63 protein-coding genes (2 of these 63 cut by a window edge) are annotated in these 55441 nt (G+C 55.0%); 23 read left to right on the top strand and 40 right to left on the bottom strand.

Annotated features, from left to right (window positions below):
• The 4 genes in view from minE to OUO13_RS03425 are tightly spaced (at most 32 nt apart) and all read right to left on the bottom strand, a layout consistent with a single transcriptional unit that may run on beyond the window.
• Positions 1-90: the 5' portion of a cell division topological specificity factor MinE gene (minE, locus tag OUO13_RS03410; protein ID WP_283172442.1), read on the bottom strand. It extends 168 nt beyond the left edge of the window; only the first 90 of its 258 coding nucleotides appear in the window; it begins with the start codon at positions 88-90; the stop codon falls past the left edge of the window.
• A gap of 5 nt (positions 91-95) precedes the next feature.
• Positions 96-902: a septum site-determining protein MinD gene (gene minD, locus OUO13_RS03415; protein ID WP_283172443.1), complete on the bottom strand. Its 807-nt coding sequence runs from the start codon at positions 900-902 to the stop codon at positions 96-98.
• A gap of 32 nt (positions 903-934) precedes the next feature.
• A complete protein-coding gene (minC, locus tag OUO13_RS03420) occupies positions 935-1600 on the bottom strand; it encodes a septum site-determining protein MinC (RefSeq protein WP_283172444.1) in 666 nt (221 codons plus the stop codon).
• A gap of 3 nt (positions 1601-1603) precedes the next feature.
• On the bottom strand, positions 1604-1942 hold the full coding sequence (locus OUO13_RS03425; RefSeq protein WP_283172445.1) for a HopJ type III effector protein: 339 nt from the start codon (positions 1940-1942) through the stop codon (positions 1604-1606).
• A 139-nt stretch (positions 1943-2081) separates the two neighbouring features.
• On the opposite strand from OUO13_RS03425, the gene dinB reads away from it, so the two are divergent.
• Positions 2082-3119 (top strand): DNA polymerase IV, encoded by a 1038-nt coding sequence (gene dinB, locus OUO13_RS03430; protein ID WP_283172446.1) that lies wholly within the window; start codon positions 2082-2084, stop codon positions 3117-3119.
• A gap of 50 nt (positions 3120-3169) precedes the next feature.
• Here the strand turns inward: dinB and OUO13_RS03435 are convergent, their stop codons facing one another.
• From OUO13_RS03435 to OUO13_RS03455, 5 genes are all read right to left on the bottom strand, one after another.
• On the bottom strand, positions 3170-3754 hold the full coding sequence (locus tag OUO13_RS03435) for a phosphatase PAP2 family protein (protein WP_283172447.1): 585 nt from the start codon (positions 3752-3754) through the stop codon (positions 3170-3172).
• Positions 3726-4907 (bottom strand): glycosyltransferase family 4 protein, encoded by a 1182-nt coding sequence (locus OUO13_RS03440; RefSeq protein WP_283172448.1) that lies wholly within the window; start codon positions 4905-4907, stop codon positions 3726-3728. The genes OUO13_RS03435 and OUO13_RS03440 overlap by 29 nt, the downstream gene beginning before the upstream one ends.
• Positions 4908-5002: 95 nt before the next feature.
• Positions 5003-5488, bottom strand: a complete 486-nt coding sequence (locus OUO13_RS03445) for a hypothetical protein (RefSeq protein ID WP_283172449.1) — start codon at positions 5486-5488, stop codon at positions 5003-5005.
• 267 nt (positions 5489-5755) lie between these two features.
• Positions 5756-6004 (bottom strand): hypothetical protein, encoded by a 249-nt coding sequence (locus tag OUO13_RS03450; protein WP_283172450.1) that lies wholly within the window; start codon positions 6002-6004, stop codon positions 5756-5758.
• A gap of 192 nt (positions 6005-6196) precedes the next feature.
• Positions 6197-7339 (bottom strand): NAD(P)/FAD-dependent oxidoreductase, encoded by a 1143-nt coding sequence (locus OUO13_RS03455; RefSeq protein ID WP_283172451.1) that lies wholly within the window; start codon positions 7337-7339, stop codon positions 6197-6199.
• A gap of 149 nt (positions 7340-7488) precedes the next feature.
• Here OUO13_RS03455 and OUO13_RS03460 point away from each other — a divergent pair, with 149 nt between their 5' ends.
• The 8 genes from OUO13_RS03460 to ccoM all read left to right on the top strand — a co-directional run bounded on the left by OUO13_RS03460 (position 7489) and on the right by ccoM (position 12362).
• On the top strand, positions 7489-7689 hold the full coding sequence (locus OUO13_RS03460) for a DUF2788 domain-containing protein (protein WP_283172452.1): 201 nt from the start codon (positions 7489-7491) through the stop codon (positions 7687-7689).
• Positions 7690-7879: 190 nt separating this feature from the next.
• On the top strand, positions 7880-8314 hold the full coding sequence (locus OUO13_RS03465) for a hypothetical protein (protein ID WP_283172453.1): 435 nt from the start codon (positions 7880-7882) through the stop codon (positions 8312-8314).
• Between the two features lie 149 nt (positions 8315-8463).
• A complete protein-coding gene (locus OUO13_RS03470) occupies positions 8464-8712 on the top strand; it encodes a DUF4404 family protein (protein WP_283172454.1) in 249 nt (82 codons plus the stop codon).
• A gap of 51 nt (positions 8713-8763) precedes the next feature.
• The gene (locus OUO13_RS03475) at positions 8764-9198 is read left to right on the top strand and encodes a CBS domain-containing protein (protein WP_283172455.1); all 435 of its coding nucleotides are present in this window, start codon (positions 8764-8766) and stop codon (positions 9196-9198) included.
• A 361-nt stretch (positions 9199-9559) separates the two neighbouring features.
• Positions 9560-10255, top strand: coding sequence for a GAF domain-containing protein (locus OUO13_RS03480; protein ID WP_283172456.1), 696 nt, complete (start codon positions 9560-9562; stop codon positions 10253-10255).
• 73 nt (positions 10256-10328) lie between these two features.
• A complete protein-coding gene (locus tag OUO13_RS03485) occupies positions 10329-11489 on the top strand; it encodes a glycosyltransferase family 4 protein (RefSeq protein ID WP_283172457.1) in 1161 nt (386 codons plus the stop codon).
• Between the two features lie 47 nt (positions 11490-11536).
• Positions 11537-11839: a hypothetical protein gene (locus tag OUO13_RS03490; RefSeq protein ID WP_283172458.1), complete on the top strand. Its 303-nt coding sequence runs from the start codon at positions 11537-11539 to the stop codon at positions 11837-11839.
• Positions 11840-12236: 397 nt separating this feature from the next.
• On the top strand, positions 12237-12362 hold the full coding sequence (ccoM, locus tag OUO13_RS03495) for a cytochrome c oxidase subunit CcoM (protein WP_283172459.1): 126 nt from the start codon (positions 12237-12239) through the stop codon (positions 12360-12362).
• A 242-nt stretch (positions 12363-12604) separates the two neighbouring features.
• Here the strand turns inward: ccoM and OUO13_RS03500 are convergent, their stop codons facing one another.
• From OUO13_RS03500 to OUO13_RS03535, 8 genes are read right to left on the bottom strand one after another with little or no spacing between them, the layout of a single operon-like run.
• Positions 12605-13417, bottom strand: coding sequence for a septal ring lytic transglycosylase RlpA family protein (locus OUO13_RS03500; protein ID WP_283172460.1), 813 nt, complete (start codon positions 13415-13417; stop codon positions 12605-12607).
• Positions 13414-14373, bottom strand: a complete 960-nt coding sequence (gene mltB, locus OUO13_RS03505; RefSeq protein WP_283172461.1) for a lytic murein transglycosylase B — start codon at positions 14371-14373, stop codon at positions 13414-13416. Before mltB ends, OUO13_RS03500 begins: the two co-directional genes overlap by 4 nt.
• A gap of 14 nt (positions 14374-14387) precedes the next feature.
• Positions 14388-15524: a rod shape-determining protein RodA gene (gene rodA / locus OUO13_RS03510; protein WP_283172462.1), complete on the bottom strand. Its 1137-nt coding sequence runs from the start codon at positions 15522-15524 to the stop codon at positions 14388-14390.
• Between the two features lies 1 nt (position 15525).
• Complete coding sequence (gene mrdA, locus OUO13_RS03515) at positions 15526-17379, bottom strand: penicillin-binding protein 2 (RefSeq protein WP_283172463.1); 1854 nt, start codon at positions 17377-17379, stop codon at positions 15526-15528.
• Between the two features lie 7 nt (positions 17380-17386).
• Positions 17387-17854: a 23S rRNA (pseudouridine(1915)-N(3))-methyltransferase RlmH gene (rlmH, locus tag OUO13_RS03520; RefSeq protein WP_283172464.1), complete on the bottom strand. Its 468-nt coding sequence runs from the start codon at positions 17852-17854 to the stop codon at positions 17387-17389.
• Positions 17851-18201 (bottom strand): ribosome silencing factor, encoded by a 351-nt coding sequence (gene rsfS, locus OUO13_RS03525; RefSeq protein ID WP_283172465.1) that lies wholly within the window; start codon positions 18199-18201, stop codon positions 17851-17853. Before rsfS ends, rlmH begins: the two co-directional genes overlap by 4 nt.
• A 6-nt stretch (positions 18202-18207) precedes the next feature.
• The gene (gene nadD / locus OUO13_RS03530; protein ID WP_283172466.1) at positions 18208-18846 is read right to left on the bottom strand and encodes a nicotinate-nucleotide adenylyltransferase; all 639 of its coding nucleotides are present in this window, start codon (positions 18844-18846) and stop codon (positions 18208-18210) included.
• Entirely contained in the window at positions 18847-20103 is a 1257-nt protein-coding gene (locus OUO13_RS03535; protein WP_283172467.1) for a glutamate-5-semialdehyde dehydrogenase, read from the bottom strand.
• Positions 20104-20240: 137 nt separating this feature from the next.
• Between OUO13_RS03535 and OUO13_RS03540 the strand changes: the two genes are divergently transcribed.
• Together OUO13_RS03540 and OUO13_RS03545 are read left to right on the top strand one after the other, a co-directional pair.
• Positions 20241-21185 (top strand): GGDEF domain-containing protein, encoded by a 945-nt coding sequence (locus OUO13_RS03540; protein WP_283172468.1) that lies wholly within the window; start codon positions 20241-20243, stop codon positions 21183-21185.
• Entirely contained in the window at positions 21182-22171 is a 990-nt protein-coding gene (locus OUO13_RS03545; protein WP_283172469.1) for a GGDEF domain-containing protein, read from the top strand. Before OUO13_RS03540 ends, OUO13_RS03545 begins: the two co-directional genes overlap by 4 nt.
• 18 nt (positions 22172-22189) lie before the next feature.
• On the opposite strand, the gene OUO13_RS03550 is transcribed toward OUO13_RS03545, so the two are convergent.
• Positions 22190-22447: a hypothetical protein gene (locus OUO13_RS03550; RefSeq protein WP_283172470.1), complete on the bottom strand. Its 258-nt coding sequence runs from the start codon at positions 22445-22447 to the stop codon at positions 22190-22192.
• Complete coding sequence (locus OUO13_RS03555; protein WP_283172471.1) at positions 22447-22776, bottom strand: YqcC family protein; 330 nt, start codon at positions 22774-22776, stop codon at positions 22447-22449. Before OUO13_RS03555 ends, OUO13_RS03550 begins: the two co-directional genes overlap by 1 nt.
• 153 nt (positions 22777-22929) lie before the next feature.
• On the opposite strand from OUO13_RS03555, the gene OUO13_RS03560 reads away from it, so the two are divergent.
• Together OUO13_RS03560 and OUO13_RS03565 are read left to right on the top strand one after the other, a co-directional pair.
• On the top strand, positions 22930-23946 hold the full coding sequence (locus tag OUO13_RS03560; protein ID WP_283172472.1) for a DUF3549 family protein: 1017 nt from the start codon (positions 22930-22932) through the stop codon (positions 23944-23946).
• On the top strand, positions 23943-24392 hold the full coding sequence (locus tag OUO13_RS03565; protein WP_283172473.1) for a YchJ family protein: 450 nt from the start codon (positions 23943-23945) through the stop codon (positions 24390-24392). Before OUO13_RS03560 ends, OUO13_RS03565 begins: the two co-directional genes overlap by 4 nt.
• A gap of 27 nt (positions 24393-24419) precedes the next feature.
• Here OUO13_RS03565 and OUO13_RS03570 read toward each other — a convergent pair whose 3' ends face one another.
• Positions 24420-24638, bottom strand: coding sequence for a hypothetical protein (locus OUO13_RS03570; protein WP_283172474.1), 219 nt, complete (start codon positions 24636-24638; stop codon positions 24420-24422).
• A 24-nt stretch (positions 24639-24662) separates the two neighbouring features.
• Between OUO13_RS03570 and OUO13_RS03575 the strand changes: the two genes are divergently transcribed.
• The gene (locus OUO13_RS03575) at positions 24663-25475 is read left to right on the top strand and encodes a hypothetical protein (protein WP_283172475.1); all 813 of its coding nucleotides are present in this window, start codon (positions 24663-24665) and stop codon (positions 25473-25475) included.
• 50 nt (positions 25476-25525) lie between these two features.
• On the opposite strand, the gene OUO13_RS03580 is transcribed toward OUO13_RS03575, so the two are convergent.
• The 3 genes from OUO13_RS03580 to OUO13_RS03590 are packed head-to-tail and all read right to left on the bottom strand — an operon-like array spanning position 25526 to position 28665.
• Entirely contained in the window at positions 25526-26953 is a 1428-nt protein-coding gene (locus tag OUO13_RS03580; RefSeq protein WP_283172476.1) for an alkaline phosphatase, read from the bottom strand.
• A complete protein-coding gene (locus OUO13_RS03585; protein WP_283172477.1) occupies positions 26934-27179 on the bottom strand; it encodes a hypothetical protein in 246 nt (81 codons plus the stop codon). Before OUO13_RS03585 ends, OUO13_RS03580 begins: the two co-directional genes overlap by 20 nt.
• Complete coding sequence (locus OUO13_RS03590; RefSeq protein ID WP_283172478.1) at positions 27160-28665, bottom strand: alkaline phosphatase; 1506 nt, start codon at positions 28663-28665, stop codon at positions 27160-27162. The genes OUO13_RS03585 and OUO13_RS03590 overlap by 20 nt, the downstream gene beginning before the upstream one ends.
• A 254-nt stretch (positions 28666-28919) precedes the next feature.
• On the opposite strand from OUO13_RS03590, the gene OUO13_RS03595 reads away from it, so the two are divergent.
• The 4 genes from OUO13_RS03595 to lipA all read left to right on the top strand — a co-directional run bounded on the left by OUO13_RS03595 (position 28920) and on the right by lipA (position 32306).
• Complete coding sequence (locus OUO13_RS03595; protein ID WP_283172479.1) at positions 28920-30059, top strand: D-alanyl-D-alanine carboxypeptidase family protein; 1140 nt, start codon at positions 28920-28922, stop codon at positions 30057-30059.
• Positions 30060-30066: 7 nt separating this feature from the next.
• Positions 30067-30372, top strand: a complete 306-nt coding sequence (locus tag OUO13_RS03600) for a YbeD family protein (RefSeq protein WP_283172480.1) — start codon at positions 30067-30069, stop codon at positions 30370-30372.
• Positions 30372-31004, top strand: coding sequence for a lipoyl(octanoyl) transferase LipB (lipB, locus tag OUO13_RS03605; protein WP_283172481.1), 633 nt, complete (start codon positions 30372-30374; stop codon positions 31002-31004). Before OUO13_RS03600 ends, lipB begins: the two co-directional genes overlap by 1 nt.
• 327 nt (positions 31005-31331) lie before the next feature.
• Positions 31332-32306, top strand: coding sequence for a lipoyl synthase (gene lipA / locus OUO13_RS03610; protein WP_283172482.1), 975 nt, complete (start codon positions 31332-31334; stop codon positions 32304-32306).
• Positions 32307-32412: 106 nt separating this feature from the next.
• On the opposite strand, the gene OUO13_RS03615 is transcribed toward lipA, so the two are convergent.
• Both OUO13_RS03615 and coq7 read right to left on the bottom strand, forming a co-directional pair.
• Positions 32413-32661: a hypothetical protein gene (locus OUO13_RS03615; protein WP_283172483.1), complete on the bottom strand. Its 249-nt coding sequence runs from the start codon at positions 32659-32661 to the stop codon at positions 32413-32415.
• Between the two features lie 154 nt (positions 32662-32815).
• Positions 32816-33469: a 2-polyprenyl-3-methyl-6-methoxy-1,4-benzoquinone monooxygenase gene (coq7, locus tag OUO13_RS03620; RefSeq protein WP_283172484.1), complete on the bottom strand. Its 654-nt coding sequence runs from the start codon at positions 33467-33469 to the stop codon at positions 32816-32818.
• A gap of 152 nt (positions 33470-33621) precedes the next feature.
• Between coq7 and OUO13_RS03625 the strand changes: the two genes are divergently transcribed.
• A complete protein-coding gene (locus tag OUO13_RS03625; protein ID WP_283172485.1) occupies positions 33622-35142 on the top strand; it encodes an AAA family ATPase in 1521 nt (506 codons plus the stop codon).
• Here the strand turns inward: OUO13_RS03625 and OUO13_RS03630 are convergent.
• The 7 genes from OUO13_RS03630 to prmA form a co-directional block, all read right to left on the bottom strand.
• Positions 35109-37451 (bottom strand): 7TM-DISM domain-containing protein, encoded by a 2343-nt coding sequence (locus OUO13_RS03630; RefSeq protein ID WP_283172486.1) that lies wholly within the window; start codon positions 37449-37451, stop codon positions 35109-35111. The genes OUO13_RS03625 and OUO13_RS03630 overlap by 34 nt on opposite strands.
• A 29-nt stretch (positions 37452-37480) precedes the next feature.
• Positions 37481-38767, bottom strand: a complete 1287-nt coding sequence (gene purD / locus OUO13_RS03635; RefSeq protein WP_283172487.1) for a phosphoribosylamine--glycine ligase — start codon at positions 38765-38767, stop codon at positions 37481-37483.
• Positions 38768-38857: 90 nt separating this feature from the next.
• The gene (gene purH / locus OUO13_RS03640) at positions 38858-40486 is read right to left on the bottom strand and encodes a bifunctional phosphoribosylaminoimidazolecarboxamide formyltransferase/IMP cyclohydrolase (protein WP_283172488.1); all 1629 of its coding nucleotides are present in this window, start codon (positions 40484-40486) and stop codon (positions 38858-38860) included.
• 74 nt (positions 40487-40560) lie between these two features.
• On the bottom strand, positions 40561-40839 hold the full coding sequence (fis, locus tag OUO13_RS03645; RefSeq protein WP_283172489.1) for a DNA-binding transcriptional regulator Fis: 279 nt from the start codon (positions 40837-40839) through the stop codon (positions 40561-40563).
• Between the two features lie 32 nt (positions 40840-40871).
• Positions 40872-41861, bottom strand: a complete 990-nt coding sequence (gene dusB / locus OUO13_RS03650; RefSeq protein WP_283172490.1) for a tRNA dihydrouridine synthase DusB — start codon at positions 41859-41861, stop codon at positions 40872-40874.
• Positions 41862-42058: 197 nt separating this feature from the next.
• Positions 42059-43711, bottom strand: coding sequence for a DUF3426 domain-containing protein (locus OUO13_RS03655; RefSeq protein ID WP_283172491.1), 1653 nt, complete (start codon positions 43709-43711; stop codon positions 42059-42061).
• Positions 43712-43748: 37 nt separating this feature from the next.
• Positions 43749-44642 carry a 50S ribosomal protein L11 methyltransferase gene (gene prmA, locus OUO13_RS03660; RefSeq protein ID WP_283172492.1) on the bottom strand — a complete coding sequence of 298 codons (894 nt, stop codon included), beginning with the start codon at positions 44640-44642 and terminating at the stop codon, positions 43749-43751.
• A 227-nt stretch (positions 44643-44869) separates the two neighbouring features.
• Here prmA and OUO13_RS03665 point away from each other — a divergent pair, with 227 nt between their 5' ends.
• The 3 genes from OUO13_RS03665 to efp all read left to right on the top strand — a co-directional run bounded on the left by OUO13_RS03665 (position 44870) and on the right by efp (position 47432).
• Positions 44870-45307 carry a copper chaperone PCu(A)C gene (locus OUO13_RS03665; RefSeq protein ID WP_283172493.1) on the top strand — a complete coding sequence of 146 codons (438 nt, stop codon included), beginning with the start codon at positions 44870-44872 and terminating at the stop codon, positions 45305-45307.
• Positions 45308-45510: 203 nt separating this feature from the next.
• Positions 45511-46812, top strand: coding sequence for an elongation factor P maturation arginine rhamnosyltransferase EarP (earP, locus tag OUO13_RS03670; protein WP_283172494.1), 1302 nt, complete (start codon positions 45511-45513; stop codon positions 46810-46812).
• A gap of 53 nt (positions 46813-46865) precedes the next feature.
• A complete protein-coding gene (gene efp / locus OUO13_RS03675) occupies positions 46866-47432 on the top strand; it encodes an elongation factor P (RefSeq protein WP_283172495.1) in 567 nt (188 codons plus the stop codon).
• A gap of 70 nt (positions 47433-47502) precedes the next feature.
• Here the strand turns inward: efp and OUO13_RS03680 are convergent, their stop codons facing one another.
• Complete coding sequence (locus OUO13_RS03680; RefSeq protein WP_283172496.1) at positions 47503-48468, bottom strand: LysR substrate-binding domain-containing protein; 966 nt, start codon at positions 48466-48468, stop codon at positions 47503-47505.
• A 119-nt stretch (positions 48469-48587) separates the two neighbouring features.
• Here OUO13_RS03680 and OUO13_RS03685 point away from each other — a divergent pair, with 119 nt between their 5' ends.
• Positions 48588-49712 carry an S-(hydroxymethyl)glutathione dehydrogenase/class III alcohol dehydrogenase gene (locus OUO13_RS03685; protein WP_428982314.1) on the top strand — a complete coding sequence of 375 codons (1125 nt, stop codon included), beginning with the start codon at positions 48588-48590 and terminating at the stop codon, positions 49710-49712.
• 73 nt (positions 49713-49785) lie between these two features.
• On the opposite strand, the gene yacG is transcribed toward OUO13_RS03685, so the two are convergent.
• The 7 genes from yacG to OUO13_RS03720 all read right to left on the bottom strand — a co-directional run.
• Positions 49786-49983, bottom strand: coding sequence for a DNA gyrase inhibitor YacG (gene yacG, locus OUO13_RS03690; protein ID WP_283172497.1), 198 nt, complete (start codon positions 49981-49983; stop codon positions 49786-49788).
• A 53-nt stretch (positions 49984-50036) separates the two neighbouring features.
• Positions 50037-50654, bottom strand: coding sequence for a dephospho-CoA kinase (coaE, locus tag OUO13_RS03695; protein WP_283172498.1), 618 nt, complete (start codon positions 50652-50654; stop codon positions 50037-50039).
• A gap of 140 nt (positions 50655-50794) precedes the next feature.
• Complete coding sequence (locus OUO13_RS03700) at positions 50795-51664, bottom strand: prepilin peptidase (RefSeq protein ID WP_283172499.1); 870 nt, start codon at positions 51662-51664, stop codon at positions 50795-50797.
• A 2-nt stretch (positions 51665-51666) separates the two neighbouring features.
• Complete coding sequence (locus tag OUO13_RS03705) at positions 51667-52896, bottom strand: type II secretion system F family protein (protein ID WP_283172500.1); 1230 nt, start codon at positions 52894-52896, stop codon at positions 51667-51669.
• 71 nt (positions 52897-52967) lie between these two features.
• A complete protein-coding gene (pilB, locus tag OUO13_RS03710; protein ID WP_283172501.1) occupies positions 52968-54656 on the bottom strand; it encodes a type IV-A pilus assembly ATPase PilB in 1689 nt (562 codons plus the stop codon).
• A 102-nt stretch (positions 54657-54758) separates the two neighbouring features.
• Complete coding sequence (locus OUO13_RS03715) at positions 54759-55205, bottom strand: pilin (RefSeq protein WP_283172502.1); 447 nt, start codon at positions 55203-55205, stop codon at positions 54759-54761.
• Positions 55206-55323: 118 nt separating this feature from the next.
• Positions 55324-55441 carry the final stretch of a pilin gene (locus tag OUO13_RS03720; protein WP_283172503.1) on the bottom strand. The gene runs 341 nt beyond the window's last position, so only the last 118 of its 459 coding nucleotides appear in the window; the start codon falls outside the window, past its right edge; its stop codon occupies positions 55324-55326.

The raw sequence follows: 55441 nt of genomic DNA on the forward strand, positions 1-55441 counted from the left end.
ACGGTCGTGGGCGACCAGCACTCGCAAGCGTTCCTTGGCGATAGCAGCCGAGTTTTTCTGATCTCGACGGAAAAAATCCATCAGACTCATGATACTCACCCCCCGAACACTCGCTTGAGGAAGCTCTTTTTCTGTTTATCCAGAAAGCGATGTGGGCGGTCTTCACCCAGATAGCGTGCGACCGCATCGTCGTAGGCCTGGCCAGCGTCACTTTCCTGATCGTGTACTACCGGAACACCCTGGTTTGATGCTTTTAACACCGCTTCAGATTCCGGAATTACCCCCAGTAACGGGATTGCCAGGATTTCCTCGACGTCCTTTACTGACAGCATTTCACCGCGTTCAACCCGCTCCGGGTTGTAGCGCGTCAGCAGCAAGTGCTCCTTGACCGTACCACCTTCGCGGGCGCGGCGGGATTTGCTCTGCAGAATGCCAATGATACGGTCAGAGTCGCGTACCGATGACACTTCAGGGTTGGTAACAATGATCGCTTCATCTGCAAAATACAGTGCCATCTGGGCTCCGTGTTCGATACCGGCAGGTGAATCACAGATGATGTAATCAAAGGTTTCGGCCAGTTCATCCAGCACCCGTTTGACGCCTTCCTGATCGAGAGCATCTTTATCGCGGGTCTGAGAGGCTGGCAGTACGTAGAGGTTTTCCAGACGCTTGTCGCGAATCAGCGCCTGATTGAGTGTTGCGTCTTGCTGGATAACGTTCACGAAGTCATACACCACACGGCGTTCGCAGCCCATAATCAGGTCGAGATTACGCAGACCGACGTCAAAGTCGATGACGGCTGTCTTGAATCCGCGCATGGCCAGCGCTGAGGCCACTGCTGCACTGGTAGTGGTTTTTCCGACTCCGCCCTTGCCGGAGGTGACAACAATAATTTTGGCCACGTTCAGAAGTCCTGATGTAACGGGAATAATATTCAGGCATCACCGTTGAGTGTCAGCTGGTCATCTTGCAGCTGTATCACCACCGCTTGCCCCTTGCATTCATGCTGGCCATCGAATAGCTGGTATTGTCCAGCAATTGCGACCAGTTCGGCATCAAACTGCAGGCAACTCACAATAGCCTGAAGGTCACCCTTGATACCAGCCAGTGCCCTGCCACGCAGAGCACCCATAATCTGTATATCGCCACCGGCCAGAACTTCGGCACCGGCGCTCACCATGCCGTGAATGATCAGATCGCCGTCCCAGAAGACTTGTTGTCCGGAACGCACGTTACCCTGATACACCCGTACCGAGCGGGGCGGGGGCGTATTGTCTGTATCAGCATCGCGACTGCTTGCCTGGCCAAAATCGGCCAGCTGCAGATCACGGCATTGTGATTGCCAGGATTCGTGGAGGTTACGAACGCCGACAGGGGCCAGCCCGTTCTGACGCAACAGACCAACCAGAGATTCCAGTCGGGCTTCTTGCGGGTCCAGTCCATCAAGATCCAGCAGGCAGGGCAGACCAGCAAACAGTGCGGGTGCTTCCTTGCGTCGCTGCTCCAGTTCCTGGTTCAACGTCTCTGCACTGCTGGTGCGTAAACTGATCGTTGTCAGTGGCACCAGCCCGGTTTTCATCACAATGGCTGCCGATTTCATTCGTTACCTGGGGGTCAGAGGGCTCGTCTCAAAACTGACTTCTGCCAGGCCAGTGCGCATCAACTGGCGAATATTCTGGTGATCATTGGCGTCTGGAGTTGCCAGAACGTCACGGTAAAACTCACCGAAGCACAGCAAGGCCTGTTCATCGCTCAGTTTTAGCATAGACGCCAGAGCCAGAATGCGACAGGAGCCCTGATTCTGATCGGCACCATTGCTAACCGAACCATTACGGAAGGCGGTTGGCATAAACTGGTAATGCTGCTCGATAAAAGCAAGGGTCTCTGCAAAGCGGTGTTCCGGGTTCTGCAGGGATGTGAGCAGGGTTTCAGCGTTGGTCACGTGGTTGTCCTATATCAAATGCAAACTATCACCGGTTATCGGGCCATGCCATGCGGCGTACCTGGCGTTTGACCCTGCAAGGATTCGGCGATACTCTTTACTGGTTTTTTATACAGTATCTGGTGCGGGAGGGCAGCAGATGTCGGTACGTCGGGTATTACATGTCGATTGTGACTGCTTTTTTGCTGCAGTGGAAATGCACGATAACCCGCAGTGGCGTGATATTCCCTTGGCTGTTGGTGGTGATCCGAATGGACGAGGGGTGATTGCCACCTGCAATTATCCCGCTCGTGCCTTCGGTGTACGTTCAGCCATGCCATCGGCACTGGCGCTGCGTATGTGTCCATCATTGTTGCTGGTGCCTGGGCGTATGGTGCGTTATCGACAGGTTTCGGATCAGATTATGTCCATATTACGTCAGTATGCTCGGTTATTTGAGCAGGTATCAGTGGATGAAGCTTATCTGGAGCCGCATTCCGGGGTTGATGCGGCCTGGCTCGCCCAGCAGATTCGCGCAGAAGTACGTGCCCGCACGGGGCTGACGGTATCGGTGGGGGTCGCGCCCAACCGTTTTCTGGCCAAAGTGGCTTCTGACTGGAACAAGCCGGATGGGTTGATGGTGCTGTCAGAAGACCAGATTCCAGCCTTTATGCACAGCCTTGCCGTTGGTCGGATTCCTGGTGTCGGACCGCGCTTTCAGGAGCGTTTACAGGCTGATGGCATCAGCACCTGTGGGCAATTGCTCGAATTCTCCCTCGCCAGTCTGGTGCATCAATATGGGCGTATGGGCGCGGCATTGTATGAACGGGCCCGTGGGCGTGATGATCGCCCCTTGCAGGAAAAACGCGAGCGCAAATCTGTCAGTGTTGAGCGAACGTTTCAGCGCGATTTGTGGGGAGTAGAAGCCTGTTTGGCCCAGCTGCCCGGCTTGTGGTCACGCTGGTGTGAACGTATCGAACACAGTGGCTGGCAGGGAACCGGCTTGCAGCCGTTTGTGAAGGTGCGTTTCAGCGACTTCACCAGTACCACGGTGGCCAGTGTTCATGAGGATGCCAACTGTGAAGGCTTTGCCCGTCTGATCCGTCAGGCAATGGAGCGTAGTCCGCAAGGTGTGCGTCTGATGGGCATTGGGGCACGGCAAGTCCGGATCAATCCGGCCCAGGGCAGTCTGTTCTGATCGTTCGATGCGATCGACCTGGTCCGGTATTCGACCTTGTGCCATGGCGTTTACAGTAGCGTGCTGGCAAACATGCCGGTCGGCCACAACAGCAGAGAACCCCATGCCAGAGCGGCACCCAGTACCGCGCCAACCATCACATCGGTTGGGTAATGCATGCCCAGAATCACACGGGAGAGGGCAATCAGTACGGCAAACGGGGTTAACAGCCAGGCCAGTGGCGGGAAAAAGTAGCCAAACAGGATCGCGAAGTTAACCGCATTCATGGTGTGGCCGGACGGAAAGCTGTAGAGGTCCAGTGGACGGGTGTAAGCCTGGATCGCGCTGAAAGACATAAACGGGCGCTGGCGTACCAGTTTGCGTTTGAGCTGGCGATACAACCCCACACAGATCATACCCATGATGGTGATGTGGCCCAGCGCCGCAAAGCCTTCCATACCCATTGTCAGGGGCAGCATGGCTCCGAGTACATACCAGAACACACCATCTCCGAGTCGGCTGACGGTCCGGAATACCTGGCGGGTTTTCGGGTTAAAGCCAAAGCCATTCAGCAGGCGGCAAAGACGCAGTTCCAGTTGGTCAGCCTTGTGGAACAGACGGCCGTGTTCAGTCAGCAGAGGTTTGATACTGTCCATTTGATAGCTCCTGTTCCTGGGCGCCTTGCAGGCGCTGCATAAAGTCCTCAACGATACGGTTCCAGCTCAGGCCTTCGGCATACTCACGGGCCTGTTGGCGAATGCGGGCCAGCAAATGCGGGCTGTCGATCAGGGTATCCAGTCGCTGCAGCCAGGTGGCGTCTTCCGCCAGAGGTGCCAGCATGCCGGTTTCACCGTGAACGATATGCTCATGGGCGCCGGCGCAATCAAAGCTCACCACTGCGAGGCCGCTGGCCATGGCTTCGGTCAAAACGTTGCCAAAGGTGTCTGTTTTACTGGTAAACAGAAAAATATCGCCGCTGGCATAATGCTCAGCCAGTTCCTGACCACGCTTCATACCACAGCAGATCACTTCTGGATGGTGCTGGCGAATATGCGGCAACTCCGGGCCATCACCGACCAGTACCAGTTTGATACGGCTGTCCAGCTCCAGCAGACGGCGATGCGCTTCCAGCGCCAGATCCAGATTTTTTTCAGCTGCAATACGGCCAACACACAACAACACCAGATCGTTCTCGTCTACTCCCCATTGACGGCGCAAATCTTCGCGACGGTGACGGGGATGAAAACGTTCGCTGTCGACGCCGCGCGATAATACCCCAACGTTATGAAACCCCTGATCGGCCAGTTCATCACGTTGCTGTTGAGTGGGCACCAGAGTGCTGGCAGTCTGATTGTGGAAATAACGCAGATACCGGAATGCTACGGTTTGCAGGGCGGCGAGGCTGTAGTGGCTCAGGTACTGGTGAAAGTTGGTGTGAAAACCACTGATGATTCGAATGCCAGCCTGACGTGCTGCCTGAATGGCAGCCCAGCCCATCGGGCCTTCGGTGGCGACATAAATGGCCTGCGGCGCAAAGCGTTGCAGCGCTTGACGAATGCGGCCAGAAAATGGCACTCCGAAATGCAGGGATTTGTAACCTGGAATCGGGAGGCCCGGCAAGGTGACAGTTTCGACGCCTTCGTTCTGGTTATCCTGGTCTGAGGCATCCTGGCGCGGGCGGATAATCTGGATGGCGACACCACGCTGGCGCAAACCATTCACCAGTTGCGACAGGGTGTGGGCGACTCCGTTGATTTCCGGAGCGAATGTTTCGGTCACCAGAGTGACTCGTTGCAGGGTTTCGGTCATGTCAGCATCAGGATGGCCTGTTTGAGCCATACAGTGCGACGAAGCGGTGACAGCCAGTTGTCATTTGGATGACAGATTGATGACTGCCGCTGAACTCAGTTGAGTTGGCGACCGACGGTCTCTCCGGTCAGGCTGCGCGTGGCGCTTTCCAGGTTGTGAATCAATGTCTGGACACGATATAGCGCCTGGCGTGACTGGTAGGGCATCGAGCTGGCCTGTTCGCTGCGCAGACGGTTGATGTCATCAAAAGCATTGATGTGGCTGTCGACTGGCTCGGCTGACATCTGTTCAGTTTCGTTGTCGCGTACGTGCAGGCGAGACAGGATTTTGACATCGCTCTGATTCAGCAATCCATATTGTTGCAGACGATCCTGCAAGCGGTTGAGATCTTCACCGCTGAGGTCTGTGACATCAAATTCGCTAGCAACGGCGCTGATCATGATGGCGCGAGCCGACGGTTCATAAGGATCGGCACCAGGCTGAACCGACTTTTCGGTGCTGCTGGCTGTAACATTCACACCGGTGACGGCGGGTTGGGTAAGCTGGTTTTGCAAATACTGGTTTAGCACATTCAGTAGCATGGTCTTGTCTCGTGCCGGACTGGATGGCTGGTACTTAGCAGGAATAGTGCCTGTTTTGAAAAATATAATAAAAACAAATGGTTGAGGTGTTTTTTGTGGGCGGTTGACTGCTACTGGTGGCAGAAATTTGCCGCAGAAGCTGGATATTCTGGCTATGGAGCAATCGGGAGTTGCCGTAATAGGCTTGAAAAACAGGCAAATATCCGACGGACGATAGAGGAACGGCCGATGCTGGAAATGTCGGTATCCGGCAGGCTTTGTTGAAGGTCAGACGGTGAAATAATAACCAGCACTGGCCAGAACGGTTTTGGTGATGCGTAATTCGTTTTCGGTGAAATAACGCTCACATCCACAATGGCTACAACGAATTAACGCCAGTGCTCGCAAGTGAGACAATGATACATCGGTATCTCGACTACAGCGGTCGCATGTGATTGGTATCATCACCCGTGCCGACAGAATGGTACTGATCTCGATATCCTGCTCCGGGTCTGGAACCGTTACTGCCTGGCTCATGGTGGTACCTATTTTGTCTGGAACGTTTGTTCAGTTATTTCAGGCTAGCAGTTTTGGGAGAACACACAGGATGGCACGATATGAAAATGGTATCCGTTCGTGACTGTCGAAGCCTGTAGGGAATTGCGTAACCTAAACATATTAACGTCAACATGACACTGTAATGGGGATGTTTCCGAATTAGTGGGTTTGTTAGTTCATGTTGAGCATTGTTGAAACTTCTTCTGCGATAGCCAGTGACGCCGTCAGGCCTGGACTCTCAATACCGAACAGGTGTAAGGCCGGTGGGAGATCTGGATGACCGTTTTGCAACATGAAATCCGCCACACTCTGGCCGGGGCCACTGAGTTTGGGGCGAATACCGGCGTAGGCCGGTTGCAGCTGATCTGTGCCCAGTTGCGGGTACCAGCGTTGAATGGCCGTGGCAAAGGCTTGTGCTCGTTGGGGATCAACATGATAGAGGTTGTTATCACTGGATGGGCTCCAGTGTGGGTCTTCATTGATTCCCGGTAGGTACTGGACGTCCGGGCCAAACCGCACCTGTCCACCCATATCGAGAGTGGCGTGCACTCCCAGACCTGCGAGTTGTGGTTCGGGTAGTGGGTAGACCAGATGGTGAAATGGTGAACGGCCGGGCAGGCTGAAATAGTGTCCTCGGCAGGGATAAAGGGCTGGTGTATGTTCAGGTCGTTCACCACAGGCCAGTGCCACCTGGCGTGCCGACAAGCCTGCAGCGTTGATTAATACCCGTACCTGTAATTCGAGTGTGCCATCAGCTGTTTCGACCGCAATCTGCCAGCCCTGATCGTTATCGCGAGCGCTCAGCAAGTTGGAATGGCAGGCGACCAGAGCTCCCTGTTGCTCAGACAGCTGCTGCAAGCGGTACATATATTGGTGACTGTCGATGATGCCGGTGCTTGGTGAAAACAATCCGGCTGTGGCTGTAACGGCCGGTTCCAGCTCGGAGATGTCTGTTTGATCCAGTTGCAGCAACGGAATCCCCAAGCGTTGCGCAGTTTGCTGCAGCTGAACGAGCGCGGGGTGTTCTTGCACCGGACTGACGATCAGTTTGCCGATCCGTTTATGCGGGACATCCTGCTGCTCGCAGAATTGATAAAGAGCCTTACGTCCTGCTACACACAGACGTTCTTTCAGCGAAGCGGCCGGGTAGTAGAGACCTGCATGAATCACTTCACTGTTGCGGCTGCTGGTTTCGGTGCCGATCTGGCCATGACGCTCCAGCAATAACACCTGACAGTGTTCTGACAAACGTTGGGCGATGGCGAGGCCTACTACGCCTCCGCCAACAATACAGACATCAAAATCAGCACTCATGGTCCGCTCCGTAGCCTGACTTCTATTATGGCCGCAAATATTCCAGCACAAGGCACAAAGCCAGTACCAATGTTCGGGTGCACCGATTCCGGAGCCTTTGGTAACATATGCTTCATTTTCTGGCATTGAGCCCACAAAGGTAACACAGAATGAATATCAGCAAGTTTGAAGGCGTGGCGATGGATCTAGGCATTGGTGTGCTGATCCTGTTCATGCTCTTTATCATTTACGACCTTGCCAAGCGTTCTAACGCCGGAAAGTTTGGGATGGGCGTACTGTTTTTTGCGCTGGGTCTGGGGATGCTGGGATTTATAATCAAGACCGTATTGGTCGAGGTGCTCGATTTCTAGCTTTTTTCTGAATAAATAATATTTGGCATCAATCCTGCAGTTGCGTTATGTCGAGCCCGGACTGTTGTCTGGGACTTAACCGGCTTTGTGATCGGGGGATGCGATGGAAGCTCAGAGAACCGGCAAGTTAAAGGAATGGAGACTTGCCAACCATGTAAAACAGGATTTTTCTCGCCGCCAGGCTGCACCATTGATCAAACTGATCAATCTGCCTGCTATCAATCCGGATGATTCGGATGATCATGCTCTTAATCAGCGTGAGCTGGTGGAGAGTATGTTACCAGTGGTCGAGCATGTGGTTCGTTTTAATCACCTGACCCAATATTCACAGATCAATATCTTCTGGCTGGATCCGCATCAGAGTCTGGATCAGGCAGGAAGGCAGTTACTGGACTTTATGGCGTCACTGGCAGGTACGCATACGCTTTGGGTGCCATTGTCATCCAGTCATACCGCACTGGTGAACGCGCTTTCTATGGTGCTTCCTGGATTACAATGCCTGGATTTGTCATCGGTAGTGATGGTGTATATCGGTGATCAGGGAATCAGCCATCCGCTGGGGCGGATTGCTGCAAGCTGTGGTATGCCATTTTATTTCCAAGCCTGCTTGCAAGGCAGCATCTGAGTAATATTCAGACTTTCAACTCCTTATTCAGGCAGGTTGCAAGACCTGCCGTTCAGTATTCAACTCCCTTTTCTCTTGTCTGGTTGATTACGGGCATGTGCAATGTGCTATTGCTTGGATAGACTGAAACAAAGAAAAAGGAGATATCTATGTCATCTACACTCAAAGAACAACTGGCGCTTTTGCATAAAGAGCTGTCTGCTAATCCATCTATTGATGATGAAGCTGCTGCTATGTTACGACAGTTGGCTCGTGATATCGAAACCGTGGAGCCGGCGGCCGCTGCGTCCGTCACCGATGGTCTTGATGAAGCCGTTGGCCGCTTTGATGCCGAGCATCCATCCCTGACGGCAATTCTGCGCCAGATTGTTGATACCCTGCAGAAAATGGGCGTCTGATTCGCCGCTTGCGGCTCCGTTGTAACACTTGTTGTCTATCCGGAGAGTTTCATGAGACACATGCCAACCCTGACCGAGGCCATGACTGCCTTTCCATTGCACGTTAGTGAGGAGACTCCGCTGCGTCAGGCTGCCACCCTGATGGAAGAACATCGTTGTCACCATTTACCTGTGCTTGCCGGTTCTTCGGTGGTGGGGGTGCTGACTTCCGAAGAAGTGAAGCTGGCCTGTTCCCCTGGTCACGGTCTGGCAGATGCTGATGAAATGACCGCTGGAGATGTGTGCCAGCGCCGCTTTGCTCATGTTGATCTGCATACCCGTCTCGATGTGGTGCTGCAGGGGATGGCAGAAGAAGGTCTGAGCGCGGTTCTGGTGATGCGTAATGAAAAGTTGGCTGGCATTTTTACCAGTCAGGATGCCTGCCGTTTCTTTGCGCGCTGGCTCAAGAAAGAATACATGCCTGATGATGATCCTGGCGCTGCATAACAGTGCACGCAGTTGCCAGGCTGACCCATTCCGGCCTGTTTTTGTGCGTTTTCTACCTTGTTTGTAGCCTTTGTCGTGATTTTGCCGGTCTGACCTGATCCGGGTCAGACCGATTGGTATGTCGTTGTACTATCTGCCAGTTGCTATTCTGGATTAGTCTTTCGATACAATTGATTCAAAATCGAAGAACTCTACGCGCTTGGTTTCGATTTTCGGATCAATTGTCGTCAATCTGCTGCCATTCTCTTCAAATTGGTCAATCGTTCAGTGTTGCCCGCTCCCTCTGGACAAAAAAAATTCGGTTCTTATAAAAACTGGTACGGACCTTGCGATAGACAAGTCATACCAGGAGGACCTGACTATGTACAAAATCGCCGATATCCAGGATTACCGTCAGACACGCGCCCAGGCTTCTGCCTCATGGCTCGATACCCTTGCTGACATCATTGAAGGCCGTTATCAAGATGAAGATTGTGTTCAGCGTATGCTGATGCTGGTGTCTGAACAAACTGGTCTGCGTAACGTGTCGATCGCATTGCCAGATTCTCCAAGCCGCTTCCGTGCTCAGTACTGCTCTACTGGTGTCAGCAACGGTGTCTACAGCTTCGCTGTGCAGCACGCCCTGTGCCGTCAGTTTGAATCCCGCGAATGGCTGGTCATCAAGGAAGGTTCCGAGCGCCCGGATCGTTTTGATCACCATTCTGCGACTCTGACCCTGCAAGACCGCTGTCTTCTGGTACCACTGGTACTGCGTCAGTCTGTGCTGGCGGTGCTGGTGATGGATCTGCGTGGTGCCCGTGCCGACCAGCTGGATATGGGCCTGATCCGTTGTCTTGGTGCCCAGATTGCCCAGGTGCTGGCAACCCAGGTGGTGCCTAATTTCAAGACCCTGTACGCCCGTCCTTACCAGCGCGTTCAGGAGAACGAACTGGATGAGATCATGGCGGCCATCAACAAATGTAGTGGTAATAAAACCATGGCCGCCAAGGTGCTGGGCCTGACGCCTCGTCAGCTGCGCTACCGTCTGGCCAAACTGGGCGCAGAAATCGCTGACTGATATCGCATCGTCACGATAATGTCATCGCCTCACTGGCAGACTGACGAGTAACACGTCACGATGCCGGTGAAGCATGGCCCCTGTACGAATCAGTATTGTTACTGAAACCTATATTCCGGATGTAAACGGTGTTGCCAATTCGCTGAGCCAGCTTTTGCGGGCTCTTGACCGACAACGCTTCCGGGTGCAGCTGGTCAGAACCCGTCCTCACGCGGCCTGGACTTCACAGGAAGAAGAAGTATGGTGCCGCGGTATCCGTTTGCCCTTTTATCCCGATGTTCAGGTTGGCTGGCCTTCGCGCGAACGTATCTGTGAAGCCTGGGACAGCTTTACCCCGGACCTTGTCTATCTCGTCACAGAAGGCCCTTTGGGCGCTGCAGCACTGGCAGAGGCTCGTCAGCGTGGCATTCCGGTGATCAGCTCCTTCCATACCAATTTTCACCGTTACAGCAGCCATTACGGCTTTGGCTGGGTACAGACGCTGATGCTGGCCTGGCTGCGCCACTTTCACAATCGTACCGCGCTGACTATGGTACCAGCACCTGATATGCAAACGACCTTGCTGGCCGATGGTTTCGAATCCGTTGAGATCCTGCCTCATGGTGTGGACTGCACGCTGTTTGATCCGCGTCGTCGTAGCCAGAGTTTGCGTCAGCAGTGGCTGGCAGATCAGAGCGGCCCGGTGATGATGTATGTTGGTCGTCTGGCAGCGGAAAAGAATATCCCTCTGGTGGTGCACAGTTGGCAGCAGTTACGTCAGCAACACCCAGGCTTGCAGCTGGTACTGGTCGGGGATGGTCCTCTGAGGGAGCAGTTACAACGTGAATATCCGGATATTCACTTTTGTGGTGTGAAGACCGGTACTGAACTGGCTCAGCATTTTGCTTCTGCAGACCTGTTTGTTTTTCCAAGTATGACCGAAACCTTTGGGTTAGTGACTCTGGAGGCGATGGCAAGTGGTTTGCCAATAGTGGCCTTTGATGTAGCAGCTGCAGGGCAATATGTTTCATCAGGGTGCAATGGCGAATTGGCCAAGGCAGGAGACGAGTGGGCATTTGTTGATTCTGTCCGGCGGTTATTGGCACAGGATCTTGTTGCTGCTGGACGGCTTTCGCGTCAGCAGGCCGAATTACTGGGCTGGAAGCGGGTTGCGGAGCAATTTGAAGCCTATTCGCGACAGGTACTGGTAGCTCATGCGACAAAATCCGTAGGTCAATCTCAAAGCATGGTATGACCCTTGCAGCTCCCTGAATGAACTGATCATTCGGGGGAGAGATCACAATGGTTGAATTCAGCCGCACCAGCATTGCTCTGCTGCAAAAAATCAAACGCCTGGCCAAAGACGAACAAGGCTGCGTTATTCACTATGACTCTGCAACATTGGAAAATGACCTGCGTTTGCTGGTTAAAAGCGGTGTAAGCGAAGAGTTGCTACAGCTGATCGAAGAGTTCCTGCCTACTCAGGAACCTGCCGCCGCTCCAGTGGCCAACCGTACCTATCGGGGTGCTACGGTTATGATGGATGACCGTGAACGAATTGGCCCTTCAACTCGAGTTTACCGTGGACGTATCGTCAACGGCTGATTGTCCAGTTTGTGCAGCCTTTTGGTGCGACTTGGCCAACATTGCCCCTTTCTGGGGAGAAAATGGGCAATAGCCAGTTACAACCAAAGGCTGTGTTGAGATGGATGTATGTGATTACAAATCTGTCTGCATGACAGCGTTCCAATGACGCTGGTACCAGGTTTCTCTGACTTTTCTTCTTATCCTGCATGCCAGGATCATGTCTTTGTATCTTCCATAAGTGTTATCCGCTTTGGGTCTTTGCCCGTAGCGTTCATCAAAGTTGATGCACATCAAGCCCGTTTCCTGTTCATAGATTCATGCCCGAATGCCTTTGATATGTATCAATTTGCATACAGGCATGGCTGCTAAAGTGATTACATCAAACGGGGGCCAAGGCCCTGGAAAACAAGAGGTGATGGCTATGTTTATGGATGAGGTTGTATTTGCTGGACTACTGATCGTTGGTTTGACCTGTGCGTTCTTTGCCGGTGTGTATATCGCCATCCGTAAAGACATTTCCAAGCACGGCACTGGCGAGTAAGTGTCCCCGTCAATTTTTGGCCGGTAGCATTTACCCCGCTGCTGGTTAAAACCGGTTCTTCTGAAGAGTCGGGGTGAGTGCCTGCACTGACCGAATATTTTTTCTGCGCTGAGTACCCTTGCCTCGGGCCTGATCGTTTGATCCAGGCCCATTTTTTTATGGGGCGCAAATAAAAATCCTGCGTACCTGCCGTGTATTACAGGCAGGCAACGAGGGATTGCCGATACAACAGCGGGTTGTTATCAGAGCTGTGGCTCGGTCAGCAGCACCGGTTTGTCGATACTGAGCTGGCGCAGCCGTGATAACAGTTGCTGCAGAGGTTCACCTTCCGGAACCGGGCCAATACGCACCCGATGCAGGTTGACGTTGTTCTTGTTGCTAGCGTAGATCTCCACTGGCCATGCCATGGGTGCCAACGCCTGTTTTAACTCTTTTTTCTGAACTTCGGCAGCGTTACGGTCAGCCAACGCGCTAACCTGTACCCATAACACCTTTTGCGTCAGGGGAGCTTTGAGCAGATCAATCCGAACCGGTGCAGTGCCGGAAATATCCACGCCCAGCTTGCGAGCCGCTGCGTAGGACAGGTCGATAATCCGGTCTTCGTGAAACGGGCCACGATCGTTCACTTTTACAACCACCGATTTTTTGTTATCGAGACGGGTGACCCGCACGTAACTGGGAATCGGCAATGTCTTGTGTGCCGCGGTAAAGCGGTAGACGTTGTATTCCTCACCGCTGGCGGTGTCATGGCCATGAAACTTCATGCCATACCAGGAAGCCGTACCGGTTTCGCTGTAGTTGGCTGGAGGCATTACAACCCGATAGGTCTTGCCGTTAACGCTGTAAACCGGACGGTTACCGTTTACCGACATGGGTTCCGAGCGCGGTACCGGTTCACTTTCGGCATCCGGATTGTCATCCGGGCGGAAATCCTTGTCGTGCTGATAGCGGCCCTTGTTGGCCTCTTCGTATCCCTGATCATCCGTGTTCTCGGGAGTACTGGAGCAGCCACCCAATAACAGGGCGGCAGCTGTCAGAACCAGAGCTAATTTCAACGAATCGCCTCACTCAGACGGTATACCGCCATGGCGTACAGGCGGCTGTGGTTATAACGGGTAATGACATAATAGTTGTTTAGGCCGACATAGTACTCTGGGCCTTGCTTACCAATCAGGCGCACCAGGTTGGCACTGGCGTTCGGGTCGAGTGCGACAGTGGCTTCGGCACCCATCTGGGCCAGACTGGCGACGGTCCATTTTGGTTGCAGGTCGTCGTTGATGACAGGCTCATAGGCGTTGCCTTTCAGACGTGCCGGTTCAATAACCGGTTGGTCGGTAGCCCAACCATGTTTATTGAAGTAGGCGGCGACACTGAAAATGGCATCGGCCGGGTTGTTCCAGAGGTCGCGTTTGCCATCACCATCACCATCAACGGCGTAGGCGAGGTAACTGGTTGGAATAAACTGGCCATAACCCATGGCACCTGCGTAGGACCCCTTGATAGTGCCGGGATCCACGCCTTCCACTTCAGCGAGGGCAAACAAGGCTTTTAACTCACGCCAGAAAATCGGGCGCTTTGGATAATCAAACGCCAGTGTGGCGAGTGAATCGAGCACGCGATAGTTACCCTGGCGAGCTCCATAAAAGGTTTCAACACCGATAATGGCGGCGATGATCTGGCGAGGCACACCGTATTTCTGTTCGGCAGCGGCCAGCAGATCGGCATGTTTTTTCAGGAATTCACGGCCTGCATCAATGCGTTTGCTGGTCAGGAATATGTCCTGATAACGATCCCATTCCATGGTGCCTTCGGCTGGACGCTGGATGGCTTCCAGTACTGAGTCCATGCGTTTGGCTTCACTCAACCAACGGCGAGCTTCGTCTTCCGGAACGTTGTATTCGGACTTCAGTTCTGCGGCGAACTCGGCGAAACGTGGGTGATCCTCGTAACCGGCGTTGGCTGCCAGTGAGGTAGTGGCAATAAGCAGTGCGAGCGCGTGGCGGATCTGCATGAGGCCTTCCTGGGTTAGCGTTTTTTATGCGTCGACATCGACATGATCAGGCCAAAGGCCGATAGCAGGCTTACCACCGAGGTTCCGCCGTAACTTACGAGCGGCAACGGTACACCGACGACCGGCAGAATTCCGCTAACCATACCGATATTCACAAATACATAGATAAAAAAGGTGGCAGAAAGACTGCCAGCCAGCAAGCGACCAAACAGGGTTTCGGCGCGACTGGACAGTATAAGACAGCGCAAAATGATTGCTGCGTACAATACCAGCAGCAGGCAAACTCCGATCAGGCCCAGTTCTTCGGCGAGTACCGCAATAATAAAGTCCGTATGACTTTCCGGCAGAAACTCCAGCTGCGACTGGGTGCCTTGCAAGTAACCCTTGCCATCTACACCACCGGAACCGATAGCGGTTTTCGACTGGATAATGTTCCAGCCAGTACCCAGCGGATCACTTTCCGGATTCAGGAAAGTCAGCACCCGCTGTTTCTGATAGTCGTGCATTACAAAGAACCACAGCAGTGGTGCACAGGCGGCGACAATGGCAATCAGGGTAAAAATCAGCCGCCATGACATGCCGGAAAAAAACAGCACCAGAACACCGGAGGCACAGATCAGCAAGGACGTGCCGAGGTCGGGTTGTTTCAGGATCAGCGCGGTTGGCACCAGAATCATCACGGCGGCGATCATCAGGTCGGTGATGCGCGGAGGAACCGGGCGTTTCGACATAAACCAGGCAATGGTCAGCGGCAATACCAGTTTGACGATCTCCGAGGGCTGAAAACGTGGCAGGCCCGGCAGGTCGAGCCAGCGCTGGGCACCTTTGGCGATGGTGCCGAACAACAGCACACACATCAGCAGGAACACGGCGACGCTGTAGGCCCAGGGCGCGACCATCTGGAACAGACGCGGTGGACATTGGGCAATGGTAAACAGCACGGTCATGCCAATACACATGTGCACGAATTGGCGGATCACCATCCCCATTTCCTTGCCGCTGCCGCTATAGAGAATCAGCAGGCCAACACCACACTGCAACATCAGTAGCAGCAGCAGGATCAGGTCGATGTGCAGTCGGGCGAGCCAGGCGCGACTGCGGGCGAAGCCGCTCAGGCTGCTGCCACTGAGGGTACGACTGAAATCTTTCATATCAGCCCGGGTTGTCTCCGAGGTAGGCGTTGATAATTTGCTGGGCAATAGGAGCCGCGGTCTTGCCCGCTGATTCACCGTTTTCGACGATAACCGCCACGGCAATTTTAGGGTCTTCTACCGGCGAGAAGGAGATAAACAAGGCGTGGTCACGCTGACGTTCCTTCAGAGCCGCTGAGTCGTATTTGGCATCCTGTTTGATCCCCACCACCTGTGCGGTACCGGTTTTGCCGGCGATGCTGAAGTCGAGGTGAGCTTGCAGGGCGCGGGCTGTACCGGATGGGCTGCTGACCACCTTGTGCATGGCTTCAAACATCTTGTCCCAGTTGCTGCTCTGGTTGAGTACAACATCCGGAATCGGGCCATGTTCCAGTACTTCGTCAACGCCGTTACGGGCCTTGATCAGGTGTGGAATCTGCCATTTGCCGCGGTTGGCGAGCAGGGCGGTGGCGGTTGCCAGTTGTAGCGGTGTGGCGAGCATGTAGCCCTGACCGATCCCCAGGTTCACGGTATCACCGGCCCACCAGCCAGCGCGGTAGGTTTTGCGTTTCCATTCGCGTCCAGGCAGCAGGCCCGGCAGGGCATCGTCAACGTCGAGACTCATGTTCTGGCCAAAACCGAATTGCGCTAGGAATGGGTTGATACGGTCGATACCGGCACGGTTGGCAACGTCATAGAAATAGATGTCGCAGGATTCAATAATGGCCCGTTCAAGGTTAACAAAACCGTGGCCGGTACGTTTCCAGTCACGGTAGAAGCGGCCGCCAGCATCCAGCTGGAAATAACCAGGGTCGTAGATTTCGCGAGTCCAGTTGGTGATGCCCATATCCACGGTGCCCAGACCAATAAATGGCTTGAGTGTGGACGCTGGCGGGTAACGGCCGCGGGTGGCACGATCGAACAGCGGCAGGTCGGGGTCGTCACGCAGATTGTTGTAGTCGACGTGGGAAATGCCGGATACAAACAGGTTCGGGTCGAAGCCTGGGTTACTGTAGAGAGCCAGAATGCCACCGGTTTTGACTTCGATGGCAACTACGGCACCACGACGTTCACCCATCTGGGCTTTGGCCAGACGTTGCAGTCCGGCATCGAGCTGCAGGGTGATGTCCTGACCTGGCACCGGATCAACCTGTTCGAGGACGCGCAAGGCACGACCACGGGCGTTGGTTTCAATCTTCTGGTAACCCGGCTCGCCGTGCAGGACTTCTTCGTAGCGTTTCTCGACACCCTGTTTGCCGATGTACTGGGAAGCACTGTAGCGGCGTTTGAGATCGGGATCGGCGTCGAGTTTGTCTTGCTCTGCCTGGTTGATCCGGCCAACGTAACCGAGCACGTGAGCGAAGGTGTCGCCTTCAGGGTAGTAACGTACCAGTTGCGCTTCGACGTCAACGCCGCGCAGGAAGTTACGGTTTACCATAACCTTGGCGATTTCATCTTCGGTCAGTTGCTGGCGCAGGGTGATAGGTTCGAACGGGCGGCGACGATAGTCGATACGCTTCATAAACTGTTCGCGATCACGGTCAGAAATACCGATCAGCTCGTTCAGGAAGTCGATGGTTTTTTCCAGATCACGGACCTTTTCAACCACCAGGGTCAGGCTGTAACTGGGAGCGTTTTCGGCCAGCAGTTCGCCGTGGCGGTCGTAAATCAGACCACGCTTGGGATCAAGCGGGCGGATCTTGATGCGGTTGTTTTCCGACAGATTACGGTACTTGTCGTACAGCGTGATTTGCAAATGCGCCATCCGCCAGGCGAGAACACCCAGCAGAATTGCCATGATAATGCCAAGTATGATGGCGCGATTGCGGAACAGACTGGCTTCCGCCGATTTATCCCGGAACGAATGTTCCCACATGACAGGCTCACTTGTGGTAAGGATGTCCCTGAAGCAGGGTCCAGGCGCGATACAGTTGTTCCGCTACCACCACCCGCACCAGCGGATGAGGCAGAGTCAGGTTGGACAGTGACCAGCGCTGTTTGGCTTTGGCCAGCAGTTCGGGACTGATTCCATCGGGACCGCCGATGATCAGCGCCACATCACCACCGGCCATACGCCACTGACCCAGTTGTTCACTGAGTTGTTCCGTTGACCAGGGTTTTCCCAGCACATCGAGAGCAATCAGATGATCCTGGGGGCGAATGGCGCGCAGCAGGGCTTCTGCCTCCTGCTGCATGGCTTTTTCCTTGCTGCTGCTTTTGCTGCGGTGACCCGGGCTGATTTCCACCAGCTCCAGGGCACAATCAGCCGGCATACGACGAGCGTATTCCTGGTATCCTTCGGTCACCCAGGCAGGCATTTTATTGCCTACCGCCAGCAGGCGTAACTTCATTGGCCAGCGTTTCCGTTCTGCAGTGGCGCTTCGCCCCACAGACGTTCGAGGTCATAGAAGTGGCGAGCCTGATCGGTCATCACGTGGACAACCACGTCGAACAGGTCGATCAGTACCCAGTCGGCAGCCGCGCGGCCTTCGGTGCCTGCAGCGCGCAGACCGGCAGCCTTGGCTTTTTCTTCCACGTTGGCAGCAACAGCGCTGACATGACGGTTGGAGGTACCGGTGGCGATTACCATCCAGTCGGTTACAGAGGTACGACCACGTACGTCCAGCACAGTGATGTCCCGGGCTTTCATGTCGTCCAGGGCTTCCACCACGAGGGCTTTGATTTCTTCAGTTTGCATGCGGTTCTATCGGTAAAGTTGTTGGTGTTGGATATAGTCCAGCACAGGTTCAGGCGTCAGGAACTGTATGTTGTCCCCCTGACGAATGGCCTGGCGCAGGGCTGTCGCAGAGATGTCGAGTCCGGGCCAGTCGAGCTGGCAGATACGACCTGCCGGGCTTTGCAGCAAGGTCGCCAGATCACAGGCCCGTTGTTCCAGCTGTTGCTGTTGCCAGGCCGGTTGCCGGGGATGTTCGCCAGGGCGATTGATCACCAGCAGGTTGGCCAGTTCCAGAATGTCATCGGCTCGGTGCCAGCGGTCAAAGCCCAGCCAGGCATCGGTACCCACCACCCAGCAGAAAGCTGCTTCAGGATGTTGGGAGCGCAGGGTCTCCAGCGTTACTACGGAGTAACTGGATTCCGGACGAGACACTTCAAGGTCACTGACCTCAATTCCATCGAGACCGGCCGCTGCCAGCTCCAGCATCTGCAGACGCTGTGGCGTATTGGCAATCGGAGCCGGGCGGTGCGGCGGAATATGGTTGGGCATCAGGATAACACGATCGAAGCCAGCATCACGCAACTGCAGGGCTACCCGCAGATGTCCAACGTGAACCGGATCAAACGTGCCACCCAGAATAGCCCGTTGTTGCAATGGTCGGGTCATTTACTGACGCACTTCACCATTACCAAAGACCACGTATTTTTGTGAGGTCAGACCTTCCAGTCCAACCGGGCCACGGGCGTGAATCTTGTCGGTGGAAATACCAATTTCGGCACCCAGACCGTATTCGAAACCGTCAGCAAAACGGGTCGAGGCGTTGATCATCACGGAGCTGGAATCCACCTCGGTGATAAAACGACGGCCAGCGCTGTAGTTTTCGGTCACGATGCTGTCGGTGTGGTGGGAACCATGACGATTGATATGGGCAATGGCGTCATCGAGTGAAGCAACGACCCGTACCGCCAGAATTGGGGCCAGGTATTCGGTATCCCAGTCTTCGGCGCTGGCGGCATTCATGGCCGGGCACAGGGCGCGGGCGTCTTCACAACCACGCAGTTCTACACCCAGCGCCACGTAGGCTTCGGCCAGTTGTGGCAGGATTTCTGCCGCAACGTCGGCGTGAACCAGCAGGGTTTCCATGGTATTGCAGGTACCGTAACGGTGAGTCTTGGCGTTGATCGCAATATTGGTGGCTTTGCTGAAGTCGGCATCCTTGTCGATAAACACATGGCAGATGCCATCAAGGTGTTTGATCACCGGAACACGGGCTTCACGGCTGATACGCTCGATCAGACTCTTGCCGCCACGTGGCACAATCACATCCACAAATTCTGGCATGGTGATCAGGGCACCAACGGCAGCGCGGTCTGTAGTTTCTACCACCTGTACGGCGGTGGCAGGCAGACCTGCTGCTTCCAGACCGGTACGAATGCAGCCAGCCAGCAGACGATTGCTCGCAATGGACTCTGAACCACCACGCAGGATGGCAGCATTGCCCGATTTCAGGCACAGACTGCCAGCTTCGATGGTGACGTTCGGACGGCTTTCGTAGATGATGCCAATAACACCCAGCGGTACACGCATCTTGCCAACCTGGATGCCACTCGGACGGTATTTGAAATCCGTCATTTCACCAACCGGGTCCGGCAGGGTAGCAACCTGATGCAGGCCTTCAATCATGGTATTGATGCGGCCGTCGGTCAGTTCCAGACGGTCGAGCAGAGCAGCATCAAGTCCACGGGCACGACCATTTTCGAGGTCTTCAGCGTTGGCAGCTTTCAGTGCCTCACGGTTTTCCTCAATAGCGGCGGCAATGGCCAGCAGGGCACGGTTTTTGTCGTTGGTGGACGCTCGGGCCATGGCAGTCGCGGCTTCGCGCGCCTGACGTCCGAGGGTTTGCATGTACTGGTTTACATCCATCAATCACACCTGCGCGATCAGTAACGAATAAAAGTCGGCTATTATACACCAGTAACGCAGCAGGGATGGCCTGATTTTTTCAGGTGGCTGAGTCCTTTGTCTGCCTCGGCGGCAGTTTTTGATCAGGGATAAATACGATGTATAGCGGCGACTGCAACCTCGGCTTTTCGAGTGACCGTGATATGCGGGTGGCGGCCCGTTATTCGCTGTTGCTGTCAGCGGTGCTGGCGGGCCTGTCACTGATCGACTGGCTGGCTGGCCGCTCGCTGGAAGCGTCACTGACGCTGGGGGTATCGGTCCTGTCGGGTTTCAGTGCCGCCTTGCTGGTACTGAGCGAACGTCCGTGGCGGTATCGCTGGTTGCACAGTGGTCTGATCGGCGCTGTGTGTCTGTTGATGCTGGTCCTGATGGATAAACAGCTGGAAGCCGTATTTATGGCGTACTGGCTGCCGTTTTATCTGGCGTTTGCCTTGCCCTGGAAACGGCTGTTGGCTGTTGGGGGCGTATTTTCCCTCCTGTTTCTGGGGCGTCTGATGTGGACTGACCCCATGCTCAATGGCCAGGTGCTGGCGACCTATCTGGTGTGTGTGGCGGTGGCGTTGGTATTTGCCTGGATGAATCGCAGCAGCCAGATCATGCTGGCTGAACATCCGGTTACCGATCCTCTCACCGGTGCCTACCCGCAAGCGCAGTTGTTACATGACTTGCGCCGCGAGGTGCCACGCGCCGATCGTCAGAACACTCGTCTGGCCCTTGCTGTCGTCCATATCCCTTTTCACTGGCGTGCCTTGAACCCGGACGCCTGGCGTAATCATTTGCGGGTACTGGCGTTGCGGCTTGTGGAATCCAGTTTGCCGCAACATGCCTTGTACCGTCTGGACTCCGACGATCTGGTAGTGCTGATGCCGAACTTTCGTCAGGACGATGCCGACCAGTTACGCTCCCGCCTTCGATATTGCTTGCCTGGTGAAGTGCTCGATGACAGCAACCTGCAGATCCTTAATTACCGTGCTGATGATGATGCCGTCAGCTTACTGGAACGTGTCTGTGCCTGCTGCCAGAGCGGAGGGATATCCCGATGATGGAAGTTCTGGTTAATCGTAACCGCCTGTTGCGCTTGCGGGCGTTGGCCTTCGTGGTACTGGCATTGGTGATGTTGGCACTGTTGGCTGATCTGTATTGGCTGGGCTTGTATACACGGGTGCTGGCGCTGATGCTCACCCCGCCTCTCTTGTTACTGGCTGCCGGTGCTATCTGGATGGAAGCCAGTGCTTTGCAATCGTTCTGGGTGTGTTTGCTGACGTTGACCGGGTTGGTCATACCCCAGCTGTGGCTGATGGCGGATGATCTGCAGGCATCATTACATGGCTTGTTGATGGTACCGTTTCTGTCCTGCCTGATGCTGGAGCACCGGCTGGCGTATCGGATCAATTTATTGATGTGCGGGGTGGTGCTGGTTGTAGCATTGCTGAACAACCCGTGTCTGGAGGCGCTGCGAGCCGCGATGATTTATCTACTGGTGATGATGGCGGTGGCAATGCTGGCACGCATGCTGTTGCAGCGCCAGGCGTTGCTGCATTCCCTGATGTTGCACGATGAAGTGTCAGGGGCCTGTAATGCCCGTCATTTTAGTGTGGTGCTGGGGCGCGAAGTGGCTCGCAGTCAACGTGCCCGCCGTCCTGTCAGTCTGATTGGTCTGAGCCTTGAGGAATATGGCCAGCTGCTGCATTTGCATGGCGCGGCGGCGGTAGCGCATTTTCTGGCTGATCTGGTGGTGGCGGTACGACAGGAAGTGCGGGCGGGGGACGATATTTTCCGTCTGCGCGATGATCTGTTTGTATTGATGTTGCCGGATTGCCCGGAAGACGGTGCGATTGTGCTGATGGAGCGGATCAAGCGTCAGCTCGACCAACGCCAGTCTCCTGCTATGGCCGACATGGCATTGGCGGTGGCAACGGTGACTCGTACACCGGACGAGAATGGCGTTGATCTGGAAAAGCGCCTGACCAAACGTCTGGCCAAACAACGGCGTGCCAACCTGCAGGCCGCTGCGTTTGTAAACGGCTGAACTCAGAGGGGCCCAGGTTTATTCGTCGCTTTTAGGTGCCTGATAACGGCTTTCAAGATAACGCACGGTTTTGCGGCTGTCGTTTAACTGCCAGGTCAGATCAGCGACCTGTTGCTTCATGGCCTTGCTTTCTTCAACGGCGGTCTTGTGCTGGGCGGCAATCTCGCTCAGGGCTTTTTCTGCATCCTGAACCTGACGTTGCCAGCGTTGAGTTAACCACCAGCCGCAACAGCCGCCACCAATAATCAGACCTGCCAGAAAACTCACAAACAGCATTATTCAACCTCCAGAATTCGATCAATAGCCGCCACCAGTTGCAGGGTGGCAGGGGCCTTGATACCGCGTTGTTGCCATTGCAACTCCAGCATCCCACTCATGCCTTGCCCCTTGCGGAACTGTGGCAACGGTAAGCCCTGTTGCAGCAGCTGACTCAGGCGCGGCAGTAACACAAACTGCAGCCACTGCTCGATGCTGAGGGTATCGGCAGCAAATGGCACCTGACTTGCCAGAGCAGCGGCGGTGGGGGCGTTATGACTCCACAGCCCATCCTGCTGCAGTGCCTGCGGTAATTGTTCCAGCGCGGTTTGCAGGGCTGAATATGGCATGAGGTTTTCCGTTGGATGCAGCGGTAAAAGCGCGATGATACCCCGCAGTCGATACTGGCTCAAACGCAGCGGGAGCGACTGATTCTGGTACACTGGCGGCATTTGTTGCCGGGGGCGTTGCCTCAGCTTCCTTCGATTGCCAGGAGTGTATGCGTGATTATCAGTGATTTGCTGCAACAGCAGGGTGCCCGGATGCGGGTTTTTGATATGGGCCGCCGAATTCAGGTCATGGACCTGGATCTGTTTCGTGCCGTCGAGAATATGCAATCGCCATGGCCGTCGCCGTACCTGAAACACGCCTGGCTGGGGATGATGAGCTGGCATCCGGATAAGCCGGGTCAGCACGGTATCTGGTTTATCAAATTACCGCTGGATGAACGCAACCTGTTACAAGCCGCTGCTCGTGACGCCTTTGTGGCATTCTGCCTGAAGCAGGCTCACAACAATCCCGAAGCCCGTGGTGAAGCGCCTTACAGTTACAAGCCGGATGCCTCCCGTATGGCCTACTTCCATGCCATGGCCTTGCAGGAGCTGGGCGCTGGCAACAGCCGTTATTACGCCACGACTCGTGCCTATCTGGGTGGTGATATTGGTTGGGACAGCTGGCAGCAGCTGGGCCTGCAAGGTCTGGCCGAAGTAGTGGCGGCGGTTGACCGTGATCACAACGAAACCCTGCTGGTAAATGCCATTCCACATCTGCCCACCGTGCCATTACATGCCCTGCTCGGGTTTATGGAAAACATCCAGCCAACCCAGGCCTTGACCTCGGCGCTGAATGATCGTCTGGCGACCCTGATTGGTGAAGGCGCGACCAGCGCTGATCTGGCTGCGTTTGCCCGGGCTATTTCACAAAGTCGCAACATCACCCAGCGTCGGCAGCTATTACAGGCCATGCTGGCGCACCCGGCGTCGCGCACGGTTGAACTGCTGGCGGCGATGGCCAGCCGTTGCTGGCTGGATCTGGATGGTGATGTGCTGGTGGCGTATCTGGAAGCGCTGGCGCGTAACGATCAGGGTGAGCAGGCTTTTAACGCGCTGGTTGCTGACCTCATGACCTTGCCAGCCATGCGTGAGCGTATGCTGGCGGCGTTTACCCGTCAGGATCTCAGTCCGTTGCTGCGTCAGGCCTTTGATGGTCTGCTGGTGCTGGTACGTGGAGGTATGAAGTGAGTCTTTGCCCATGTGGTTCCGGCAAACCGGTTGCGGAGTGCTGCGGGCCATTGCTGGAGGGCGCGGCGGCGTCCTCCCCGGAAGCCCTGATGCGTTCCCGTTATACCGCGTTTGTGCTGGAAGATCAGGATTACCTGCGTCGCAGCTGGCATGAGAGCACCCGGCCAGGCGGCGAATTGCTGGCCCATGGCACCCGCTGGAGTGGCCTGCAAGTGCTGACGTCTGCGGTTGATGGTGATCACGGTACCGTGCAGTTTGTGGCGACGTATCAGGAAGAAGGTGACAAACAATGGCAGCAGCTGCAGGAAACCTCGCGTTTTGTGCAAGAGGGCGGCCACTGGTTTTACGTTGATGGTGATGCCCGCTGGCAAACCTTGCGTCCCGGCCGTAACGACGATTGTCCGTGTGGTTCCGGGCGCAAGTTCAAGAAGTGCTGTGGTGCCTGAGCGACAGGCGGGGCTGTCTGATGCGAATCAGTCGCGACGTGACGGTCCCTTGATCAGCATGCCCCAGCACATGGCCAGCGCGCCGATGGTGGAAATCAGCAAGCCAAGATTCACCAACAGAGGATGCCGTGAATAGTAGGTGCTGGTAATACTGGCACTGGCTTCGTCACCCAGCTCCAGTCCGTACAGGACCAGCAGGGCAAGCGCGGGGAGGGCGAAAATCAGAGCGCCCAGTCGAATCAACATAGAGTCCAGTCCTTGCGAATATCTGTGGATCTCAAACAATTTGGTGGCCGCTGGTTGCGCCGCCGTGTGTGGCTGAATGTACTTCTGGGGTGTTTGCTGGTGTCGCAGGCGTGTGCCAACGATGCCGAACAACAGCTCAACGAGATTCAGTCAGACCTTGATCGCGGCCGATTATCGCTGCCGACTGGCCGTAACGCTATGGAAAAGATTGATCTTTACCGCCAGCGTTGGCCAGCAGACCTGCGAATTGTGCCCTTTGCGTACCGCTGGAGTGCGGGGCAGCTGGCGGCGGCCGAACATGCTTACCTCTATGCCGACTACGGGCGGTTACAGCAGTTGCTGGAGCAACTCTGGTGGCTGACGCCGGAAGCGCCGGGGCTGGAGGCATTTCAGAGCCGGGTTGATCAGGATCCGCGTGTGGCCTGGCCAGCGGTAACGGATACACCTGAGCAAACGGTAAAAGCGTTGGCGCTGGATGCTTATCAACCACTGGCGGCACGGATATCCAATGTTGATCCAAAAGCCGCTGACCGTAACGTCGAGATTCTGGCGACTCAGGAACTGGACGCCGAACGGCTGCAGCAACGGGATAAGACTCTCGAAGAAACCCTGCAGCCATTCTGCAAGGCGTTGATTGAACATCAGGCCGATGTCCGGATTGAAACCGCCAGTCGTGACGATTACAGCTGGTTGACGGTGCGGTTGACGTTGTGCGCCCGGCGTTTTGATCCGAATTTCCGGGTCCGACATCATTATGTGCAGCAAACCGGTACACCGCGGCTGCAGCTGTATATTCCGCGCCCGCAGGCGGGCAGTATTTTCGCCGATGGCGAATAACAAAACCGCTGTCAGCGCTTGAGCACTGACAGCGGTTTGCTTCAGCCCGATTATTGCGCCGGGCTGGTCATCGCCTGTTTCATCAGATGGAACAGCCAATGTTGCTCCATGGTGCCACCCAGCAGGTGTGCCCATGGGCCACGGCCATACACGGCTACGTCTTCACCACCGTGGGTTTCACTTTCCAGTTCCACCAGTGCCTGTTGGCGATAGTCCGGATCACTGGTGTTATCCGGATTCACCGACGGACGTGGCTGGCTGACTGCGCCCGGGCCATTACGGTAGTTCATTGAGGTGTAATAACCGCCGTCAGAGAGCTTTACCGGGTCCGGACGTGGATGGCCATGTTCGTCGTTGGTTTTGACCACGCCGGTAATCGGGTTACCCAACGTCGGGTAACCGGCCAGAGTCAGGGTGTGGCTGTGGTCGGCGGTAACCAGCAGCAGGCTGTTGTTAAAATCGAGGTGATCGATCAGCCAGTTCATAGTCTGGTCGAGTTCTTCGGTTTCTTTTAACGCCCGATAACCCTTGCCTTCATGATGAGCGTGGTCGATGCGACCGGCTTCAATCACCAGCACATAACCATTCTGGTTTTGCGACAGACGTTCAACGGCTTTGCGGGTCATATCCAGCAGGCCCGGCGTGTTGTCGCCACGATCATCCACGTACGGCAAGTGGGAATTGGCGAACAGGCCCAGCCAGTGGCCGCTTTTCATATCCGCTGCGTTCAGTGCTTGCAGGGAATCAACATAGTGGTGATCCGGTTGTTGTTGCCATTCTCGGGTCAGGTCGCGGCCGTCGGCACGATCACCCTTTTCCTGCTCCGGCAGGAACATGGCGCGACCGCCCCCAAAGGCCACTTCAAGACCGGCATCGCTGTTGTTGCTGTTGCTATTAGTGCTGTTGGTGCGCCAGGCAATCAGCTGGCTGGCAATGTCGATACAACCGGCATCACGAGCCGCCTGTGGCATCTGACGGTCATCTTCCCAGTCGCGATCAACGCTGTGGGCGTAAGTCGCCGCCGGAGTGGCGTGGGTCAGGCGTGTGGTGGTCAGTACACCGGTGGCCTTGCCAGCATCTTCGGCCAGATCCAGCAGGCTGTTGAGTTCATGGCCTTTGCCACTATTGCAGTCGTCACGGGTGACGGTTGCGTCCACCGACAACACGCCGGCAAGGGTTTTGGTGCCAGTCACAATCGCTGACATGGTGCCAGCGGAGTCCGGGGTTTGCTGGTTGGTGTTGTAGGTTTTGATCAGGGCGCTGTATGGCAGCTTCTCAAAACTCAGGCTGTAGTCTTCACCACTCATGCCTTTTTGCTGGCCTGCAAAAATACGCGCAGCGGTCAGGGTACTGATACCCATACCATCACCAATCACCAGCACGATGTTACGAGCTTGTCCTGTGATCTGGGTATCGGCCATTTTCTGGCTGGCCTGGGCGGAACCGGCCTTGAACCATTCACTGCTGGAGGTCGACACTTTTGCCGGTGCGGGTTGGCTGGTTGTGCTTGTGCTTGTAGTTGTAGCTGTAGCTGTAGCTGTAGCTGTAGCTGTAGCTGTAGCTGTAGCTGTAGCTGTAGCCTTGTTGGTTTCTACAGGTTTTGCCGGAGCTGCTGTGCTGGTGGCTGGTTCGTTGCAGGCAACCAGCAGGCTGCTGGCGAGCAGGGTGGTTACAATCGGGAATTTCATTCGCTCTGCTCCGCATTGGCGCTACGGGATTCGGATTCAGAACCCGACAGTTGCAGGCTCTGCACCATCAGGTGATAAAGGCTGTTCTGTTCCAGCTGGCCGTGGAACCACTGGCTACCGGGGCCTTTGGCATGGGCGGCAACGTCATCACTGCCGTGGGTTTCATCACTCATTGGCGCCAGAGCGGCCTGCAGGTAATCCGGATCTTCTGGTTCCTTGTCGTGGTTGTGAGCGGTTGCACCGGGGCCGTTGGCATAACCCAGGGTGGTGTAGGCCGTGTCTTCCTGCTTGTCTTCGTTGCCGTTGGCATAACCCAGAATCGGCGCGCCACGCTGCTGGTAACCGGCCATCGAGAAGGTATGGCTATGGTCAGCCGTCACAATAATGAGGGTGTCATCATCGTTGGTGAGCTGATCGGCGGTGGCGACGGCATCGGATAATTGCACGGTTTCATCCAGCGCCCGGTAGGCGTTACCGGCATGGTGGGCATGATCGATACGGCCACTTTCAATCACCAGCACGTAGCCCTGGTCGCTGCTGCGGGTTTGTTCTTGCAGAACACGAATGGCGGTGAGGGTCATTTCTTCCAGCGACGGCTGTGCCGGTTCGTCGGCCTTGCGGCGGTCGGCTTCATAATCCATATGGCTGGTGCTGAACAGGCCGAGAATCGGCGTGGCCGGGCTCATGGCCATCAGGTCATTTCGGCTCAGCAGTAATTGTCCTTGTGGATATTGCTGGCGGAAGCGGGCGGTCAGGTCTTCGTCCTGACGGCGGCCATTGGCGCTGGCCAGCAGGAAATTACCCAGACCACCACCCATGGCAACATCCAGACCACCGGCAAAACCACGGTCAATCAGCTGGCGGGCGATGTCCTGACAGCCATTCTGACGGGCTTCCTCGCTCAGGTCGGCATCGGATTCCCAATCGCGTTCAATGCTGTGGGCGTAAGTCGCCGCCGGAGTGGCGTGGGTGATGCGGGCGGTACTGACCACGCCGGTGGCATAACCGGCGGCGCTGGCATTTTCCAGCAAGGTTGCCACTTCATGAGCCTTGGCACCTGCACAGGTCCCCCGCTCCTGTTCCGGGCCAATCGACAACACTCCCGCTTCGGTTTTGACTCCGGTCATGAGGGCGGTGATGGTGCCTGCCGAATCCGGGGTTTGCTGGTTGGTGTTATAGGTTTTCACCAGTGCGGACGCCGGGAAGCGTTCAAACGACAGGGAGTTTTCTTCGCCGGTACGCCCCATCAGCTGGCCCTGATAAATACGGCTGGCGGTCAGGGTGGCGATGTTCATGCCGTCTCCGAGGAAAAAGATCAGGTTGCGGGCTTTTTTGCCTGGATCAGTCTGTTGCAGACGCTGTTGCAGCCAGGCTTCGCCTTGCTGGTAATCCGGTACTTCGTAGGCGCTGTAACCCGGGGTCATCTGGGCCATTACGGCGCCGGAAGCGGTTGCCAGAGTCACGGCAAGGGCCAGCGGCGCACGGGTCAAAAATTTGGGCATAAGGGGAACTTCCTGGTCTCTGGATGCTCAGTCAGGTTAACGAGTGTACGGCTGTCCCTTTATCAGTAACAGACCGAGGGCGGTCAAATCAGCTCAGCAGCCAGCGGGGTTGCTTGTTTCCAGCGTCCGGTAGAAGATAGCCGGCCGTAAGTCAGGGGCGCTGTAACCCTGCACCGGAACTGCCCGCCTGCAAAATCAATCGGGCGTGTTACAATGTCGTCCTTCCACTCCTTCGAATGAAAAATCTGAGAGCTATGCGCTATTTAGTAAGCCTTTGCCTGATGCTGGTGTCCGGCTGGTCCGCCGCTGCCGTCATTGTTCCGCGCGCACCTGAACTGGATGCCAGCGCTTATATCCTGCTGGACGCTTCCAGCGGCAAGGTTCTGGTTGAGCACAATGCCGACCAGCGAGTACCTCCAGCCAGTATTACCAAGCTGATGACCAGCTACATCGCCATCGATGAAATGAACCATGGCAAAGCCACTGATGACACTCTGGTGCCAATCAGCGTGAAAGCCTGGCAGATGGAAGGTTCCAAGATGTACGTGCGCGAAGGTACTGAAGTACCGATGATCGACCTGCTGCGCGGCATCATCATTCAATCCGGTAACGATGCTTCTGTTGCTGTGGCGGAATATTTCGCCGGTTCCGAAGATGCGTTTGCAGACTGGATGAACCTGTATGCCGAGCGTATGGGGATGAAAAACAGTCACTTCGAAAACGCTACTGGCTGGCCATCCGAGCAGCACTACAGTACCGCCCGTGACATCGCTACCCTGTCGGTGCACATCGTGAACGATCACCCAGCTTATTACCCGCTGTATTCCGAGAAATACTTCGAGTACAACAACATTCGCCAGCCGAATCGTAACCGTCTGCTGTGGCGTGATTCTGCGGTGGATGGTCTGAAGACTGGTCACACCGAAGAAGCCGGTTTCTGTCTGGCAGCTTCCGCCAAGCGTGACGACATGCGTCTGGTTGCCGTTGTGATGGGCACCCGTTCTGACACCGCCCGTGCTCAGGAAACCCAGAAGCTGCTGTCTTACGGCTTCCGTTATTTCGAAACCCACAAGCTGCGTAACGGCGGCGAGGTGCTGGGTCAGCACCGTGTCTGGCTGGGGACCAGCAGCAAGGTCGACGTTGGTCTGACCAGCGACCTCAACCTGACCATTCCTCGTGGTATGCAAGGCGAGCTGAGCATGGACATCGAGATGGAAGAATATCCACTGGCACCAATCGCTCAGGGCCAGGAAATTGGCAAGCTGGTGGTGCGCAAGGATGGCGAGGTTCTGGATACCCGTCCTCTGATCGCTCTGACTGCGGTTGAAGAGTCCGGATTTATTGGCCGTATGATTGGCCATATCCAGCTGTTCCTGGCTCGTCTGTTCGGATAATACCTGTATGGCTCTGATTCCAATGCCTCCGGCTGCCGGCGCCCAGTCGCCGGAGCCACCAAAAATCGAGTTCCCTTGCCCGAACTATCCGATCAAGGTAGTGGGGGTTGGGGCCGACAATTATCGTGAGGTGGTGCTCGATATTGTAGAGCTGCACGCCCCCGGTTTTGATGTCGAGAAAATCCAGATTCGTGACAGCCGTAACGGCCGCTTCCGCTCCATTACGCTGTTTATTACAGCAACTGGTCCGGAACAGCTGGAGACCCTGCATCAGGCGCTCCGGGCTCACGAACTGGTTCACATGGTGCTCTGATGACGGAGATTGTGGTTCGTCATCTGGGCCTTGTTGAGTACGAAGCCTGTTATCAGCAGATGCTGGAATTCACCCAGTCCCGTACTGCTGAAACCGCTGATGAAATCTGGTTGTTGCAACATTCTCCGGTATTCACCCAGGGCCAGGCCGGCAAGGCCGAGCACCTGCTGATGCCGGGGGATATCCCGGTTGTGCAATCGGATCGCGGTGGTCAGGTAACCTATCACGGGCCGGGCCAGCTGGTGGTGTATCTGCTGCTGGATATCCGGCGTCTGGGCATGGGCCCTCGTCAGTTGGTCAGTCTGATTGAGGATTCCATCATTGCCGCTCTGGCGCATTGGCAGGTTGAAGCCTTTGCCAAGCCGGATGCTCCTGGTGTGTATGTTGATGGCCGCAAGATCGCCTCGTTGGGTCTGCGGATTCGTAACGCCAAAACCTTCCATGGTCTGGCGCTCAACATCGACATGAACATGGAGCCATTCCTGCGTATCAATCCGTGTGGATATGCCGGTCTGCAAATGACCCAGGTCTGCTCCGAGGTTCGTGAACCTGTGACGTTTGACCAGGTCGCTGATGAATTACAAAAGCAGTTGCTGAGCCGTTTGCGGTCTGACCGCGAATCTCAGTCCTGAAATGACATTATCGATAGCGGGCGCCCAGGGCCCCTCTGAATAACTCTGCACAGCTCTGCGCGAGTGCTACAGCGCGTGTGAGCAAGGCGGCGAATGCAGTGAAATGACGAGTCCTTTTCAAATTCGCCAACACGGCTCAAACGTGCTGTAGCCAGCGCCCTTCGGGGCTTTCGGGATGATAACGACTCTGTGTCGCCGGTTTTCGACGTAGCTCGCTATGCCATCAAACCGGCTTCGTGATTCGTCATCATCCCGATAAGCCAGAGCGGGCACCGAGTTATTCAGAGGGTCCCTAGACCCGATCCTTGCACCAGTGGGGTGATAGATATGAGTGAAAAGATCAAGGCCGTGCAGGGCGAGAAACTGCGCGGTGCCGACAAGGTCGCCCGTATTCCGATCAAGGTGATTCCGACCGAAGAAATGCCACGCAAACCGGACTGGATCCGTGTGCGTATCCCAGCCACTCCTGCGATCAGCGAGATCAAGGAAAAGCTGCGTAAACACAAGCTGCACACCGTGTGTGAAGAAGCCAGCTGCCCGAACCTCGGTGAGTGTTTTGGTGGTGGTACGGCGACATTCATGATCATGGGTGACATTTGTACCCGTCGTTGCCCGTTCTGCGACGTTGGCCACGGCCGCCCGAATCCTCTGGACGAAAAAGAGCCGGAAAACCTGGCGCTGGCGATTGCCGACATGGGTCTGAAATACGTGGTGATTACCTCCGTAGACCGTGACGACCTGCGTGATGGTGGTGCTGAGCACTTTGCCCACTGCATCAGCAAAACTCGCGAGCACAGCCCGAACATCAAGATTGAAGTTCTGGTGCCGGACTTCCGTGGTCGTATGGAAATTGCTCTGGATATTTTGGAAGCTACACCACCGGATGTGTTCAACCACAACCTCGAAACCGTGCCTCGTCTGTACAAGCAGAGCCGCCCAGGTGCCGATTATCAGTGGTCGCTGGATCTGCTCAAGCAGTACAAGGCGCGCCGCCCGAACGTTCCAACCAAATCCGGTCTGATGCTGGGTCTGGGTGAAACCAACGAGGAAGTGATTGAAGTGATGAAGGACATGCGTGCCCACAACATCGATCACATCACGCTGGGTCAGTACCTGCAGCCAAGCCGCAACCACTTGCCGGTGGATCGTTTTGTGCCGCCAGAAGAGTTCAAGATGCTGGGCGATATCGCCAAGGAAATGGGCTTCAGCCGTGTGACCAGTGGTCCGATGGTGCGCTCTTCCTACCATGCGGACGCTCAGGCCGCCGGTGAAGAAGTGACAGGTCTCTGGACTGGTCGTTAATACCGACCCGCTTTGTTCTCTGAAAAAACACCGCATCAGCCCTGCTGTTGCGGTGTTTTTTTATGCCTGCTGTTTGCCGGTATCAGCCGTGACAACCGTTCAGTTGCTAGAGTGAGGTTGGCTCTTCTTCATCGCGTTCCAGAAACGCGAACGACAGGAAGGTGCTGAACATGGCAATGCCCAGTGCGGCGGCATTGTTATCCGCCGCCAGCATCAGAAGGCCGGCGATAATCCAGCCGGACTTCACCCATTCGAGGCGTTGCTGATAGGTTCGGGTTTCCAGCCAGGCGATATCGCGGGTACGTCCAATTCCAAAAACACGCCTCATCCAGGCGAACAGATCCAGTCCTTTCATGATGCCCCCGACACTGCTGGTGGTTATGTCCATTAACCATAAGACAGTATTGGCAAGCTGCTGGATCTAGTAATGAAACGTTCTGAAGAGGGAGGGCGTTACACCGGTTGGGTATAACGCCTGACAGCTGTCCAGTTTCGGCAGAAGTGTTGGATCAGACCTTGTAGGCGGCGGTGGTCATCACCTTGGATACCGCGGTCATGGCCAGTTTGACTGGCAGCGGGAACTTGTAACCACCGGCCTTGATGGCGGTGGTGGCGTGTTTGGCTTCGTCTTCCAGCATTTGCAGCAGGATGGCCTTGCTCTTGTCATCCTGCACTGGCAGGGAGCCAAGGTGGGAAGTCAGGTGTTTGCAGACCTGATCTTCGGTAGCGGCCACAAAGCCGAGGCTGACTTTGTCACTGATCTTGCCAGCGGCGGCACCAATTCCCAGCGACAGGCCATAAAACAGCGGATTCAGCAGGCTTGGACGGCTGTCCAGTTGCTTCAGGCGTTCTTCACACCAGACCAGGTGATCAATTTCCTCACGGGCGGCTTCGTCCATGGCATCACGGACTTCCGGCAGGCGGGCGGTCATGGCCTGACCCTGATACAGGGCCTGGGCACAGACTTCACCGGTGTGGTTGATACGCATCAGACCAGCGGCATGCCGACGTTCTTCGTCGGACAGTTCCTGGTGATCGCGCTGTTCGGCCGGGTTGCTGCGGTAGGCCTGGGCGGCACCTGGCACCAGAGTACGCAAGGCCTGGTCGGCGTTGTTAATCAGGCGGTCCAGCACGGAATACTGGCGACGTGAAGTATGGCTCATGATCAATCTCCACAAGAGACCAGACAGGAAAGGGCACTATTGTACGAAAAACGGTGCCAGCCTGCATGACAAAGGTCAGAGCGGATGGCCACATCCTTGCCAAGTGTAAAGACCGCTGGCAGGGTACGTGGTAATTCGCGAGGGATAACAAGATGCAGGATATTCATGACCTTGGCTTGATGCTGGACCGTCACGTTCCCCTGATTCTGATTGAATCACGGGATGAACCACGGGTGCTGGACCTGTTAACCCGACTGGCGATCCGGCGGGCGCTGGCGGTGCAGCAATGGACGTTGACCGACGGTTTGCGTCGCCTCGGTTTTGGTGAAGATCCTGCACTTGATAACAGTGATCAGCCTGAACAGGCATTACGTCATATCAAGTCCAGTGATGACGGTGGGTTGTATGTATTCTGCGATTTGCACCCATTTCTGGATCAGCCGGTGATTGTGCGCCTGCTGAAGGATATCGCCCTGCAGCATGAGCGGCGTTTCAAAACCCTCGTGCTGGTCAGCCATCAGCTGAAACTGCCGCCGGAATTACAACGACTGGCCATGCGTTTCAGCCTGCAGTTGCCCGATGAACAGCAGCTGATGTCGCTGATTCAGGAAGAAGCCCGACGTTACAGTGGCAGCAGTGGCCGCAAGGTCAAAACTGACCCGCGTATTCTGCAGCAGCTGGTTGCCAACCTGCGGGGGCTGACCTGGGCCGATGCCCGTCGTCTGATCCGTGGTGCCATTGTTGATGACGGTGCCATCACCCAGGCCGATGTACCTGAAGTTGCCAAAGCCAAGATGCAGTTGCTGGATATGGATGGTGTTCTGAGTTTCGAGTTTGATACTGCCCGTCTGGCCGATGTGGCGGGTCTTGGGAATCTCAAGCAGTGGTTACAGCAGCGTGAAAAAGCCTTTCTGAGTGCCGCTACCGATTTGCGTCCCAAAGGTCTGATGTTATTTGGTGTGCAGGGCAGTGGCAAAAGTCTGGCTGCGCGTGCAGTTGCGGGTAGCTGGGGTGTGCCGCTGCTACGGCTGGATATGGGCGCGCTCTACAACAAATTCTTTGGTGAAACCGAGCGTAACCTGCGGGAAGCCCTGAAGCTGGCGGAGCTGATGTCGCCTTGTGTGATCTGGATGGATGAGGTCGAAAAAGGTCTGGCCGGTGGCGAGGCTGACGGTGGCATGGGGCAGCGACTGTTAGGCACTTTGCTGACCTGGATGGCGGATCATCAGTCTCGTGTATTTGTGGTGGCCACCGCCAACAACATTGAGGTTTTACCGCCGGAGTTTATGCGCAAAGGGCGTCTGGACGAGATCTTTTTTGTTGATCTGCCGGGCATTGAAGTACGGCGGGCCATTCTGGAGTTACACCTGCGCAAACGCGGGTTTGATGCCGAACAGATTGATCTGGAAGCGCTGGGAGCTGTGACGGAAGGGTTTTCCGGAGCCGAACTGGAACAGGTGGTGGTGTCGGCCTGGTATTCCAGTCTCGATGATGACCAGAACGTCGGCCAGGCGTTGCAAACTGCGCGCTTGCTGGATGTGATTCGCGCCACCCGGCCGTTATCAGTTACCCGGGCGGAATCGCTGCAGACACTACGACTGTGGGCGCGGGATCGTGCCGTGAATGCCGATGGGCCATCTCAGGAGAAACTGGACGGCCGCTCAGGGCGATAACGCAATTCTTGCAGGGCGCGTTTCAGACGATCACCGCTGGCCGGTTTGGCCAGCAGGTGTTTGATACCGGCATCCTTGGCACGATCGCGAATATTGCTGATGCTGAGGCCGGTCAGAATCAGTACATGTGGCTTGTTCGGAATCTGGTCGTCGTCACGCAGACGGCGGGCGAGTTCCAGACCGTCCATTACCGGCATGTCGAGATCAACAATGGCACCGTCGTACGGCTGGCCGAGTGCACACTGGTTACGCATCATCGCCAGCGCTTCCTTGCCGCTGTGAGTGCTGTCGACCCGTACACCCCAGCGTTTTACCTGTTTCTCGATAACGTTACGCAGCGAGGCGTTGTCGTCGACTACCAGCACATGCATACCAATCAGGCTGTCGTCAGCCACCGGTGAGTGCACGCTGTCATTGGCAGCTTTTTGCTGTGGCAGATATAAAGTTAATGACCCCCCCAAAGGCGTCAGATTTTCCAGCTGCAGTGATGCTTCCATTGAACGCATGAGCTGATGCATGACAATCTGCTTCCACGATGGGTGTGGTACCTGATTGTGGCTACCTGCCAGGTTTTCCAGCAGTGCCCGCAAGTCGTCACGATTGGTGATGTTGCCTTGCAGTTGTACTTGCATACAGATGCCAGCGTCACGTTCGTCGCTACTATGGTGTTGGCTAAGGTTAATTCTGATTTCTCCCATCTCGGTGTAGGCAATAAGATTGGAGAACAGGTTGTGCAACAGAGTATGCAAGCGATTGCGATCAGCCAGCACGCGGTTTGGCAAGTTATCGCTGTGATCGACAACCAGCTCAATTTGTTTGCGATTCGCTTCGAGCTGGAAGTGCACCAGAGTTGTGTTGATCAGATGCATCATATCGAGAGAGCGGATGTCCAGTTCCAGATGTGATTCCTGTGTTCTGGCAAGGTCAGAAATCTCATTGGTGATGTGCAAAATCTCGCGTCCAGCCTGGGTGATGCTGTCAGTAAAGTCCCGTTGGTTACGCGATAGTGGAGAATCGCTCAGAAGTTCTGTCATCCCCAGTACGCCCGTAATAGGCGAACGGAGGTCATGGCTGATCTGCGATAACATTTCAGGTGCTATATTCACGACAGTCCGAACTTCCGGATGACTGGGGTTTTGGCGATATAGGTGGAAGGTTGCCAAAACCAAAGCCAATGCCAGTCCTGACGGTAATAAAAGCACACTCCAGACAGCCATTATATCGAGTGCCAACAGATTAAAGCTGGTTAACACTACCAGCAATATGGCAACAATCGCGCCCAGTGAACCGGCCAGCATGCGGCGTTGTACTATCGGATGCTGACTATCCGCCAGTCCCAGAACCAGGCTAAGCACTAATTGGCCAGCAATCAGGCCGAGTAGTGCCAGTAACTCACTGGGGCCACCAGCAATAGCCATCAGCAATAATCCAAATGTCAATTCAAATGCTGCCAGGAGTAACAGACCTTTACGCAGATGGGATGCTTCTGAACCCCGCCAGTATATTTCGCGGGCGGCCATGGTCTGTGCGGCAAGGGCAGCTGCTCCAGCGACTTCAAACAGTATCTCTGAAGCTTCTGGTGTTACCCCCAAAAGTAATTCGAACATCCCCATCCAGGCCAGAACAAACATGACTGAGAAGCCACAGAAGGCCGAAGCCCAACAAGCCATTAATGAGCTGCGATTAATTCCAAAATGCAGGAACCAGGCGGCAGTTGCCAGTAACCAGCCGCACACCAGACCCAGAACCAGAATGTCGCACTGTTCTTTCATCAGGAATCGATCCACCGTCATCAGGCGGATGTCGGCGTTAAACAGACCGTTGCCTTCGACCCGCAGCAGATAGGTACGGGTTTCACGGGCATTCAGGTCGATAATCCAGGGATTGGCTTGCAGGTAGCTGCCGTGAGGGTAGTCACCGTGGGGTGAACTGTCGGCGCTCAACGGTGTTTGAGGATTGGTAATGTCGTAGAGGCTGGTTTGCCCCAGATGGCTGTTTGACAACACCATCATGCTGCGCCGATGTTGGGGCAGCGGATTGTTGATACTGATACGGAACCAGTAAACGGAATTGGTGACACCCAGCCGGATCGCGTTGGCGTGGCTGGGGGTAAAGCGCAACTGGAGTTCCCGGCTGCTGACCTGCTCTGGAGTCAGGGAGCCGTCCGGGTCCTCCATCAGAGAGACGTATTGGGCAATCGACTGGTCGAATGAGGTATCCAGCAAGGTGACCGGTGTGCTGGCCATCACTCGCAAGGTCAGCATCATCAATAGCACCAGTGCTGTCAGTCGTCCTGACCAGGCTTTCATCCGTGTCTCTCCTTCTATTTCATAAGCACTTATTTCTGTTCGCGAGCGACAGCACGATAACCGATGTCGCGACGGCAGAACATGCCTTCCCAGCTGACCTGGTCGGCCAGTACGTAGGCAGCAGCTTGGGCTTCAGCAACGGTATTACCCAGTGCAGTGGCGCACAGCACACGGCCACCGGCAGTGATCACGTTACCCTCGGCATCCAGTTTGGTTCCGGCGTGGAATACCTTGCTGCCTTCTGCTTCGGAGGCTGGCAGGCTGATGACGTCGCCTTTGCGGTAGTCTGCAGGGTAACCGCCAGCGGCCAGCACCACACCCAGAGAAGCACGGCTGTCCCATTGGGCAGTTTCAGTGTCCAGTTTGCCTTCCAGAGCGGCCAGGCAGTGAGCCACCAGATCAGACTGCATACGCATCATGATTGGCTGGGTTTCCGGATCACCGAAGCGGCAGTTGTATTCGATCACTTTTGGCGCGCCAGAGGCATCGATCATCAGGCCAGCATACAGGAAACCGGTGTAATCGTTACCTTCGGTAGCCATACCGTTCACGGTTGGGTAAATCACTTCTGCCATGATGCGATCATGGATTTCCGGAGTGACCACTGGGGCAGGAGAGTAAGCCCCCATACCGCCGGTGTTTGGACCTGTGTCGGCATCACCAACACGTTTGTGGTCCTGGCTGGTTGCCATGGTCAGAACGTTTTTACCGTCGACCATTACAATAAAGGACGCTTCTTCACCGGTCAGGAATTCTTCGATCACCACACGGCAGCCAGCATCACCAAAGGCGTTGCCAGACAGCATGTCGTTGACGGCTTCTTCAGCCTGTTCCAGGGTTTCGGCAACGATTACGCCTTTACCAGCGGCCAGACCGTCGGCTTTCACCACAATCGGAGCGCCTTTTTCGCGCAGGTAGGCGAGGGCTGGTTCGATTTCGGTGAAGTTCTGGTAAGCCGCGGTTGGAATCTGCTGGCGCGCCAGGAAATCCTTGGTGAAAGCCTTGGAGCCTTCCAGCTGAGCAGCGCCTTTGCGCGGGCCAAAAATCTTCAGGCCAGCGGCTTCGAACTGGTTAACAATACCACCAACCAGCGGTGCTTCCGGGCCAACAATGGTCAGACCGATGTTGTTGTCCTGGGCAAACGCTTGCAGGGCATCGAAGTTCATGACGTCGATGGCAACGTTTTCGATGCCTGGCTCGCGGGCAGTACCGGCGTTACCCGGTGCTACGAATACTTTTTCAACCAGTGGGGACTGCAGGGCTTTCCAGGCAAGCGCGTGTTCACGACCGCCGGAGCCAATGATCAGTACATTCATGATTTATCTCCATGTCGTCGGATGTCTGAGGGCGGACGTCCGACGCAAAATTTAGCTTCAGACATCTGACTTCAGACGTCTGACCCGAACTTAGTGACGGAAGTGACGCATGCCGGTGAAGACCATGGCGATGCCAGCTTCGTCGGCGGCTGCGATCACTTCAGCATCACGCATGGAGCCGCCTGGCTGGATAATGGCCTTGATGCCCACTTTGGCAGCGTTGTCGATACCATCGCGGAACGGGAAGAAGGCGTCAGATGCCATTACAGCACCTTCAACGCTCAGACCGGCGTGTTCAGCCTTGATCGCAGCGATACGGGCAGAGTTCACACGGCTCATCTGGCCTGCGCCAACACCGATGGTCTGACGGGCTTTGGCGTAGACAATGGCGTTGGATTTCACGAACTTGGCGACTTTCCAGGCGAAAATCAGGTCGTGAATTTCGGCTTCGGTTGGGGTGCGTTTGGTAACCACTTTCAGGTCGTCAGCGCTGATCATGCCGTTGTCACGGTCCTGAACCAGCAGGCCGCCATTCACACGCTTGTAGTCGAAACCGGCCGCACGAACGGCTGGCCATTCGCCACATTCCAGCAGACGTACGTTCTGCTTGGCAGCAACAACGGCAGCGGCTTCGGCGCTCACTTTCGGAGCAATGATCACTTCCACGAACTGACGATCAACGATGGCCTGAGCGGTTTCAGCGTCCAGTTCACGGTTGAAGGCAATGATGCCACCGAAAGCAGATTCGCTGTCAGTTGCCCATGCCAGGTCGTAGGCTTTACGGATGCCGCCTTCGTTTTCAGGAACCACGGCCACACCACAAGGGTTGGCGTGTTTTACGATCACGCAGGCTGGTTTGACGAAAGACTTCACACACTCCAGCGCAGCATCGGTATCCGCCACGTTGTTGTAGGACAGTTCCTTGCCTTGCAGCTGACGAGCAGTCGCAATAGAAGCTTCCTGTGGTTTGGCTTCTACGTAGAACGCCGCTTTCTGGTGCGGGTTTTCACCGTAGCGCATATCTTGCGCCTTGATGAACTGGCTGTTGAAGGTCTGTGGGAATTCCAGACGGTTTTCAACGGTCAGTTCTTCTGCAGACTGGTCGATGGTGCCGAGGTAGTTGGCGATCATGCCGTCGTACGCTGCGGTGTGCTCGAAGGCTTTCAGCATCAGACCAAAACGGGTCTTGTAGCACAGGCCACCGGTTTTCAGTTCGGTCAGAACTGCAGCATAGTCAGAGGTGTTCACCACAATGGCTACGTGCTGGTGGTTTTTGGCCGCAGAACGCACCATGGTTGGACCGCCGATGTCGATGTTCTCGATGGCCAGAGCCAGATCACAATCCGGGCGAGCAACGGTTGCTGCGAATGGGTACAGGTTCACCACAACCATATCGATCGGGTTGATACCGTGAGTGGCCATTACGTCATCGTCCTGGCCGCGACGGCCAAGGATACCGCCATGCACTTTCGGGTGCAGGGTCTTCACACGGCCGTCCATCATTTCCGGGAAACCGGTGTAGTCAGACACTTCAACCGCTGGAATGCCTTCGTCTTTCAGCAGCTTGTAGGTGCCGCCGGTAGACAGGATCTCAACGCCCATGGCGTTCAGTTCGCGGGCAAATTCAACGATGCCGGTCTTGTCAGACACACTGATCAGGGCGCGGCGAACCGGAGTTACGCCAGATTGGGAAATGGGGGCTGGGTGGTAGTTGCTCATAATGGTCCCGGATTGTAAAAAAACAAAAGCGGCTCAGCGGCCGCTGTCGTGAATTGGCTGGACAAACCCGGCGCTTACAGCATGCCGTACTGCTTCAGCTTCTTGCGCAGGGTGCCACGATTCAGACCCAGTACAACGGACGCCTTGGTCTGGTTGTCGCGGGTGTATTTCATAACGGTTTCCAGCAGTGGAACTTCTACTTCTGACAGAACCATGTCGTAAATGCCGGCTACATCCTGGCCGTCCAGCTGGTCAAAATAGTTTTGCAGAGCTTTTTCTACACTGTCACGCAGGGTTCGGGCAGATTCTGCCGGGCTGATAAACTGGCTGTGCTTTTCCACGGAATCGGTCACGGATTCAACCTTATTTGCAAATGCTTGGATGTTCATGCTGCGTTAACTCTGCTGTTCGTATTTCCAACAAAATACTGACGTACGGCGTGTCCTTGCTCGTCACGTGTTTCCAGACTGTTGAAGTGCTGGCGAAACTGATCGGTCTGGCCTGCCTGATGCAGATACCAGCCAACATGTTTACGGGCGATACGCACTCCGGCGTATTCACCATAAAAACTGTACAGGCCATCGAGATGTTCCATCAGGATGGCCAGCAGTTCGTCCGGCGCGGGTGCTGCCGGAGTCTGGCCGGTGGCCAGAAACTCATTGATTTCCCGGAAGATCCAGGGGCGTCCCTGGGCGCCGCGGCCAATCAGCACGCCGTCGGCTCCGGTGTATTCCATCACCTCAACGGCCTTGAGGGCGCTGGTGATGTCACCGTTGGCAAACACCGGAATTCCCACCGACTGTTTGACGGCGCGGATGGTGCTGTACTCAACGGTATCGCGATAACCACAGGCGCGAGTGCGACCGTGAACCGCTAATGACTGGATGCCCACCGCTTCGGCCATGGTGGCGATGCGAACGGCGTTGCGATTGTTTTCATCCCAGCCGGTACGCATTTTCAGCGTGACCGGTACATCCACGGCTTCCACCACGGCGCTGAGAATCTCGCGAACCAGTCCTTCATCCCGCATCAGTGCTGAACCGGCGGCCTTGTTACAGACCTTTTTGGCCGGGCATCCCATGTTGATGTCGATGATCTGGGCTCCATGCGCCACGTTGTAACGGGCACCTTCGGCCATCATCTGTGGATCACCGCCGACAATCTGGACCGCAATGGGTTCAGGCTCGCCGGTATGATCCAGTCGCAACAGCGACTTGCGGCTGTTACGCAAGTCCGGATTGGTGGCGACCATTTCTCCCACCACCAGGCCAGCTCCCATACGACGACAGAGTTGCCGAAACGGAAGGTCGGTTACTCCCGCCATTGGGGCCAGCACGACAGGGCTGGAAAGCGTGTAAGGGCCAATAGAGGGCATCAGAAGTAGAAATCTGGTTAAAAAGTGTGCGGGAAAAAAAGTGGCGCTATCATACTCGTATGACCCCGGCGAATAAAGTCCGGGAAGCGGCGACATTGTACAATTTCTGGCAAGGCAAGACCGGGTTGGCAAACGCCAGTTCCGGTTGTCGGACAATGCCTGTCAGGCGGAGGGCACCGACAGGCATTCAACAAGAATTACTGGTTGGCAACCAGCTGGATTGAGTAGCTGACGGCATTCTGACCTGGATCGAGAATTTCCAGCGCCACGTGTACCTCGGTCTGGCTCGGAATGCTTTGCGTACCTGCAACCTCTCCTGACAGGTATTCATCCGGGCTAAAACGACGGCTGGCCACCACGTGTTCATTCAGATCCTTGAAAATCAGCGTCAGATCCGGGAAGGGCTGGGCAAAATCCGCTTCGTTTTCCAGCAGGCTGTCGACCACCAGGGCATTGGCCAGACTCGGATGCGAACGCACTACCAGTTGGCTGGCTTTCATGGTTTTGATGTCCTGAATGGTCGGCAGGGTACAGCCAACATAAGAACAGGCCTGGGTATAGAACGGGCGCCATTGCTGGGTACGTGACCATTCCGGGAAATTGAAATAAAACACCTGAAAAGCACCCAGCAGCAACAAGGCTACCGAGCCCCAGGCCCAACCCGCTGTTATACGGCTGCGGTTTGGCAGTTCCAGCTTTAATGGTTCCGGTTGCAGGCTGCCCGCCAGTTCGCGCGGTTTTACCGGTGCCGGTTTGGGCGTTTTATCCGTAAGTGGCGCACCTAACAGACTTTCGGGGGCTTGCGGTTCGTCATGTTGTTCCTGAGTCAGCTCAAAGTTCACTGGCTCACGAAGTGTAGTAGCTGCCGGTTTGGCCGGTGTCGGTTCAGGCTTGCTGACAGGGGCTGGTCGTGACACTGGCGTAGCAGAGCTGGCTGACGGCTGACTGGCAACGGCCGAACGGACGGGAGCTGTCTGGGTCTTTACTGCGGCTTTCTGGCTTGCCAAGCCAAGTTCACGACGAATCGCTTCTGGTGGTTCGTCGTCATCTTCGTCATCCAGCAGGGCACGAGCCCAGGCCTCATCTGGATCGACCTGTTCGGTTTTTTTTCTGGGCGTGACCAGATGGTGCTCTGGTTCGACCATGTCGAGCAGGCTTTCATCAATATCAATGCTGGCCAGTGGTGCCGGACGTTTGCGTTGCTCCGGTTCGCGCAGGCCAAGGTCGGCGAATGGATCGTCAGCAATATGCTCATCGTCCATATCGTCATGAATCAGTAAGTTGTCATCATCGTCATCAGATGTTTTCGGAGCTGTAGTGATGGATTCTGCCGGTTTCGGATTACGCATGGCTGCGTAAGCGTCCTGAAAACTTTCTTTCTGGCTGAGGACAAACGAGCTGGTTGGTACAGACTGGGTTTGTTGTTCGGCCTGTTCCTTGGCTTCGATGAGGTCAAAGACGTTATCTGGCTCTGCCGGGTCGTCTTCATCAAAAGAACCAAACATGCTGTCAAACAGCTCGTCGGCTGATACTTCGGTCTGGTCGTCGAGATTCACACCGCTGTAGTCATCTTCGACGGCTTTCGGAGCCGGTGCTGCTGGTCTGGCCGTATTGGCAGATGCCAAACCTGTAACAACCGCGACCGCTGGTTGTTCTGCAGGTGTAGCCAGTATCGGAGGAACCGGCGCTGGTGGAGGTGTTACCGGTTTTTCGACGACAAAATGTTCAGTCGCGTTGAAGACCTGCAGGCACGAGCCGCAGCGCACATTGCCACGAGCAACACTCAGGTGTTCATCCCGAACGCGAAAGCTGGTCTGACAGTGGGGGCAGCGGGTTACGTGCTCAGCCATAACAAAACCTCATGGACTCCGTTTCGATCTGAGTCAATTATTTACGAGTGCCGGAAATAATAACCCAATCCTCACGGAATCGTGGTGAGTCGATCACAAACCACTCACTGTACCGTGTGATCAACCCCTCAGCTTGTTCACGCAGCAGGCCAGACAGGGCCAGTTTGCCGCCGCTGCGGGTCAGGGCTGCCAGTTGTGGTGCCAGATCGTGCAGTGGACCAGCAAGAATGTTGGCCACCAGGATATCACCCTGAACATCCGGGGTATTTTCTGGCAGGAACACGTCATAACGTGCTTCATCTATATGGTTACGGCCAGCGTTATCGCGAGTCGCCAGCAGAGCTTGTGGGTCGATATCAATGCCAGTCATATCCTTGGCGCCCAGCAGCAGGGCTGCGATGCCCAGAATGCCACTGCCACAACCGAAGTCGACCACGTGTTCACCACCTTTGACGACTTCGTCGAGCCAGCTCAGGCACAAGGCGGTGGTCGGGTGGGTACCGGTACCAAAGGCCAGACCCGGGTCCAGCAGCAGGTTCACGGCGTCAGCCTGTGGCGGTTCGCGCCAGCTTGGGCATACCCACAGACGAGGGCCAAATTGCATTGGCTGGTAATCATCCATCCAGGCGCGGATCCAGTCCTTGTCTTCCACCAGTTCAAACTGCAGGTGTGGCAGTTCGGTGCCACCTTCCAGTTCAAACAGGGCAGGAAATTCAGCCAGCAGGGCATTGCTGTCAACGGCGGCATCAAACAGGCCAATCACCTGGGTTTTATCCCACAGAGGGGTGGTACCCAGGGCAGGCTCCAGAATCGGCTGGTCGGCGTTGTCCTGCAGGGTGACGGAAACCGCTCCCAGACCCAGCAGGGCATTTTCACAGGCTTCAACCTGATCGGCTTCGGTATGAATACGCAGCTGTACCCACTGACTCATAAAATTTGGACTCCGCTCGGGAATTTTGAACTCCGCGGCAGTCGCTTGGACTGGTCGGAATTCAGGATGGAAAAAACAGCCGCGAGTTTGCCGAAAAAGCCCGCATACGTCCAGAGTTGGGGCGGGGATGGGGCAAGTGTCCGAATCTGCGTCAAAATGTCCCTGTTGCTGGTTTTATTCCGGGGCTAGACTGCGCGCAGTCCTGATTCCGTTTGCTGGAGAAATTCATGAGCCGTTCTTTGCGTTGGCTGGGTGCAGCCATTCTGATGTCATCCGCTGTTACCCTGAATGCGGAAACTCTGGTTGATGTTGGTGATGCCTATATTCGCATGCCGATTCCTGGCAAGGATATGAGCGCTGCGTTTATGACCCTGCATAATGGCAGCAGCGCAGAGCAAAAGCTGGTGAGCGCCAGTGCCGACTGGGCCAAGGCCATCGAGATTCATACCCACATTCATGATCATGCAACTGGCACCATGCAGATGCGCCAGATTCCTGATCTGCCAATTCCTGCTGGTGAAACTGTGACGCTGCAACCGGGTGGTCTGCACCTGATGCTGTTTGGTCTGGCTTCTGAATTACCAGCCAAGCCGGAAATGAAGCTGTGTTTTGCCGATGGCCACTGCCAGCAGGTGAGTGCTGACGTTCGCGATATGCGCTTGTAAGTGTTTTTGTCGGAGCTTTTGCAAGTGTTGTCTGGTGTGATATCGGCTTGTTGGTATCACACTCCTTCTATCTATATAGCCTGGGACTTTGAATAACGCTGTGCCCGCGCAGAGTTATTCTGAATGTCCCCAGGTTCTGATTATCAGCCCAACGGGCTGGCGGGGTATGATGGTCGCTTCTGCCATGAACCTTCGGGCCTGATATGAGAGTTGTTCCTGCTTCTGCTGATGTTGCTTCCCCTTTTGCGTTTCCAACCGAGCCTGACCATTGGCATATCTTCTGTCGGGTGATCGACAATTTTGGTGATATCGGTGTGTGCTGGCGTCTGGCCCAGCAGCTGGCCCGGGAACATGGCCGTCTGGTAACCCTGTGGGTTGATGATTTGCAGAGTTTTGCGGCCTTGTGTCCGGCCTTGAATCCGCAGCAGGCCTGGCAAATGGTCAGTGTTGCCGGTGCCTCAGAATCGACACCGCTGGTGCGGGTTGGTCAGTGGACAGAGCCATTTGTGTGGCCGGCCGCAGACGCTTTTTCTGATGTTGATGTGGTGATTGAAGCGTTTGCCTGCCATCTGCCGGAACCGGTGCTGGTGGCCATGCAGGAAAAAAGTGCTGTAGGAAAAGCTCCGCTGTGGATCAATCTGGAGTATCTCAGTGCTGAAGACTGGGTACCGGGTTTTCATCTGTCACCATCGCCGGTGAATGGCATGCTCAAGTATTTTTTCTTCCCCGGTTTTGAAGCAGGAACCGGTGGTTTGTTGTTTGATCCGGGCTTGCTGCAGCGTGCAGAGCTGTTGGGTGGCTACGATGCTCGGGTTGCATTCCTCAACTCGCTGGGCTTGTCAGCGGATTTGCTCGCTTACGATTTGCACATCAGCCTGTTTGCCTACGAGAATCCGGCGATTGCCGGGCTGCTGGATGTGTTATCGCAGTATCATCAACCGGTGCATCTGTTGTTACCGGCCGGGCGTGCCGCCGGTGATGTGGAAGCTTGGCTGGGCGAGTCATTAAATGCAGGCACAACGGTGCATCGTGGCATGCTGGCGATTTCGGGCATCCCATTCCTGTCGCAACCGGCTTATGACGATTTGCTGGCTTTCTGTGACCTGAATCTGGTGCGTGGTGAGGAATCGTTTGTGCGGGCACAGATGATTGGCAAACCGTTCCTCTGGCATATCTATTTTCAGGATGAAAACGTTCACCTGGAAAAACTGGCAGCGTTTCAGGCCTTGTATCTCGAGGGCTTGCAGAATCCGGCGGCGGGTTTTATGACAGGGGCTGTGGCGGCGGTTGAACGTCAGCTCGCGGAGCGGCTCGGGTTGATCACGCGAATCTGGAATGCCGACCCGGCAGTAAGTCAGCGAATTCCCGATTGGGACGGTCTGCTGGGGCAGCTGTCGCGCTGGCAGGAACATGCCCAGAACTGGCAGCAACACTGCCTGCAACTGGGGAATGTCGCACTGAATCTCGTCAAATTTCGTGAAAATACGAGGGAAAATAGGCTATAGTGCCGCCCTCTTTGTATGAACCAAAAACTGATTCCTCTGTTTGGTACTTTATTATGAAAATCGCTCAAGAATTCCGTGCTGGTCAGGTAATGAACCTCAACGGTCAACCATGGGTTGTGCTGAAAGCAGAATTCAACAAATCTGGCCGTAACGCTGCCGTGATGAAATTCAAGCTGAAGAACATCCTGTCCGGTGCTACCCAGGAGCCGGTGTTCAAAGCTGACGACAAGCTGGAGCCAGTAGTTCTGGAACGTCGTGAAGTAACTTACTCTTACTTCGCTGACCCGCTGTACGTGTTCATGGACGCAGAATACAACCAGGTTGACGTTGAAAAAGAAAACCTGGGCGACACCCTGAACTTCATCACCGATGGCATGGAAGATGTTTGCGAAGCGGTTTTCTACGATGGCAAAGCCATCAGCGTTGAACTGCCAACCACTATCGTTCGTAAAGTAGGTTACACCGAGCCAGCTGCTCGTGGTGACACTTCCGGCAAGGTTATGAAAATGGCCACCCTGGAAAACGGTTACGAACTGCAGGTTGCTGCATTCATCGAAATCGGCGAACTGATCGAAATCGATACCCGTACCGGCGAATTCAAGAACCGCGCCAAGGGCTGATTATTGCCCCCGCAGTTTCTTGTAAACGGCACCCTCGGGTGCCGTTTTCGTTTCTGCGGAGCGGAGTTTTTCAGAGGGGCTCTGCTTCACCCAGTTCGCGCCAGTCATCGAGACCACGGGTGACGATTCTGGCGGCCGCTGAAGCCGTTACCTGATTGGCCGGGCCGTTATTCAGCGCATCGTACAGATAGTCCACCAACAGACGGATTTTCGGTAACAGGTGACGGCTGCGTGGATACAAGGCCCAGATGCCTTCGTCGTCGGGCTGGAATTCCTCCAGAATCGGCACCAGCTCACCACGCGCCATATGATCACTGACGTAATAGTCCGGTAACTGCACCAGGCCAATGCCCTTGATGGCCGCATCAACCAGCGCAAAACCACTATTCACCCGCAAACTGCCGTTCACCCGCAGACTGCGTTCCTGACCCGACTCCCGAAAACGCCAGCTGTCGAGAGTGCCGGGTAAACAGTTGTGATCCTGTAACTCGGCTAAGGTCCGAGGTTCACCATACTGGCTTAGATACGAGGGGGATGCGCAGACATACAAGCGGCGGCTACCGAGTCGACGCGCCATCATGCTGGAGTCTTCCAGTCGACCGAGGCGAATGGCGAGGTCTAACCCTCCATCAATCAGGTCGAGTTTCTGGTTGGTGAGCTGCAGATCGAAACGTACCGCCGGGTGTTGCAGCAAAAATCCGTTCAGCAGTGGTGCGACCTGTTGTTCCCCATAGGTAATGGGTGCGGTCAGCCGAATCAGACCGCTAGCCTGTCCTTGCAGGCGTGTCAGCGCCCGTTCGGCTTCATCAAGCCCCTCGAGTAACGGCCGACAATGCTGATAATACAAACGCCCGGCTTCGGTAACCGAAACCTTGCGGGTGGTGCGATGTAACAGTTCGGTACTCAGGCGTGATTCGAGCGCACTGACTTGTCGACTGATCTGGGCGACGGAAATCCCCAAACGTTGGGCTGCACGAGTAAACGAGCCGGTTTCAGCAACCGCTACAAACTCCTGCACCCCTTCCCAATTGGCCATTGTTGCAATCCTGTAAAAATCAATTTACATGAAGGTGGATTATAGTCGAATGAGGAATAACTAGAATCGTCGTTTACGACGTTACGTTTTCAGATTTCCCGTTTTCTCAGGAGTGAGTAATGAGCCAAGCCATGATCAAATCCCGCGCTGCTATCGCATGGGGTCCTAATCAGCCACTGACAATCGAAGAAGTGGATGTGATGCCACCACAAGCGGGTGAAGTTCTGGTACGTATCGTGGCAACCGGTGTTTGCCACACCGACGCCTTCACCCTCTCTGGTGCTGACCCGGAAGGTATCTTCCCGGCGATTCTGGGCCACGAAGGCGGTGGTATTGTTGAAGCCATCGGCGAAGGCGTGACCAGTGTTGCCGTGGGTGACCACGTGATTCCGCTGTACACCCCAGAGTGTGGTGAGTGCAAATTCTGTAAATCTGGCAAAACCAACCTGTGTCAGAAAATCCGTGCCACTCAGGGCAAGGGTCTGATGCCAGACGGTACTACCCGTTTCTATAAAGATGGCCAGCCAATTTTCCACTACATGGGCTGCTCTACCTTCTCTGAATACACCGTACTGCCAGAAATCTCACTGGCCAAGGTCAGCAAGGAAGCTCCGCTGGAAGAAATCTGCCTGCTGGGTTGTGGTGTGACCACTGGTATGGGCGCCGTTCTGAAAACCGCCAAGGTCCAAAAAGGCGACACCGTTGCGATTTTCGGTCTGGGTGGTATTGGTCTGTCCGCCGTGATTGGTGCAGTGATGGCCGGTGCTAGCCGCATCATTGGTGTCGATATCAACGAGAGCAAATTCGAGCTGGCCAAAAAGCTGGGCGCGACTGACTGTATCAACCCGAAAAACTTCGACAAGCCAATTCAGGATGTGATTGTTGAACTGACCGATGGCGGTGTGGACTTCTCATTCGAGTGTATCGGTAACGTCAACGTGATGCGTTCAGCACTGGAATGCTGCCACAAGGGCTGGGGCGAATCGGTGATTATTGGTGTAGCCGGTGCAGGCCAGGAAATCTCTACCCGTCCATTCCAGCTGGTAACCGGTCGTGTATGGCGTGGTTCTGCGTTTGGTGGCGTAAAAGGCCGTTCTGAGCTGCCAGGTATTGTTGAACAGTACATGCGTGGTGATTTCGCCCTGAACGACTTCATTACCCACACCATGCCACTGGATCAGATCAACGAAGCGTTTGACCTGATGCACGAAGGCAAGTCTATCCGCACCGTTATTCACTACTGATCAGTGCGTACGGATTAACCGCTGGCCAGGCAAGTATTGGAGAACCGGCGGTTAACTATCCTGACGATGATGATCAGAACTGGTCATCATCGTTAAAATCAGCCGTTGAGCCAGCAATTCGATGCGACTCACTGGCCCATTCTCCCAGATCAATCAGCTTGCAGCGTTCGCTGCAGAATGGCCGCCAGCTGCTGCTGGGTAACCATTGCACAGATTTTCCGCAGGTCGGGCATTTGACTTCCATAACATTGGAAGACGACGTGTCACTCATCTTTGAATTTCCACAAAAAGCAGGGCTGCTGAAGCTCTGGCACAAGGTTGGTATTACTCGTGTGAGTGATGCGCTTTGGCCAAGTCCAGATACGACTGATGCAGTCGATTCAGTTGTTCATACAGCTGGTTTAACGGGCCGCTATTATCGGCAACATCGTTGGCTCGTGCCAGCCGTTCCGGGCGAGGAATCTGGGCCTTGATGATGGCCCGAATCTGCTCTTCGTTATTGGCATCACGCTGACAGGCGCGTTGCACCTGAATGTCTTCTGGCACATCAATCACCAGTGTGTGATTCACCAGCGTTTGCTGACCACTTTCCAGCAGCAGGGGAGAGGCCAGAATCACATATTCTGACGTAGCGGCGGCCAGCATTTCGAGCGTGCGAGCCCGAATCAGCGGGTGGGTCAGTTGCTCCAGCCAGCGGCGCTCATCCGGATTGGCAAACACCTGCTGGCGTAACCAGCCGCGGTTCAGGCTTGAATCTGCGTTAATTGCCGCGTCGCCGAAGTGTTCTCGAATGGCAGACCAGGCGGGCTGATACGGCTCAACTACCGCACGCGCTACCAGATCGGAATCCACCACTGCAATTCCCTTGCTGGCGAGATAATCCGAAGCAGCCGTTTTGCCGCTGCCAATACCGCCGGTGAGGCCAAGAATCCAGTTGGTCATGGGAATTGTCCGGAAATCCAGGGAGGTTATTGGAGGCAAACAGGGTTATCCGTTTCACCCTTGTGCTCCTGAGATGCTGATTTGTGCAAGAGCGGCCACGGCGAAGCCGTTGGCCGCGATCATACAAAATAGGGGATTACTTAATGAAAATACCAGGCCAGAATACCATCGCCCCACAGCGCAGCAATCCAGCCCGCTGCTGCCAGGTAAGGTCCAAACGGAATTGGCAGATTGCGATCACGCCCCAGAATCATAATGCCAGCGATACCAATCACAGCCCCCACCGCCGAGGATAGCAGAATAATCATCAGCAGTTTCTGGTAACCCAGCCAGGCACCCAAAGCAGCCAGTAGTTTGAAGTCACCAAAGCCCATACCTTCCTTGCCGGTCACCAGCTTGAAGATCCAGTACACCGACCACAGGCTCAGATAACCAAACACCGCACCCAATACGGCGGAATGCAGATCGGTAAACAGGCCCTGGCTATTGGCAATCAAGCCCAGCCACAGCAGGCTCAGGGTTAATACGTCTGGCAGGATCTGGTGGTCAATGTCGATCACCGACATGGTAATCAACAACCAGGTGAATACCAGCATGGCCAGCAACGGCAGGCCCCATGGATAAACACTCAGAACCACCAGGCTCATCACGCCGGTGGCCAGCTCCACAATCGGATAACGCCAGCCAATTTTGGTACCACAACCCGCACACTTACCTTTTAACAAGGCAAAACTGAGCAGAGGAATGTTCTGCCAAGCCCGCACTGCCGTGCCGCATTTGGGGCAGTGGGAGTCTGGCTTGATCAGGTTGTACGGTTTGGACAAGTCCTTGAGGGCCGGGTGATCTGGCAGGTTTGCTATCTCTTCACATTCGGCCTTCCAGGAGCGGAACATCATAATCGGCAAACGCAGAATCACCACGTTCATAAAACTGCCCAGGCATAACCCGAGCAGGGTAATGGCCAGAATTTGTGACCAGAGGTTTTCACCAATCAACTGCAGGAATTGCATTGTTATACCACGTTACCCAGCTGGAAGATTGGCAGGTACATAGCGATGATCAGACCACCGACCACCACCCCGAGGAAGGCCATAATCAGCGGTTCCATCATGGCGGTCAGGCCGTCTACCATGCCGTCTACTTCGTTTTCGTAATAAGTCGCTGCCTTGTCGAGCATACTGTCAAGGGCGCCGGCTTCTTCGCCGATACTGGTCATTTGCACCACCATATTGGGAAATACACCGGTACTGCGCATGGCAAAGTGCATTTGTTGGCCGGTGGCGACACCGGAGCGCACGTTTAACACGGCATTACGGAATACCACGTTACCCACTGCACCGGATACGGCTTCCAGCGCCTCTACCAGCGGCACACCGGCAGCAAAGGTGGTCGACAATACACGGGCAAATCGGGCTACCGACGCTTTTTCGATAATCGGGCCGGCAACGGGGGCTTTCAAAGCAACACGGTCAAAACCATCCCGGTAGGCCTGGGAGGTTTTCATCATATGTTTATGGGCATAAACCAATGCCGCAACGGCACCTACGACCATAAACCAGTATTCCTGCACCAGGCCAGACAGATAAATCACAAACTGGGTTGGGGCTGGTAATTCTGCGCCGAAACCCTTGAATAGATCTTCAAAGGTGGGCACTACCTTGATCAACAGAATACCGGTCACAATCGCAGCAACCGCCAATACCGTAATTGGGTAACCCATGGCTTTTTTCAGTTTGGACTTTAACGCTTCGGATTTTTCCTTATAAATCGCCACCTTGTCGAGCATGGTTTCCAGCGCACCGGATTGTTCACCGGCGGCCACCAGGTTACAGGTCAGGTCATCGAAGTGCTCAGGATGAGCTTTCAGAGCACTGGCGAAGTCGTTACCCGCCGATACGGTATCGCGGATTTTTAAAATCAATTCTCGTACAGATGGGTTATCCATACCTTCGGCAACGATCTCAAAACTCTGCACCAGCGGTACACCGGCTTTCATCATAGTAGCCATCTGGCGGATAAAAAACGAAATATCCAGACTGGTGACTTTTTTCTTTTTAGGGCCCCCCAGGCCCAAAAACGGTTGGGGTTTACGCTTTACCTTGGTGGTGTTAATGCCCTGGCTACGCAGCTGGGCTTTAACAATGGCCAAGCTGGTACCCGAGGCAATACCTTTCATAGGTTGGCCGCTTTTGTTGAGGCCTTCCCAGACAAATTCGATGTTTTTAGCAGCCGGTTTGGCCATAACTATCAGTATCCTCTGAACATCGGTGCAAAGCGCTGTGGCTTTCCCTTGCGGTTATCTAACCACACGTATCAATCGGTGGTTACCCGGTTTGCTTCTTCCAGACTGGTAAGCCCTTGGGCAACTTTCATCAGGGCCGAAGTGCGCAAGTCGTTAAACCCTTCTTTTTTGGCAACATCGGCGATTTCGATCGAGTTACCGCCGTCCATAATAATACGGGACAGGGCATCGGTGATTTTAACTACTTCGTAAATCCCCACACGGCCTTTATACCCACCTTTACACATCTCGCAACCCACTGGTTCAAACAGCGTTGCTCCTGTCAGCAGTTCTTCGGTAAAACCGGCTTCCAGCAGGGCCGCTTTGGGGATGGAAGCGGGTTTTTTACAGCTGCCACAGAGTCGACGCGCCAGACGCTGGGCAATAATCAGGGTCACCGAGGTCGCAATGTTAAACGAAGGCACCCCCATGTTGGCCAGACGGGTAATGGTTTCCGGGGCGCTGTTGGTGTGCAGGGTGGACAACACCAGGTGACCGGTTTGTGCCGCCTTGATGGCAATAGAGGCGGTCTCGAGATCTCGAATTTCCCCCACCATGATCACATCCGGATCTTGACGTAAGAACGAACGTAACGCCGCGGCAAAGTCGAGGCCAACCTTGGGGTTAACGTTACACTGGTTAATACCTTCGAGGTTAATCTCAGCCGGGTCTTCGGCGGTGGATATGTTGGTATCTTCGGTGTTAAGAATATTCAGACCGGTATACAGGGATACGGTTTTACCAGAGCCGGTTGGGCCAGTAACCAGAATCATACCCTGGGGTTTCGACAGGGCATCCATATACAGCTGTTTCTGCGCTGGTTCGTAACCCAGCATATCGATACCGAGTTTGGCCGAAGATGGATCGAGAATACGTAATACGATTTTTTCGCCAAACAGGGTCGGTAGGGTATTCACCCGGAAGTCGATGGCCTTGTTTTTGGACACCTTCATCTTGATACGGCCGTCTTGCGGTATACGGCGTTCAGACAAGTCCATCTGTGACATGACCTTGACACGAGCGGCAATTTTACCGGCCAGGCCCACCGGCGGGCTGGCAACCTCATGCAACATACCGTCAGTACGGTAACGAATACGATAACGCTTTTCATAAGGCTCAAAGTGAATATCCGATGAGCCCATTTTGATGGCATCCAGCAACATTTTATTAATAAAACGCACAATCGGAGCGTCATCATCAGGGTTGTTGGTTTGCTCTTCTTTTTTGTTGGTGCTGGTGTCTTCAGTTTCGAGATCAAGATCTCCACTGAGATCACCCAGTGTCTGGTCGGATGCCGATAATAAGCGTTCAACCGCTCTGATGAGTTTGTCGTGTTCCACCAGCACCGATTCAACCGTCATACCGGTGTTGAACTTGATATCGTCAATCGAATGAATCTGGGCCGGGTCGCTCTGGGCAACGTACAGGCGATTGCCACGCACAAATAGCGGGTACACCTGATGTTTTTCAATCAGTTCGGTGCTGATCACTTCTTTCGGCACCACTTCCAGATCCAGTGCATCCAGATCCAGAATCGGTACACCAAACTCTTCCGAGGTGGCCATGGCAACTGGCCGTGCCTTGACTTTGCCTGATTCAATAGCGGTGGCGATAAAACTTTTTTTGTTCTGCCGCGACTGGTTTAACAGTTCCTGAGCCAGGTTGGCATCCAGCAGGTTTTTTTCAACAAGGCGACGGGGAATGCCGGTCAGAACGGCCATGTTCACTACTCTTGGAATAACGATAAGCGGCTAACATAACAAACCCCCCGATGAACTACCACTCGCATCCTTGTGGGGTTTTAAGGAAGTCTCAAATTCGAGTTAGCGCATTCTTGGGACGTATTTTAATGCGAGCGTTCCCGGCACTGCAGTCCAGGTAACGATTCCGCCTGCAAGACTTGGAGAGAGACTGAATGTCTTTTCTGCAATAGGATCGGGCACTCCTGCGCTGGCACTCATAAACATGCCGGTGAGCAATCCATTGCTGCCTATCGTGATGGATGCCAGTTTCCCTGCAGAAAAACTAGCCGGAGTTGTGTCGATACCGGAGTAATTTCCCAGAGTCGTGGCGTCCGGAGGGAGCGTCGCAAAGCGTGCTGCATATTCACTAACATGCAGTTGCAGTGGGCGAAAGGCATGTAGTGCATTGGTTGTTTCGGTTCGCAGAACATATTCCTGATACTGAGGGATTGCTACCGATGAGATAATCGAAACAATTGCTATAACAATCATTAACTCAATCAAGGTAAAAGCAGCCTGTTTTTTCATACATGCTCCATTTGTGTTGGATGTTTTTATGTCTTGATTAAGCAAATAAAGTGCCTAAAACGTAACGACTTTTTTGATAAAAAAAAAGCCCACCGAAGTGGGCTTTTTTAGCTGTGAATTACTTCACTTTTGGAACGTATTTAGCGTCCAGGGTACCTGCAGAAGCAGCCCAGGTAACAACGCCGTTAGCAGCGCGAGTTGGGGTCAGCAAGTAGGTGTCGCCAGCGATTTCAGCT

It is taken from the genome of Parathalassolituus penaei (assembly GCF_026626885.1).
Classification (GTDB): domain Bacteria; phylum Pseudomonadota; class Gammaproteobacteria; order Pseudomonadales; family Oceanobacteraceae; genus Oceanobacter; species Oceanobacter penaei.

Bases quoted from the DNA above. Each gene is read 5' to 3' on its own strand.
- dusB (WP_283172490.1), bottom strand. From the start codon at position 41,861: ATGCCCTCTATTGGCCCTTACACGCTTTCCAGCCCTGTCGTGCTGGCC.
- coaE (WP_283172498.1), bottom strand. From the start codon at position 50,654: ATGACCAACTGGATTCTTGGCCTCACCGGCGGTATTGGCAGCGGCAAA.
- OUO13_RS03550 (WP_283172470.1), bottom strand. From the start codon at position 22,447: ATGCTGTTTGTGAGTTTTCTGGCAGGTCTGATTATTGGTGGCGGCTGT.
- nadD (WP_283172466.1), bottom strand. From the start codon at position 18,846: ATGACCCGACCATTGCAACAACGGGCTATTCTGGGTGGCACGTTTGAT.
- OUO13_RS03490 (WP_283172458.1), top strand. From the start codon at position 11,537: ATGGTTGAATTCAGCCGCACCAGCATTGCTCTGCTGCAAAAAATCAAA.
- rsfS (WP_283172465.1), bottom strand. From the start codon at position 18,201: ATGCAAACTGAAGAAATCAAAGCCCTCGTGGTGGAAGCCCTGGACGAC.
- OUO13_RS03705 (WP_283172500.1), bottom strand. From the start codon at position 52,896: ATGGCCAAACCGGCTGCTAAAAACATCGAATTTGTCTGGGAAGGCCTC.
- OUO13_RS03655 (WP_283172491.1), bottom strand. From the start codon at position 43,711: ATGGCTGAGCACGTAACCCGCTGCCCCCACTGTCAGACCAGCTTTCGC.
- OUO13_RS03470 (WP_283172454.1), top strand. From the start codon at position 8,464: ATGTCATCTACACTCAAAGAACAACTGGCGCTTTTGCATAAAGAGCTG.
- dinB (WP_283172446.1), top strand. From the start codon at position 2,082: ATGTCGGTACGTCGGGTATTACATGTCGATTGTGACTGCTTTTTTGCT.
- OUO13_RS03460 (WP_283172452.1), top strand. From the start codon at position 7,489: ATGAATATCAGCAAGTTTGAAGGCGTGGCGATGGATCTAGGCATTGGT.
- lipB (WP_283172481.1), top strand. From the start codon at position 30,372: ATGACGGAGATTGTGGTTCGTCATCTGGGCCTTGTTGAGTACGAAGCC.
- OUO13_RS03570 (WP_283172474.1), bottom strand. From the start codon at position 24,638: ATGTTGATTCGACTGGGCGCTCTGATTTTCGCCCTCCCCGCGCTTGCC.
- OUO13_RS03485 (WP_283172457.1), top strand. From the start codon at position 10,329: ATGGCCCCTGTACGAATCAGTATTGTTACTGAAACCTATATTCCGGAT.
- OUO13_RS03445 (WP_283172449.1), bottom strand. From the start codon at position 5,488: ATGCTACTGAATGTGCTAAACCAGTATTTGCAAAACCAGCTTACCCAA.
- OUO13_RS03715 (WP_283172502.1), bottom strand. From the start codon at position 55,205: ATGAAAAAACAGGCTGCTTTTACCTTGATTGAGTTAATGATTGTTATA.
- OUO13_RS03475 (WP_283172455.1), top strand. From the start codon at position 8,764: ATGAGACACATGCCAACCCTGACCGAGGCCATGACTGCCTTTCCATTG.
- prmA (WP_283172492.1), bottom strand. From the start codon at position 44,642: ATGAGTCAGTGGGTACAGCTGCGTATTCATACCGAAGCCGATCAGGTT.
- OUO13_RS03545 (WP_283172469.1), top strand. From the start codon at position 21,182: ATGATGGAAGTTCTGGTTAATCGTAACCGCCTGTTGCGCTTGCGGGCG.
- coq7 (WP_283172484.1), bottom strand. From the start codon at position 33,469: ATGAGCCATACTTCACGTCGCCAGTATTCCGTGCTGGACCGCCTGATT.
- OUO13_RS03590 (WP_283172478.1), bottom strand. From the start codon at position 28,665: ATGCCCAAATTTTTGACCCGTGCGCCGCTGGCCCTTGCCGTGACTCTG.
- OUO13_RS03630 (WP_283172486.1), bottom strand. From the start codon at position 37,451: ATGAAAGCCTGGTCAGGACGACTGACAGCACTGGTGCTATTGATGATG.
- rodA (WP_283172462.1), bottom strand. From the start codon at position 15,524: ATGAAAGATTTCAGTCGTACCCTCAGTGGCAGCAGCCTGAGCGGCTTC.
- OUO13_RS03615 (WP_283172483.1), bottom strand. From the start codon at position 32,661: ATGAAAGGACTGGATCTGTTCGCCTGGATGAGGCGTGTTTTTGGAATT.
- OUO13_RS03700 (WP_283172499.1), bottom strand. From the start codon at position 51,664: ATGCAATTCCTGCAGTTGATTGGTGAAAACCTCTGGTCACAAATTCTG.
- OUO13_RS03595 (WP_283172479.1), top strand. From the start codon at position 28,920: ATGCGCTATTTAGTAAGCCTTTGCCTGATGCTGGTGTCCGGCTGGTCC.
- OUO13_RS03440 (WP_283172448.1), bottom strand. From the start codon at position 4,907: ATGACCGAAACCCTGCAACGAGTCACTCTGGTGACCGAAACATTCGCT.
- OUO13_RS03585 (WP_283172477.1), bottom strand. From the start codon at position 27,179: ATGCGGAGCAGAGCGAATGAAATTCCCGATTGTAACCACCCTGCTCGC.
- mltB (WP_283172461.1), bottom strand. From the start codon at position 14,373: ATGCAGATCCGCCACGCGCTCGCACTGCTTATTGCCACTACCTCACTG.
- OUO13_RS03555 (WP_283172471.1), bottom strand. From the start codon at position 22,776: ATGCCATATTCAGCCCTGCAAACCGCGCTGGAACAATTACCGCAGGCA.
- OUO13_RS03480 (WP_283172456.1), top strand. From the start codon at position 9,560: ATGTACAAAATCGCCGATATCCAGGATTACCGTCAGACACGCGCCCAG.
- efp (WP_283172495.1), top strand. From the start codon at position 46,866: ATGAAAATCGCTCAAGAATTCCGTGCTGGTCAGGTAATGAACCTCAAC.
- purH (WP_283172488.1), bottom strand. From the start codon at position 40,486: ATGAGCAACTACCACCCAGCCCCCATTTCCCAATCTGGCGTAACTCCG.
- OUO13_RS03455 (WP_283172451.1), bottom strand. From the start codon at position 7,339: ATGAGTGCTGATTTTGATGTCTGTATTGTTGGCGGAGGCGTAGTAGGC.
- OUO13_RS03435 (WP_283172447.1), bottom strand. From the start codon at position 3,754: ATGGACAGTATCAAACCTCTGCTGACTGAACACGGCCGTCTGTTCCAC.
- ccoM (WP_283172459.1), top strand. From the start codon at position 12,237: ATGGCTATGTTTATGGATGAGGTTGTATTTGCTGGACTACTGATCGTT.
- OUO13_RS03665 (WP_283172493.1), top strand. From the start codon at position 44,870: ATGAGCCGTTCTTTGCGTTGGCTGGGTGCAGCCATTCTGATGTCATCC.
- lipA (WP_283172482.1), top strand. From the start codon at position 31,332: ATGAGTGAAAAGATCAAGGCCGTGCAGGGCGAGAAACTGCGCGGTGCC.
- OUO13_RS03540 (WP_283172468.1), top strand. From the start codon at position 20,241: ATGTATAGCGGCGACTGCAACCTCGGCTTTTCGAGTGACCGTGATATG.
- OUO13_RS03685 (WP_428982314.1), top strand. From the start codon at position 48,588: ATGAGCCAAGCCATGATCAAATCCCGCGCTGCTATCGCATGGGGTCCT.
- OUO13_RS03535 (WP_283172467.1), bottom strand. From the start codon at position 20,103: ATGGATGTAAACCAGTACATGCAAACCCTCGGACGTCAGGCGCGCGAA.
- earP (WP_283172494.1), top strand. From the start codon at position 45,511: ATGAGAGTTGTTCCTGCTTCTGCTGATGTTGCTTCCCCTTTTGCGTTT.
- OUO13_RS03625 (WP_283172485.1), top strand. From the start codon at position 33,622: ATGCAGGATATTCATGACCTTGGCTTGATGCTGGACCGTCACGTTCCC.
- mrdA (WP_283172463.1), bottom strand. From the start codon at position 17,379: ATGTGGGAACATTCGTTCCGGGATAAATCGGCGGAAGCCAGTCTGTTC.
- pilB (WP_283172501.1), bottom strand. From the start codon at position 54,656: ATGGCCGTTCTGACCGGCATTCCCCGTCGCCTTGTTGAAAAAAACCTG.
- OUO13_RS03600 (WP_283172480.1), top strand. From the start codon at position 30,067: ATGGCTCTGATTCCAATGCCTCCGGCTGCCGGCGCCCAGTCGCCGGAG.
- OUO13_RS03680 (WP_283172496.1), bottom strand. From the start codon at position 48,468: ATGGCCAATTGGGAAGGGGTGCAGGAGTTTGTAGCGGTTGCTGAAACC.
- rlmH (WP_283172464.1), bottom strand. From the start codon at position 17,854: ATGAAGTTACGCCTGCTGGCGGTAGGCAATAAAATGCCTGCCTGGGTG.
- OUO13_RS03450 (WP_283172450.1), bottom strand. From the start codon at position 6,004: ATGAGCCAGGCAGTAACGGTTCCAGACCCGGAGCAGGATATCGAGATC.
- purD (WP_283172487.1), bottom strand. From the start codon at position 38,767: ATGAATGTACTGATCATTGGCTCCGGCGGTCGTGAACACGCGCTTGCC.
- minC (WP_283172444.1), bottom strand. From the start codon at position 1,600: ATGAAATCGGCAGCCATTGTGATGAAAACCGGGCTGGTGCCACTGACA.
- yacG (WP_283172497.1), bottom strand. From the start codon at position 49,983: ATGAGTGACACGTCGTCTTCCAATGTTATGGAAGTCAAATGCCCGACC.